The sequence below is a fragment of the Stenotrophomonas maltophilia group sp. vghtpe118 genome (assembly GCF_052605195.1).
The window spans coordinates 1,979,939-2,037,609 of the sequence record NZ_CP199672.1 but is presented as its reverse complement, the minus strand read 5'-3'; the positions used below and the strand labels follow the sequence as shown (position 1 = coordinate 2,037,609).

General features: G+C 67.5%; 43 protein-coding genes and 1 riboswitch (2 of these 44 running past the window's edge). Of the genes, 19 read left to right on the top strand and 24 right to left on the bottom strand.

Annotated features, from left to right (window positions below; genetic code table 11):
• Positions 1 to 249, bottom strand: partial view of a pyridoxal phosphate-dependent aminotransferase gene (locus ACUDTM_RS09340; protein WP_072167610.1) — the 5' end (the start) only. It extends 1,026 nt beyond the left edge of the window; 249 of the gene's 1,275 nt are visible here — the first part of the coding sequence; the start codon lies at positions 247 to 249; its stop codon lies beyond the left edge, outside the window.
• Between the two features lie 113 nt (positions 250 to 362).
• On the opposite strand from ACUDTM_RS09340, the gene rsgA reads away from it, so the two are divergent.
• Together rsgA and ACUDTM_RS09330 are read left to right on the top strand one after the other, a co-directional pair.
• Complete coding sequence (rsgA, locus tag ACUDTM_RS09335) at positions 363 to 1,472, top strand: ribosome small subunit-dependent GTPase A (RefSeq protein ID WP_088497402.1); 1,110 nt, start codon at positions 363 to 365, stop codon at positions 1,470 to 1,472.
• 123 nt (positions 1,473 to 1,595) lie between these two features.
• Positions 1,596 to 2,849 carry a flavohemoglobin expression-modulating QEGLA motif protein gene (locus tag ACUDTM_RS09330; protein WP_151355246.1) on the top strand — a complete coding sequence of 418 codons (1,254 nt, stop codon included), beginning with the start codon at positions 1,596 to 1,598 and terminating at the stop codon, positions 2,847 to 2,849.
• A gap of 436 nt (positions 2,850 to 3,285) precedes the next feature.
• Here ACUDTM_RS09330 and ACUDTM_RS09325 read toward each other — a convergent pair whose 3' ends face one another.
• From ACUDTM_RS09325 to ACUDTM_RS09310, 4 genes are all read right to left on the bottom strand, one after another.
• Entirely contained in the window at positions 3,286 to 5,583 is a 2,298-nt protein-coding gene (locus ACUDTM_RS09325) for a TonB-dependent receptor (RefSeq protein WP_227837566.1), read from the bottom strand.
• A 202-nt stretch (positions 5,584 to 5,785) separates the two neighbouring features.
• On the bottom strand, positions 5,786 to 6,526 hold the full coding sequence (gene phbB / locus ACUDTM_RS09320; protein ID WP_188240619.1) for an acetoacetyl-CoA reductase: 741 nt from the start codon (positions 6,524 to 6,526) through the stop codon (positions 5,786 to 5,788).
• A gap of 24 nt (positions 6,527 to 6,550) precedes the next feature.
• The gene (locus ACUDTM_RS09315; RefSeq protein ID WP_088497414.1) at positions 6,551 to 7,879 is read right to left on the bottom strand and encodes a CitMHS family transporter; all 1,329 of its coding nucleotides are present in this window, start codon (positions 7,877 to 7,879) and stop codon (positions 6,551 to 6,553) included.
• Between the two features lie 75 nt (positions 7,880 to 7,954).
• Entirely contained in the window at positions 7,955 to 9,094 is a 1,140-nt protein-coding gene (locus ACUDTM_RS09310) for an OprO/OprP family phosphate-selective porin (RefSeq protein WP_188241077.1), read from the bottom strand.
• Between the two features lie 242 nt (positions 9,095 to 9,336).
• On the opposite strand from ACUDTM_RS09310, the gene ACUDTM_RS09305 reads away from it, so the two are divergent.
• From ACUDTM_RS09305 to ACUDTM_RS09290, 4 genes are read left to right on the top strand one after another with little or no spacing between them, the layout of a single operon-like run.
• A complete protein-coding gene (locus ACUDTM_RS09305; protein ID WP_005419188.1) occupies positions 9,337 to 10,026 on the top strand; it encodes a response regulator transcription factor in 690 nt (229 codons plus the stop codon).
• Positions 10,019 to 11,410, top strand: coding sequence for a sensor histidine kinase (locus ACUDTM_RS09300; RefSeq protein ID WP_072167687.1), 1,392 nt, complete (start codon positions 10,019 to 10,021; stop codon positions 11,408 to 11,410). The genes ACUDTM_RS09305 and ACUDTM_RS09300 overlap by 8 nt, the downstream gene beginning before the upstream one ends.
• A complete protein-coding gene (locus tag ACUDTM_RS09295) occupies positions 11,407 to 12,462 on the top strand; it encodes an ABC transporter substrate-binding protein (RefSeq protein WP_445391281.1) in 1,056 nt (351 codons plus the stop codon). The genes ACUDTM_RS09300 and ACUDTM_RS09295 overlap by 4 nt, the downstream gene beginning before the upstream one ends.
• 28 nt (positions 12,463 to 12,490) lie before the next feature.
• Positions 12,491 to 13,141, top strand: a complete 651-nt coding sequence (locus ACUDTM_RS09290; protein ID WP_065185360.1) for a response regulator — start codon at positions 12,491 to 12,493, stop codon at positions 13,139 to 13,141.
• 316 nt (positions 13,142 to 13,457) lie between these two features.
• Here the strand turns inward: ACUDTM_RS09290 and ACUDTM_RS09285 are convergent, their stop codons facing one another.
• A complete protein-coding gene (locus ACUDTM_RS09285; protein WP_334271265.1) occupies positions 13,458 to 16,100 on the bottom strand; it encodes a hybrid sensor histidine kinase/response regulator in 2,643 nt (880 codons plus the stop codon).
• 66 nt (positions 16,101 to 16,166) lie between these two features.
• Complete coding sequence (locus ACUDTM_RS09280; protein WP_227837572.1) at positions 16,167 to 17,336, bottom strand: OprO/OprP family phosphate-selective porin; 1,170 nt, start codon at positions 17,334 to 17,336, stop codon at positions 16,167 to 16,169.
• A 332-nt stretch (positions 17,337 to 17,668) separates the two neighbouring features.
• Between ACUDTM_RS09280 and ACUDTM_RS09275 the strand changes: the two genes are divergently transcribed.
• On the top strand, positions 17,669 to 19,012 hold the full coding sequence (locus tag ACUDTM_RS09275; protein WP_072167602.1) for a dicarboxylate/amino acid:cation symporter: 1,344 nt from the start codon (positions 17,669 to 17,671) through the stop codon (positions 19,010 to 19,012).
• A gap of 230 nt (positions 19,013 to 19,242) precedes the next feature.
• Entirely contained in the window at positions 19,243 to 21,534 is a 2,292-nt protein-coding gene (locus ACUDTM_RS09270; protein WP_005419150.1) for an NADP-dependent malic enzyme, read from the top strand.
• A 392-nt stretch (positions 21,535 to 21,926) separates the two neighbouring features.
• On the opposite strand, the gene ACUDTM_RS09265 is transcribed toward ACUDTM_RS09270, so the two are convergent.
• Both ACUDTM_RS09265 and ACUDTM_RS09260 read right to left on the bottom strand, forming a co-directional pair.
• The gene (locus ACUDTM_RS09265) at positions 21,927 to 22,670 is read right to left on the bottom strand and encodes a basic secretory protein-like protein (RefSeq protein ID WP_072167601.1); all 744 of its coding nucleotides are present in this window, start codon (positions 22,668 to 22,670) and stop codon (positions 21,927 to 21,929) included.
• On the bottom strand, positions 22,667 to 26,011 hold the full coding sequence (locus ACUDTM_RS09260) for a GH92 family glycosyl hydrolase (protein ID WP_072167600.1): 3,345 nt from the start codon (positions 26,009 to 26,011) through the stop codon (positions 22,667 to 22,669). Before ACUDTM_RS09260 ends, ACUDTM_RS09265 begins: the two co-directional genes overlap by 4 nt.
• A 418-nt stretch (positions 26,012 to 26,429) precedes the next feature.
• Here ACUDTM_RS09260 and ACUDTM_RS09255 point away from each other — a divergent pair, with 418 nt between their 5' ends.
• The 4 genes from ACUDTM_RS09255 to ACUDTM_RS09240 all read left to right on the top strand — a co-directional run bounded on the left by ACUDTM_RS09255 (position 26,430) and on the right by ACUDTM_RS09240 (position 29,670).
• Positions 26,430 to 26,627 (top strand): zinc-finger domain-containing protein, encoded by a 198-nt coding sequence (locus tag ACUDTM_RS09255; protein WP_005410967.1) that lies wholly within the window; start codon positions 26,430 to 26,432, stop codon positions 26,625 to 26,627.
• A 15-nt stretch (positions 26,628 to 26,642) separates the two neighbouring features.
• Entirely contained in the window at positions 26,643 to 27,758 is a 1,116-nt protein-coding gene (locus ACUDTM_RS09250; protein ID WP_061479571.1) for a glycosyltransferase, read from the top strand.
• Positions 27,739 to 29,070, top strand: a complete 1,332-nt coding sequence (locus ACUDTM_RS09245; RefSeq protein ID WP_072167599.1) for an O-antigen ligase family protein — start codon at positions 27,739 to 27,741, stop codon at positions 29,068 to 29,070. The genes ACUDTM_RS09250 and ACUDTM_RS09245 overlap by 20 nt, the downstream gene beginning before the upstream one ends.
• A 150-nt stretch (positions 29,071 to 29,220) precedes the next feature.
• Positions 29,221 to 29,670 (top strand): REP-associated tyrosine transposase, encoded by a 450-nt coding sequence (locus ACUDTM_RS09240; RefSeq protein ID WP_072167598.1) that lies wholly within the window; start codon positions 29,221 to 29,223, stop codon positions 29,668 to 29,670.
• A 108-nt stretch (positions 29,671 to 29,778) separates the two neighbouring features.
• Here the strand turns inward: ACUDTM_RS09240 and ACUDTM_RS09235 are convergent, their stop codons facing one another.
• Positions 29,779 to 30,696, bottom strand: coding sequence for an LpxL/LpxP family Kdo(2)-lipid IV(A) lauroyl/palmitoleoyl acyltransferase (locus tag ACUDTM_RS09235; RefSeq protein WP_061479569.1), 918 nt, complete (start codon positions 30,694 to 30,696; stop codon positions 29,779 to 29,781).
• 60 nt (positions 30,697 to 30,756) lie between these two features.
• Between ACUDTM_RS09235 and waaA the strand changes: the two genes are divergently transcribed.
• Positions 30,757 to 32,055 carry a lipid IV(A) 3-deoxy-D-manno-octulosonic acid transferase gene (waaA, locus tag ACUDTM_RS09230; protein ID WP_065178339.1) on the top strand — a complete coding sequence of 433 codons (1,299 nt, stop codon included), beginning with the start codon at positions 30,757 to 30,759 and terminating at the stop codon, positions 32,053 to 32,055.
• Between the two features lie 271 nt (positions 32,056 to 32,326).
• Positions 32,327 to 33,529, top strand: a complete 1,203-nt coding sequence (locus ACUDTM_RS09225) for an amino acid transporter (protein ID WP_409349621.1) — start codon at positions 32,327 to 32,329, stop codon at positions 33,527 to 33,529.
• 103 nt (positions 33,530 to 33,632) lie between these two features.
• On the opposite strand, the gene ACUDTM_RS09220 is transcribed toward ACUDTM_RS09225, so the two are convergent.
• The 3 genes from ACUDTM_RS09220 to ACUDTM_RS09210 all read right to left on the bottom strand — a co-directional run bounded on the left by ACUDTM_RS09220 (position 33,633) and on the right by ACUDTM_RS09210 (position 36,471).
• On the bottom strand, positions 33,633 to 34,991 hold the full coding sequence (locus ACUDTM_RS09220) for a TolC family outer membrane protein (protein WP_005419128.1): 1,359 nt from the start codon (positions 34,989 to 34,991) through the stop codon (positions 33,633 to 33,635).
• Positions 34,992 to 35,007: 16 nt separating this feature from the next.
• The gene (locus tag ACUDTM_RS09215; RefSeq protein ID WP_049416694.1) at positions 35,008 to 35,655 is read right to left on the bottom strand and encodes a protein-L-isoaspartate O-methyltransferase family protein; all 648 of its coding nucleotides are present in this window, start codon (positions 35,653 to 35,655) and stop codon (positions 35,008 to 35,010) included.
• A gap of 135 nt (positions 35,656 to 35,790) precedes the next feature.
• Positions 35,791 to 36,471: a TetR/AcrR family transcriptional regulator gene (locus ACUDTM_RS09210; protein ID WP_072167595.1), complete on the bottom strand. Its 681-nt coding sequence runs from the start codon at positions 36,469 to 36,471 to the stop codon at positions 35,791 to 35,793.
• Between the two features lie 118 nt (positions 36,472 to 36,589).
• Between ACUDTM_RS09210 and ACUDTM_RS09205 the strand changes: the two genes are divergently transcribed.
• Positions 36,590 to 37,720: an efflux RND transporter periplasmic adaptor subunit gene (locus tag ACUDTM_RS09205; RefSeq protein ID WP_088497410.1), complete on the top strand. Its 1,131-nt coding sequence runs from the start codon at positions 36,590 to 36,592 to the stop codon at positions 37,718 to 37,720.
• A 4-nt stretch (positions 37,721 to 37,724) separates the two neighbouring features.
• Positions 37,725 to 40,886, top strand: a complete 3,162-nt coding sequence (locus ACUDTM_RS09200) for an efflux RND transporter permease subunit (protein ID WP_061479563.1) — start codon at positions 37,725 to 37,727, stop codon at positions 40,884 to 40,886.
• A gap of 199 nt (positions 40,887 to 41,085) precedes the next feature.
• Here the strand turns inward: ACUDTM_RS09200 and ACUDTM_RS09195 are convergent, their stop codons facing one another.
• A complete protein-coding gene (locus tag ACUDTM_RS09195; protein ID WP_088497411.1) occupies positions 41,086 to 41,991 on the bottom strand; it encodes a LysR family transcriptional regulator in 906 nt (301 codons plus the stop codon).
• A 117-nt stretch (positions 41,992 to 42,108) separates the two neighbouring features.
• Here ACUDTM_RS09195 and ACUDTM_RS09190 point away from each other — a divergent pair, with 117 nt between their 5' ends.
• Positions 42,109 to 42,882, top strand: coding sequence for an SDR family oxidoreductase (locus ACUDTM_RS09190; RefSeq protein ID WP_072167591.1), 774 nt, complete (start codon positions 42,109 to 42,111; stop codon positions 42,880 to 42,882).
• A gap of 103 nt (positions 42,883 to 42,985) precedes the next feature.
• Here the strand turns inward: ACUDTM_RS09190 and leuB are convergent, their stop codons facing one another.
• The 9 genes from leuB to ilvC form a co-directional block, all read right to left on the bottom strand.
• The gene (leuB, locus tag ACUDTM_RS09185) at positions 42,986 to 44,047 is read right to left on the bottom strand and encodes a 3-isopropylmalate dehydrogenase (RefSeq protein WP_088496830.1); all 1,062 of its coding nucleotides are present in this window, start codon (positions 44,045 to 44,047) and stop codon (positions 42,986 to 42,988) included.
• Positions 44,037 to 44,615 carry a 3-isopropylmalate dehydratase small subunit gene (leuD, locus tag ACUDTM_RS09180; protein ID WP_021202144.1) on the bottom strand — a complete coding sequence of 193 codons (579 nt, stop codon included), beginning with the start codon at positions 44,613 to 44,615 and terminating at the stop codon, positions 44,037 to 44,039. The genes leuB and leuD overlap by 11 nt, the downstream gene beginning before the upstream one ends.
• Positions 44,615 to 46,033, bottom strand: a complete 1,419-nt coding sequence (gene leuC, locus ACUDTM_RS09175) for a 3-isopropylmalate dehydratase large subunit (protein ID WP_072167589.1) — start codon at positions 46,031 to 46,033, stop codon at positions 44,615 to 44,617. The genes leuD and leuC overlap by 1 nt, the downstream gene beginning before the upstream one ends.
• A gap of 60 nt (positions 46,034 to 46,093) precedes the next feature.
• Positions 46,094 to 46,867 carry a class I SAM-dependent methyltransferase gene (locus ACUDTM_RS09170; RefSeq protein ID WP_072167588.1) on the bottom strand — a complete coding sequence of 258 codons (774 nt, stop codon included), beginning with the start codon at positions 46,865 to 46,867 and terminating at the stop codon, positions 46,094 to 46,096.
• Between the two features lie 10 nt (positions 46,868 to 46,877).
• On the bottom strand, positions 46,878 to 48,467 hold the full coding sequence (locus ACUDTM_RS09165) for a 2-isopropylmalate synthase (protein WP_188240625.1): 1,590 nt from the start codon (positions 48,465 to 48,467) through the stop codon (positions 46,878 to 46,880).
• The gene (locus ACUDTM_RS09160; RefSeq protein WP_053499063.1) at positions 48,464 to 49,555 is read right to left on the bottom strand and encodes a threonine dehydratase; all 1,092 of its coding nucleotides are present in this window, start codon (positions 49,553 to 49,555) and stop codon (positions 48,464 to 48,466) included. The genes ACUDTM_RS09165 and ACUDTM_RS09160 overlap by 4 nt, the downstream gene beginning before the upstream one ends.
• Positions 49,556 to 49,651: 96 nt before the next feature.
• On the bottom strand, positions 49,652 to 49,903 hold the full coding sequence (locus ACUDTM_RS09155) for an ACT domain-containing protein (RefSeq protein ID WP_005419108.1): 252 nt from the start codon (positions 49,901 to 49,903) through the stop codon (positions 49,652 to 49,654).
• On the bottom strand, positions 49,887 to 51,623 hold the full coding sequence (gene ilvG, locus ACUDTM_RS09150) for an acetolactate synthase 2 catalytic subunit (RefSeq protein WP_069139240.1): 1,737 nt from the start codon (positions 51,621 to 51,623) through the stop codon (positions 49,887 to 49,889). The genes ACUDTM_RS09155 and ilvG overlap by 17 nt, the downstream gene beginning before the upstream one ends.
• 39 nt (positions 51,624 to 51,662) lie before the next feature.
• On the bottom strand, positions 51,663 to 52,637 hold the full coding sequence (gene ilvC / locus ACUDTM_RS09145) for a ketol-acid reductoisomerase (RefSeq protein ID WP_188240627.1): 975 nt from the start codon (positions 52,635 to 52,637) through the stop codon (positions 51,663 to 51,665).
• Between the two features lie 687 nt (positions 52,638 to 53,324).
• Here ilvC and ggt point away from each other — a divergent pair.
• Positions 53,325 to 55,043 (top strand): gamma-glutamyltransferase, encoded by a 1,719-nt coding sequence (gene ggt / locus ACUDTM_RS09140; RefSeq protein WP_445391280.1) that lies wholly within the window; start codon positions 53,325 to 53,327, stop codon positions 55,041 to 55,043.
• A gap of 564 nt (positions 55,044 to 55,607) precedes the next feature.
• On the opposite strand, the gene ACUDTM_RS09135 is transcribed toward ggt, so the two are convergent.
• Entirely contained in the window at positions 55,608 to 57,185 is a 1,578-nt protein-coding gene (locus ACUDTM_RS09135; RefSeq protein ID WP_069139241.1) for a BCCT family transporter, read from the bottom strand.
• A 223-nt stretch (positions 57,186 to 57,408) separates the two neighbouring features.
• A riboswitch (TPP riboswitch) is annotated at positions 57,409 to 57,510 on the top strand.
• Between the two features lie 82 nt (positions 57,511 to 57,592).
• On the opposite strand from ACUDTM_RS09135, the gene thiC reads away from it, so the two are divergent.
• Positions 57,593 to 57,671, top strand: the 5' end (the start) of a protein-coding gene (thiC, locus tag ACUDTM_RS09130) for a phosphomethylpyrimidine synthase ThiC (RefSeq protein WP_445391279.1). It continues 1,766 nt past the right edge of the window; 79 of the gene's 1,845 nt are visible here — the first part of the coding sequence; its start codon is at positions 57,593 to 57,595; its stop codon lies beyond the right edge, outside the window.

Genomic DNA, 57,671 nt, shown 5'->3' with positions numbered 1-57,671 from the left:
ACGCGCCACCGGCAGGCCCTGCTGGTGGGTGTACGGGTCGGTGCGGCCCATGTCGTCGGCGATTGCGCGCTGCAGATGCTCGGGTGCGCGGAAACCGAAGTTGCCCGGGTTGCCGATGTTGAGCTTGATCAGCTTGCGGCCCTGCGCCTCCAGCTCCCGCGCTCGCCGGGCCAGTTCTCCGCGGATTTCGTAGCGCACTTCGGAAAGGCGCTCGCGGATGGCCAGGGGCTTGGGCGAGATGGTGGACATGAGGCTGGGCCGTCAAAAGGCATGGGGATTCCATCCTACCGGAATTGCTGCAGTGCATGGCAATGGCTCCGGGCCTGCTATTGCTGGGCTGGCCGGGGGCCGTCACAGGTAGAATGGCGGCGATGACCCAGACCCCCGATTTCATCGCCCTGCAGACCATCGGCTGGCCTTGGCCGGGCCCGGCGCAGCAGGCCGACTGGCAGGCCGTGATGGCCGCACACCCGCAGGCCCGCCCGGCGCGGGTGATCGAGCAGCACCGGACCCATTACGTGGTGGCCGATGGCCCGGATGCGGCGATCAAGGCCGAGTCACTGCCGGAATGGCAGCGCCCGCGCTTTCCCAGCCACGAGCGGCCGGCCGTGGGCGACTGGGTGCTGCTGGACGGCATCCGCATCGTTGCGCTGCTGCCGCGTCGCACCGCGATCAAGCGTGGCGCCGCCGGTGAGCACTACCACCAGCAGGTGATCGCAGCGAACATCGATACGGTGTTCATCGTCTGTGGGCTGGATGCCGACTTCAATCCGCGCCGCATCGAGCGCTACCTGCTGCTGGTCGGTGGTGGCGGCGCCGAACCGGTGGTGGTGCTGACCAAGGCCGACCAGACCGGGTACAGCGAGGATGCGCTGGCAGTGCTGGAAGAGCTGGAGATGCAGGGCATCGCGCTGCATGCGATCAACGGCCTGGATGCCGACAGCGTGGCGGTGCTGCGGCCGTGGCTGGGCCCGGGGCGCACGGTGGTGCTGGTGGGCTCCTCCGGTGCCGGCAAATCCACGCTGACCAACACCCTGCTCGGCGAGCAGCGGATGAAGACCAACGCGGTCCGCGCCAACGATTCGCGCGGCCGCCACACCACCACCCATCGCGCGTTGATGCCGCTTCCGACCGGCGCCTGCCTGATCGACACCCCCGGCATGCGCGAGCTGAAACCGACCGGCGAAGAAACGCTGTCCGAAGGTGGCTTCGCCGATATCGAAGCGCTGGCCACGCAGTGCCGTTTCAACGACTGCAAGCATCAGCAGGAACCGGGCTGCGCTGTTCGTGCAGCGATCGACGCTGGCGAGATCGAAGAGAGCCGGCTGCTGAACTATTTCAAGCTGAAGGAAGAAGTGGCTGCCGCTGCCGCCAAGCTGGCGGTGCGCCAGGCCGAGACCGCGCAGGAACGTGGCGGCAAGAAGGGCAAAGGCCAGCAGTTCCGCCCGGCCGGAAAGCCCCGCCGGCGCTGACAGTGCAGCCGAGCGTGGGCTCGGCTCTACAACGGTTGTATCCCGGGACACCTTGTAGCGCCCGAGCCAATGCTCGGGCGGCGGCGCACTGCGCCGGGCACGGCAGGGCGCTATAGTCCGCGCATGGAACCGACCGCGACGCTGGACCGTGAGGTGGCCCACCATGCAGCGCTCGATGCGCGCCTGGTCGAGGCCGTGGGAGGCATCCGCCTGCTGGGGCTGACCAGCTGGCCGGCCACGGTGCAGGTACCGTTCCTGGACAGCGTGGCGCGCGGCCAGCCGGTGCTGCCGAAGGTGGATTACCCTCGGCTGGACTTCAGCGAAGAGCGCCGTGCGCTGGCCGCGATCGCTGCCGACTGCGATGACAGCCACCCGCTGGGCCACTATGTGCAGCAGTCGGCGCAGAGCTGGGACCTGGCCGCGCAGCTGCTGGAAGGGCTGGGCACTGCCGCCGTCGATACCTGTTCGGTGCAGCTGTTCGGCGCGCCCGAGCAGCCGCTGCCGGGCAATGGCCCGAGTACGCGCGACGCGGCGCGCCACTTCATCCAGATTGCCGCCGAACTGGACCACGAACTGCTGGCACCGGAAGAGCAGGTACCGGTCTCGGCCATCGCCCTGCAACTGCAGTTGCAGAACGACCTGGATGCGTTCTTCGAATCGCGCATCATCCAGGTGCAGCTGGATCCGGAGCTGGTGTCCAAGGCGGCTGCCGGCCCGACCCGTATTCGACTGCGCACCAGTGCCCGCTTCAGCGCCTACGACCGCGCGCAGCTGTTCCACCACGAAGCGCTGGTGCATTCGCTGACCGCATTGAACGGCCGCGAACAGCCGGTGCTGCCGAGCCTGGCATTGTCCTCGCCGCGGGTGACGGCCACCCAGGAAGGGCTGGCGACGTTTGCCGAGCAGATCACCGGCAGCATCGACATCGAGCGCCTCAAGCGCATCAGCCTGCGTACCGAAGCGATTGCCATGGCACGCGAAGGCGCCGACTTCATCGAGGTGTTCCGCTACTTCTGCGACGCGGGACAGAACGCGGAAGAGAGTTTCGCCTCGGCGCAGCGCGTGTTCCGCGGCGTGCCGCCGAGTGGCGGCCTGGCCTTCACCAAGGACACGGTGTACCTGCGCGGCCTGGTGTCGGTGCACACCTTCTTCCGCCACATGCTGGCCGAGGACCGCCTGCAGGTCTGCCGCTGGTTGTTCGCCGGCAAGATGAGCTTGACCGATGCGATCGCGTTCGCGCCACTGTTCGAGGCGGGGGTATTGAAGCCACCGCGCTGGCTGCCGCACTGGGTGAGCCGGGCGAACGGCCTGGCCGGCATGCTGGCGTTTTCGCTGTTTGCCAACCGGATACGGATGGACCAGCTGGCGCCGGAATGAAATGCGTTGGCGGTTTGTGGCGTCTTGATTGATATCGGATAGAGCGGGGGGCTTGCGCTGGCCAGGACACGCCGCAAGTACGTCCCTGTAGGCTCGGCCACGGCATCCATGCCGTGGACGGTCCTGGCCAGCGCAAGCCCCCCGCTCTGGACAATTTCCGCGAGACGGCCAGCAATCCACCAGAGGGATTGCGTTTGAAAAGCTTGAAAAGCAAAGCGCCGGGCACTGCCCGGCGCTTTGCTTTTGCTCTTGCTTTCCATTGCCTCCGCGCCGGCGCAGGGGATTGTCGAGCGAGGTGGGACGGGCCGAGGCAGGACCGTGAGGCGCATGGATGCGCCGACCGAGCCTACATGGACGTACTTGCGGCGTGTCCTGCCTCGGCCCGTCCCACCTCGCCCCGCTGCGGTACTGATGCGCCGCAGCGCCCGCTTTTGACTTAGAACTCCGCCGCCACCGTCATGAACAGCTGCCGCGGTGCGCTCGCATGGATCGCATAGCGCGTGCCCTTCGGATCGGTCGGTGCGAACGAGCTCAGCTGGCCGGCGTAGCGCTTGTTGGTCAGGTTGGTCGCATTCAACGACACCCGAATGTTGCGCAGGCCCAGGCCCGGGCCGAAGTCGTAGCCTGCACCGGCGTCGAAGGTGGTCACGCCCGGCACCGACTGGTCGTTGGTGTAGGTGTAGTAGCGTTTGCCGGTGTACTTGGCACGCAGGCTGGCGAAGAAGCCATCGCGGTTCCAGCTGATCTCGCTGGAGGCCATGCGCTGCGGCGTATCCACCGTGATCTTGCCGGCCACCGGCACGATCGCGCCGCCCGAGGTGTAGTCATCCTCGTAGGTGGTCTTGTTCCAGGACAGCGCGTTGTACCACTGCAGGCCGTCGATCGGCTTGAGGATGAAGGTCAGTTCCGCGCCGTGGCTCTTTACCGAACCGACGTTGATGAAGCGCGTCACGCACTCCGGACGCGTGCCGACTTCGATGCTCGAGCACGGGTTCAGCGACAGCAGGCGGTTGTCGAATTTCACGTTGTAGGCGGCGATCGAGGCCTGGTACTTCTCGCCGAAGGTACGGAAGCCGGCTTCCAGGCTCTTGGACTTCTCCGGTTCCAGCCCGGCGCTGGCCGCGAACGATTCCGGCGACACCTGCAACGGGCCACCGCTGCCGCCACCGACAAAGGCGGCGATGTTCTCGGCGTACGAGGCGAACAGTTCATTGTTGGCGTTGAGCTTGAAACCCAGGCCCACCTGCGGCAGCACCGACTTCTTGGCGGTCAGCGTGCCCGAGGCGATGCTGGTTTCCACGCCCGGCTGGGCGGTGGCGCGCATGCGGGTGTTCGGGCTCTTGATGCCCACGTCCACGGTCAGGCGCTGGTCCAGGAAGCGCATGCGGTCCTGCACGTAGAACTGGCGCGTGCGGATGTCGAAATCCTGGTTGAACAGCAGGCGGTCCGGGTTCTTCAGGTACAGGTCGTCCAGGAACGGGCCGCTGATGTAGTAGAAGTTGCGCGACACGTTGTGGTCGTTCTGCTCGTACCACAGGCCCGCCTCCAGTTCGTGGATGCCCACCGTCCACGACAGCGCGGCGGTCACACCATCGCGGTTGATCGTGTAGTTGGTGCTGCGGATCGAAATCGGCAGCATCCTGTCGGTGCCCGGGTAGGACGGCTGGCCCGGTGCCCACCAGTGGCCCTGGCCACGGTTGTCGTGGTGGTAGGCCAGCAGCTTCAGGCGGCCCTGCTCGCCCAGGCGCAGGTCGGCATCGACCGAATAAAGGTTGTCGTCGCGCAGTGCACGGCTCTGGTAGTACGCATCGTCGATGCTGTTGACGCCGCCGCTGAACCTGCAGCGCGCCTTGTTGTAGGTGCCCGGCGCGCAGTACGCGGCGGCGACGGCGCGATCCCAGTCCGGCGCGTAGATGTTCCAGTCATAACCCAGGCCGCGGGCCAGCATGTCCTTGGACAGGTAGGCGTAGTTGGCCTGGCTGGCGCGCGAGGTCGCCACGAACGCACCGAAACGGTGGTCGCCGACATTCCACACGGCCTTGGCGTTGAACTGGCGGGTGGTCTGGTTCTGGTACGGCGCGGCCCACATGTCCTGGTCCTGGTGCACGCCGGACACATAGGCCGAGAAGCCGTTGAGGTCGCCGGTATCCACGCGCAGGTAGCCACGGCGCTGGTTGTTGTCGCCGACGGTGACGCTGGCACGGCCACCGAATTCAGTGGACGGGTCCATCGAGAAATACTGGATGGTGCCGCCCAGGTTGCTGGTCGAAGCCACGCCCAGCGAACCGATGCCCTGCGACAGCTCGGCACCGGCCAGGTTCTCGGCAATGATCGCGCGGGCAATGCTCAGGCCGTTGTAGTTGCCGTAGCTGTTGTCACCCAACGGGATGCCGTCCAGCGTATAGCCGAGGCGGCTCTTGTCGAAGCCGCGCAGGCTGATGGTCTGCGATTCTTCGTTGGCGCCGAAGGCATCGTTGGACTGCACCGACACGCCCGGGAGGCGGTCGAGGATTTTCTGGCCACTGGTGCCCGGCGGCAGCACCTGCTTGTCGACGGTGGCGATGCGCTGCACCTGGCGGGTCTCGCCCTGGCCGATCACGGAGACGGTATCCAGCGTCTGCGCGCTCAGCGCGGCATCGGTGCTGGCGCCGGTATCGGCAGCGGTGGCGGCATGGGCGCTGGTGGCGGCGGAGAGCGCGATCGCCACGGCGATCGTCAGGTGTCGGGTCTGCATGGTGGTCCGTTGCATGGGGGATGGTCACCGGCACACGTGCGCGGTGCATGGCCACTATGCGAACGGAACATGAAACCTTCTTTACGAGAAACCAACGAACGACGCAGGCCCCCGTGCGTGTCCTGCAACCCGATAGAAAAAGGGGCCGGATCCCCCTCGCGAACGAAGATTCACCGGCCCCGCGCACTCCGTGGGGGAGGGCTCAACCCATGTACAGGCCACCGTTGACCGGATAGTCGGCACCGGTCACGTACGAGGCTTCATCCGAGGCCAGCCACGCGCACAGGCCGGCCACTTCCTCGGGCCGACCCAGCCGGCGCACCGGCACCGAGGCGGCCAGCCGATCCAGTACATCCGGCGGGAAGCTGCTGATCGCCTGGCTGGCGATGTAGCCTGGCGACAGCGTGTTGACAGTGACCCCGCGCGAGGCCACTTCGGCGGCCAGTGCACGGCTGAAACCGTGCATCGCGGCCTTGGCGGTGGCGTAGTTCACCTGGCCGATCTGGCCCTTGTGGGCGCTGACCGAACCGATGTTGATGATGCGACCCCAGCCGCGCGTGGCCATGCCATCGACCACCTGCTTGGTCAGGTTGAACAGCGCATTGAGGTTGGAGGCGATCACCGCGTTCCAGTCTTCCACCGTCATCTGCCGGAAAAGAAGGTCGCGGCTGCCGCCGGAGTTGTTGACCAGCACGTCCACTTCACCGACTTCTGCACGGACCTTGGCGAACGCGGCGCTGGTCGAGGCCCAGTCGGTGGCGTTGCCTTCGGAGGCGATGAAGTCGAAGCCCTGTTCGCGCTGCTCGCGCAGCCAGTTGGCCTTGCGCGGCGAGCTGGGCGCGCAGCCGGCGACCACGGTGTGGCCGCTGCGGGCCAGGCTCTGGCAGATGGCAGTGCCGACACTGCCCATTCCACTGGTGACGTAAGCGATTCGAAGCGTCATTGCAGAAGGCTCCTTGGTAAAGGGTCAGGCGGCGAGGGGATACAGGCCGAACAGCAGGCTGCCGATCATCAGCAGCATCGAGATGGCGATGGCCCACTTCAGGGTGAACTTCTGGTGGTCGGCGAATTCGACCTTGGCCAGGCCCACCAGCAGGTAAGTGGACGGCACCAGCGGGCTGAGCAGGTGCACCGGCTGGCCGGCCAGCGAGGCACGCGCCATCTCCACCGGGGTGATGCCGTAGTTGCCGGCGGCCTCGGACAGGATCGGCAGCACGCCGAAGTAGAACGCGTCGTTGGACATGAAGAAGGTGAACGGCATCGACGCCACGGCGGTGATCACCGCCAGGTACGGGCCCCACGACTCCGGAATCACCGCCAGGAAGCTGTGTGACATCGCCTCGACCATGCCGGTGTTGTTGAGGATGCCGGTGAAGATGCCCGCGGCGAAGATCAGCGACACCACCGACAGCACGTTGCCGGCGTGGTTGACCACGCGGCGGCGCTGCTCGGCCAGGTTCGGGTAGTTGATCACCAGGGCGATGGCGAAGCCGACCATGAACAGCACCGGCATCGGCAGCACGCCGATGATCAGCGCGGTCATCAGCGCCACGGTCAGGGCCAGGTTGACCCACAGCAGCTTCGGGCGCTTGATGTCCTCGGCGTCTTCCACGGTCGGCAGCGGGTTGCTGTCGTCGGACACGCTGTTGTCCACCCAGCTGCCGCCCTTGGGCAGGGTCACCACGCCAAGGCGACGGCGTTCCTTCAGGCCCAGGTACCAGGCCAGCAGCAGCACGCCGGCACAGGCGATCACCATCGACGGGATCAGCGGCACGAACACATCGGCCGGGTCCACGTGCAGCGCGGTGGCCGCGCGTGCGGTCGGGCCGCCCCACGGGGTCAGGTTCATCACGCCGCCGGCCAGGATGGTCACGCAGGTCATGTTCAGCGCGTTCATGCCGAGGCGCTGGTACAGCGGCAGCATCGCCGAGACGGTGATCATGTAGGTGGTCGAACCGTCGCCATCGAGCGAGATCAGCATCGCCAGCACCGCGGTGCCGAGCACGATCTTCATCGGATCGCCCTTGACGAAGCGCAGGATCACCCGTACCAGCGGATCGAACAGGCCGGCGTCGATCATCACCCCGAAGTAGAGGATGGCGAACATCAGCATCACGCCGGTCGGCGCGATCTTCTTGATGCCCTCCAGCATCATCTCGTCGATGCCGGCACCGAAGCCGCCGATCAGCGCGAACAGGATGGGGATGGTGATCAGGGCCACCAGCGGCGACAACCGCTTGCTCATGATCAAGTACATGAACGTAATGACCATGCCAAAGCCGAGGATGCTCAGCATCATCTGCGGACTCCTTGCGAAAACAGGATGTGGGGGAGTGGAAGGGGGCCGGGTGGTTTGCCCGGCACAGCTGGCTTAGAAGTCGTACTGCAGGCGGCCGGTGACCGCGCGCGTGCGGTCCACCGTGACCCCGGCCAGGCGGTCGCGATTGCGGCTTTCGATCACGTTGAGCATGAAGCGCAGGTTGTCGCGCAGGTACCAGTTGCCACCCAGCGTCCACGCTTCAGTGCTGCCACGGCGCAGGTCCGGCGCGCCATCGAGGTGCTGCGCGCCCCACATCTGGTCGTAACGCAGCGCCACTTCGAAGGCCCCAGCCTTGTGGCGGATGTCCTTGACCCGTGCGAAGCGGCCGGTCTTGCGGTCGTAGGCACGGCTTTCGCCGGTGACGAACCAGCTGAGCATGCCGTAGGCCGCCATCACGTCGCCGCGCTGGGCGCCATCATCGAAGGTGGCGCCACTGAACTCGCCCTGCCACGACAACGGGCCGCGCACCTGCGCGTATTCCAGCGACCACTTGTTGACGTCGGTATCGCGGCCGGCGGAGAAGTCGACCAGGGTCAGGCGGCTGTTGTCGGACAGGTGGCCGGCCGGGCGCGGGCGGATACGCAGGCCGGGCACGCCGTTGGCCCCCGGGTTGTCGTAGGCCTCGCGGGCCAGCGACAGGCCCAGGTGCAGCACGTCACCGTCGCTGGGCGAGGGCGCCCAGGTGACGCGACCACCCGCCGCGCGGCCCTTCACCTGCCAGGCGTCGATGCTCTCCAGGCTGTAGATGCTGGCCGCCCAGGTGAAGTCACCCGGGTTGGCCTGCCAGGACGCACCCAGGCGGTACAGCGGCGCCAGCGTGGTGCCGGCGTTGCCGCGCTCCAGGAAGCTGCCGTAGTTGGAGCTGGTACGGTCATCCAGCGAGAAGTACTGCTTGAACTGGCCCACGGTCAGCTTGCCGGCCTTGCCGAAGCTGCGTGCCAGATAGACATCCTTGGCCTCGACGCGGTCGCCGGAGAAATCGGCTTCCAGCTTGTAGTCGACCACGAAGAACTTGCCCGACACGTCCAGCCAGGCGCGGCGGACCTCGGTGTCGTCCTTGTTCGGGGTGCCGCGGTTGTCGTTGTCGAAGGTGGCGAAGTCCAGGTGCAGGCGGCCACCGAGGATGGCGGTGACCGGGCGGTCGTCTTCGGCAGCGAAGGCCGGCGCCGACAGGGCAGCCAGCGCCATCATGGCGGCAGGACGCCGCCAGGCAAACGTGAATTCCACAAACCCTCCCAGGTGCGCGCCAGGCGCGCGGCAATCGTGGGCACCGGACGGTGCGCGGCCGCAGTCTGGGTCGGGCAAGCTGTCATCGTCCTGTCAGCGGTTTGTGCGGTGCAGCGAAAAGCGTGTCGTCGATCTCGCCGTGCCGTGCCCGGCAAGCGCGGCGGCGGCATGCGGTAGCATTCGGTTCCCCTCCCACCCGTGTGCCCATGCGCCTGCTGCTGGTCGAAGACAACCCGGATCTGGCCGATGCGATCATCCGCCGGATGCGCCGTAGCGGGCACGCTGTGGACTGGCAGGCTGATGGCCTGGCCGCCGCCAGCGTGCTGCGCTACCAGAGCTTCGACCTGGTGGTGCTGGACATCGGCCTGCCCAAGCTCGATGGCCTGCGCGTGCTGGCCGGCATGCGCGAGCGCGGTGACAGCACGCCGGTGCTGATGCTGACCGCGCGCGATGGCATCGAGGATCGCGTGCAGGCGCTGGATGTCGGTGCCGACGATTACCTGGGCAAGCCATTCGATTTTCGCGAGTTCGAAGCGCGCTGCCGTGTGCTGCTGCGGCGTGCGCGTGGCCAGGCCAGCGAAGTGGTGCAGATCGGCGGCTTCCAGTTCGACAACGCTGCGCACCGGGTCAGCCTCGACGGCGAACCGATCGAACTGCCCAACCGCGAGTACCGCCTGCTGGAGATCCTGGTCGGGCGCCTCGGCCAAGTGGTCGGCAAGGATGAGATCGGCAACGGCCTGTTCGGTTTCGATGACGAAGCGGGCCCGAATGCCATCGAGTTGTATGTTGGCCGCCTGAGAAAGAAGCTGGCGGGCGCACCGCTGCGCATCACCACGGTGCGCGGTGTCGGCTATCTGCTGGAGGCCAGCGATACCCATGCCGACGCCGATGGCTGACGCGCGCGCTGCGACTGCGGCGCCGGGTTCGCTGCGGCGAACGCTGCTGCTCTATCTCGGCGTGCTGCTGGCGGTGTTCGCAGTGGCCCTGCTGTTCGCCGCGCGCGATTACGGCCAGCGCGCCGCCAATCGATCCTACGATCACCTGCTGGTGTCCTCGGCGCTGTCCATTGCCGATTCGGTGGCCCTGGTCGATGGGCAGTGGCAGGTCGATCTGCCGTATGCGGCGTTGGACCTGCTGGCGATGGCGCCCGAGGACCGCGTGTTCTATCGCGTGGCCGACAGCCGCGGCACCCTGATCACCGGCTACGGCGACCTGCCGGCACCGCCGCGCCGGCCCGGTACCCAGCCGCAGCTGTTCGATGCCACCTACAGCGGCGAGACCGTGCGCTTCGTGGTGGTCGGTCGCAGCTTCGCCGCTGCCTCGGCGCAGGGCGAGGTGCAGGTCCAGGTCGGCCAGACCCGGCGTGCGCGTGAAGCGGTCGCGCAGGACATGGTCAATCGCGCATTGCTCGCGATCGGCGTGCTGTCCGGGCTGCTGCTGGCACTGGTGGCGTTCGGCGTGCATCGCGCATTCCGGCCGCTGGTGCGGGTGGAGCGCGAGCTGTCGCGACGGGAGCCGTCCGACCTGAAGCCGCTGGATGCCCGCGTTCCGCGCGAGATGGACCAGATGGTGGCGGCGCTGAACCGCTTCATGGAACGCCTGTCCAGCAGCAACGAGACACTGCGCGCGTTCATGGCCGAGGCTGCGCACCAGATGCGCACGCCACTGGCTGCGTTGCGCGCACAGGCACAGCTGGCGCTGGATGATGACGATCCGGAGGACATGCGGCGCAGCCTGCAGGCGATCGAGCGCAACGCCACCCATATGAGCCGGCTGCTGAACCAGCTGCTCAGCGATGCCAGCGTGATCCATCGTTCGCATCTGCAGCGCTTTGCAGCGGTGGACCTGGCCGAGACCGTGCACCAGGCCTTGCATGAAGCGCTGCCGCAGGCCGGTCCGGCGCCGCGCGTGCAGTTGGCGATGACCGCCGAACCGGCACTGGTGCACGGCGATGCGCTGCTGCTGCGCGAGGCGATCAAGAACCTGGTCGACAACGCACTGAAGTACGGCGGTGACGGCGACTTGCAGATTGCCCTTACCGTGGAAGGCGAGCAGGCCGTGCTGACCATCGCCGACCACGGCGCAGGCATCGCCCCGGCCGATGCCGAGCGCGTATTCGAGCGTTTCGCCCGTGGCGAAGGCGCGCCATCCGGCGGTGCGGGGCTGGGCCTGGCCATCGTCAAGCGCGTGGTCGACAGCCATGGCGGCCGCATTGACCTCAGCAACCGCCCGCAGGGCGGGCTGGTCGCCACCATCCGCCTGCCCCGGAGCAGTCCATGATCCGCTTGTTCGCGACGGCCGTTGCCCTGCTGCTGGCCCTGCCGGTGTTGGCCGCGCCCGGCGATGTGCGCCGTTTTCCCGCACAGGGAGCGGCCACCGCTCAGCTGCGCATCCACGGCACCACCGACATCGAAGTGTTCGCGGTGGTCATCGCCGACTACCAGCGCCTTCACCCCGGCACCGAAGTGGTGTACGAGGACATCATCACCCAGGACCTGTACGCGCGTTACCTGCACGACCGTGGCGGGCCGGCATCACCGGACCTGCTGATCTCCAGCGGCATGGACCTGCAGACCAAGCTGGTCAACGATGGCCATGCGCTGCCGCACCGCTCGGCGCAGACTGCGGCGCTGCCGGCGTGGGCGCAATGGCGCAACGAGGCATTCGGCATCAGCTACGAGCCGGTGGTGATGGTCTGCAACACCCGCGCACTGCCGGCAGCGAAGGTGCCGCACACGCGCCGCCAGCTGCTCGACCGGCTGCGTGCTGAAGGTGCACCGCTGCGCGGCAAGGTCGGCACCTATGACATCGAGCGCAGCAGTGTCGGCTACCTGCTGGCCACCCAGGACGCGCAGCGCGGCAGCATTGCCGGTGCGCTGCTGGGCGCGCTCGGCGACAACGACGTGGTGCGCGAGGAGCGTACTGGCGTGCTGCTGGACCAGGTGGCCAGTGGCCAGCTGTCGCTGGTCTACAACGTGCTCGGCTCCTACGCGCAGGCACGTGTCGATGCCGGCGCGCCACTGGCCATCATCGAGCCCGAGGACTACACGCTGGTGGTGCTGCGCACCGCAGTCATCCCGCGCACCGGCCCACACCCGGAAGAAGCGCGGCGCTTCCTCGATTACCTGCTGTCGCCGCGTGGCCAGCAGGTGCTGTCGCGCGAAGCGCGGCTGATGCCGATCGTGACCGGCAACGCACGCGGTGACGATGCGCCCGGCCGCAGCCGCCGTCCGATCCAGCTCGGCCCGGGCCTGCTGGTGTACCTGGACGCGCTCAAGCGTCGCCAGTTCCTCGATGCCTGGCGCAGCAGCGTCGAGCCGGCCGGGCGCTGAGGCGGCGACCTGCCCGTACAATGGCGGTATGAGCGAATACACCATCCTGATCGCCGATGACCACCCGCTGCTGCGTTCGGCGGTGGTGCAGTCCTTGCGGCAGAGCCTGCCATTGGCACAGGTGCGCGAGGTTGCGAGCGCCGAGGCATTGGCCGAGACGCTCGACGCGCAGCCGGACGTGGACCTGGTGCTGCTCGACCTGACCATGCCTGGCGCGCACGGCTTTTCCGCGCTGCTGCACGTGCGTGGCTCGCATCCGGACATTCCGGTGGTGATCCTCTCGTCCAACGACCACCCGCGGGTGATCCGCCGTGCCCAGCAGTTCGGCGCGGCCGGTTTCATCCCGAAGTCGGCCCCGGCCGAGACCATCGGCGAGGCCGTGCAGGCGGTGCTCGACGGCGGCCTGTGGTTCCCGGCAATGGCCGCCGAGCGCTCGGAGGCCGATGCGCTGCTGGCCAGCCGCCTGGCCCAGCTGACCCCGCAGCAGTTCCGCGTGCTGCTCTGCCTGGCCGATGGCCTGCTCAACAAGCAGATCGCCTACACGCTGGGGCTGGCTGAGAACACGGTGAAGGTGCATGTCACCGCCATCCTGAAAAAACTCGAGTGCCATAGCCGCACCCAGGCCGCGGTGCTGGTGAAGGCGCTGGAGCCTGAAGGCGACGCCGGCATCGGGCTGTAGTTTCCAGCCAACGGCACAGCCCCTCGTGGGTGGACACGTAGAGCAGTTCATGGGAGAGGCTGGGCAGGTTCCGTGCGCGTCCACCCACGGAAGAGAAAAGAGGATCAAAAGCAAAGGCAGCCTGGCAGGCCGCTTTTTGTAGAGCCGAGCCCACGCTCGGCTGCTTTGCGGCCGGTCCGCGAAGCCGAGCATGGGCTCGGCTCTACACGAGCAAGCGTAGCGCAGGACCCGCTTTTGATCTTCTTTTCTCTTCCGTGGGTGGACGCGCACGGAATGTGTCCGCGGCCGGGCAGATGGCTGCGCCGTTGGCTGGAAACTACCCGCGATGCCGGATCAACAACTGACTCATCAGCGCCCGCAGCGCCGGCGGCTTTACCGGCTTGGCCATCATTCCCCAGCCGCGCTCGGCGGCCATCTCACGCAATCCCGCATCGCGCTCTGCAGTGACCAGCACCACCGGTGGGCGTGCCTGCCACAACTCCGCCAGCGTCTCGTACAGCACCGGCCCGTGGTGATCGCCCATGCGCACATCCAGCAGCACCAGCTCCGGAACCGTCTCGGCACTGGCCAACTGCAGCGCCGCCTGTGGCCCATCGGCCAGCGCCACCTCGCAGCCCCAGCGCTCCAGCAGCGCACGGCTGGCCGCACACACGTGCGGATCGTCGTCGATCACCCACACCCGACGCCCACGCAGCGGGTTGTCCGCGCCCGGTTCCTGCGCCAGTACCGGCGCAGGCGCGGTGGCCGGAATCGCGCTGGCTTCGCCGAACGGTACGCCTACCGCGAACACGCTGCCCCGGCCCAGCTGCGAGCGCAGCCGGATCGGATGGCCGAGGAGGCGGCCGATGCGGTCGACAATGGCCAGGCCAAGGCCGGCGCCGCGCTGCTGGCCGTCGTGCAGGCGACGGAACTCCTCGAAGATCTCGCCCTGCAACGCGTCGGGAATACCCGGGCCCTGGTCGTGCACTTCGATCCACAGCAGTCCTTCACGGCGGCGGCAGCCAAGCAGCACGCGACCGCGTTCGCTGTAGCGCAGCGCGTTGGACAGGAAGTTCTGCAGGATGCGGCGCAGCAGCGCTTCATCGCTGACCACCACGGCATGGCTATCGACCCAGTCCACCACCAGCCCGCGTGACTGCGCGGCGATGCCGAACTCGCGCGCCAGTGTCTGCAGCAGGGGGCCCAGCCGGAACGCCTGTACGCGGGTGGGCAGGCTGCCTGATTCCAGCCGCGCGATATCCAGCAGGCTGTTGAGGATCGCGTCCTGCGCCGCCAGCGCGGCATCGATATGATCGGCAGTCTGCTGCTGCGCCGGGTCGCCCAGCTTGCCGCGCAGCACTGAGACGAACATGCGCGCAGCGTTGAGCGGCTGCAGCAGGTCGTGCACTGCCGAGGCGACGAAGCGGGTCTTGTAGCGGTTGGCCTGCTCGGCCTCGCGTCGCGCCTCGTCCAGGTCACGGGTGCGCTCGGCGATGCGGTGTTCCAGCGCATCGGCCAGCGAGCGCAGTTCGCGCGCCGCATTCTTGTAGCTGGTGATGTCGGCGTAGCTGGTGACGAAGCCGCCATCAGGCAGGGGATTGCCGCGGATCTCCAGCACCGTGCCGTCGTCCTTTTCGCTCTCGCGCATGTGCGGGCGACCACTGCGCAGGTGGTTCAGGCGGCGCTCGATGGCCTCGTCCACCGGGCCGGGACCGAGCAGGCCACGACGGGCATTGAAACGGAACAGTTCCTCGATCGGCCGGCCGACGCGCACCAGGTCTGCCGGGAACCGGAACAGTTCCAGATAGCGCGAATTCCACGCGACCAGGCGCAGGTCGCGGTCGATCACCACCACACCCTGCGGCAGGTGTTCGAGGCTGCGGCTGAGACCACTGTCGGCGTCGGTGGCGGCCTGCAGCAGGCCATCCTGTGCGGTGCGCAGCTCCTGTGCGTGCTGCTTGAGCAGGGTTTCCAGTTCGCGGCGGCTGCGCAGGCGATGCTTGGCCAGGCGCCTGCGTTGCTGCACGAACAGCACCAGGAAGCCCAAGGCCAGCCACGCGGCACCGCCGGTCAGGGCGGCCGCGCGACCTGCTGCAGTAGCGGCGCCGGCGTCGTGCAGCAGGTGCAGGTTCCAGCCCTCGGCGGGCAGCGCCAGGCTTTGCCACAGCATCGGCTGCGGCAGCGCAGGATCCAGCAGCCGCACCATGCGGCCGCCATCGGACAGCACGTCTTCGGTACGTGCACGCAAGGGCTGCAGGGCACGGTCGGCGTACTGACGTGCATCGAGCATTTCGCGGCGCTCACCGGCACGCAGCGGACGCAGCAGCCGGTAGCGCCAGCTGTCCCGGTTGGACAGGAATACGACGTCATGGTCGTCGCTGGCCAGCACCACGTCCGGGCTGCTCAACCATTCCTGTTCCAGCGCGGACAGCTCGACCTTGATCACCACCACGCCGAGCCGCTTGCCGTCAGCCTCGATGGCCTGCGAAAGGTAATAGCCGGGCACGCCGGTGGTCATGCCGATGCCGTAGAAGCGGCCACGGCCCTGCGCCAGCGCCTGGCGGTAGTAGGGGCGGTAGCTGTAGTTCTCGCCGACGTTGCTGGTCGGTTGGTCCCAGTTGCTGGCCGCCACCGCCACACCATCGTGGCCGACCAGGGTCAGGGTCGAGGCCCGGGTGACTTCATTGGCACGTTGCAGCTTGAGGTTCAGTCGCTGACGTTCGCCGGGCGAGGGCGGCACACGCAGTGCGTGCAGCAGATCCGGATCCAGCGCCATGACCTGCGGCAAGGTGCCGAAGCGGTCGATGCGCTGTTGCAGGCCCTGGCCATACAGCTGCAGCTGGCGTTGCACCTGGCTGCTTTCGTCGCCGAGCGCGCGCCGCCAGGCGTAATGGCCAGCGGCGACCGCGCACAGCACGGTGCCACCGACCATCACCAGGATGGTCAGCAACAGCATCCGGTGGCGGCTGAGCCAATACATGGCGGCAGTCTACGCAGGGCCGGCGGGCGCGGCGTGCACGCCCGCCGGGGTCTGACGTGGAAGGGGTCAGAAGTGCATCTGCGCGCGCAGTTCGAAGATCTCCGGCGTGCTGTGCACGCCACGACGGCTGGCGTCGACCTTCACGTAGTTGGCCTGGAACTTGAAGTGGCTGGTCAGGTACCAGTTCGCACCCAACGTCAGGTCGTGCTGGCGGCCACCCAGGATGTCACCATCGTCGAGGTCCAGGCGGCTGTAACGCGCCACCAGTTCGACCGCACCGTAGTTGTGCGCCGGCTTGATGTTGGCCACCGCGCCGGCGTTGTACGGCCGCGATTCGCCGGTCAGCACCCAGCTGGCCATCGCGTACTGGCCGCTGCCGGTGAAGTCGGGCTTGCCGTCATGGCGGGTGACCGTGGCGCGCAGCGCTTCGGCCTGCAGCGAGAACGGGCCGCGGATCCAGATGCCTTCCAGGCCGGTGCGGCGGATCTGGTCGGCGGTGACCAGCGCGCCGGAATCGACGTAGCGGATGTCGGTCAGGCCGGCTTCCGGGCGCGCGCGCAGGCGGGCGCTGGCCTCGTGGTGCACGTCGCGGCCGTCGCTGTAGCCGCGTGGGTTCTCCTGCGAGTAGGCCAGGCCCAGGTGGATAACGTCACCCGGTGCCTTCACCGGCGTCCACACCGCCCGCACCGCCTGGGTGGTTCCGGGGTTGTCGCCCTGCAGGTCCTTGCCGCCATAGGCGCCTGCCTGCAGCAGGTACTGCGGGCGCTCCAGCACCCATTCCACACCGGTACGGCGTCCTTCGTAGAAGGCCTGCACCGGCAGCGAGGTTTCCAGGAAGCTGCCGGCACGCGAAGAGGTGTTCGCATCCAGGCCGACCGGGGTCTTCATGTAGCCGAAGCGGAAGCGGCCGACGTCACGGCCGAAGAAGGCCTTGCTCTCGAAGCGCACGAACACGTCCAGCCAGGTATCGGCCTGGAAGTCGTAGTAGACCATCGCGTCGTACACGCCCTTCTTCTTCAGCGTCGCACCGAATTCCTTGCGCCGCACGGCGTCGTCGTCCTCGAGGCCGCTGGCCGAGGAGAAGTCGTTGTAGTCGTAGGCGATGTTGGCGGTGGCCGCCAGCTCGGTGCCATCGCCGAAGGTGTACCTGGTCGGCCAGTTGTCGAAATCGGCGGCCGAGGCGAAGGCGGGAAGGGCGGCCAGCGACAGGGCCAGCAAGGTGGGATTCGGGCGCATGTTGGGTGCGGCTCTCTCAGATTGCGTGTGGACAGGACATCAACGGCCGCAGGGGCCGAAACTTTCGCAGGGACATGCCCAGCCGTTCAGCCCGGGCCACCGGCCTTCCCGTTTCCGGGCGGTGCGGCGCCAGTGTAGGCACCTGTGCCACCTGAACCGGGGGGCTAGTACCAATAGGTTATCTGCGCCGGCGTGCCTGGCGCGTACAAAGGCGTCCATTGGTCGCACCCCCTGTGCGTGCAGTACAGGGCCTGCGATCAGTTTCCACGGTAACGGCTCCCGTGCAGTCCCGGCGCCGTACGTGCCTGAAAACGCCCCTTCCGGAGTCCGCCATGCACATCCCGACCGCAGCACCGGTGCCTGCAAAGCCGTTGCCGATCTATCGCCAGCTGTACTTCCAGGTGATCGTGGCGATCGTCCTGGGTGCCATCCTCGGCCACTACGAACCGCTGGTCGGCGAGAAGATGAAGCCGCTCGGCGATGCCTTCATCAACCTGGTGAAGATGATCATCGCGCCGGTGATCTTCCTCACCATCGTCACCGGCATTGCCAGCATGACCCACCTGCGCACGGTGGGCCGGGTGTTCGCCAAGGCGATGGCGTACTTCCTGTTCTTCTCCACGCTGGCGCTGATTGTCGGCATGATCGTGGCGCACGTGGTGCAGCCCGGCGCGGGCATGAACATCAACCCGGCCGAGCTGGACCAGACCGCAGTGCACAGCTACGTCGAGAAGTCGCATGACCTGACCCTGGTCGGCTTCCTGATGGACATCATCCCGAAGACGCTGCTCAGCGCTTTTGTCGATGGCAACATCCTGCAGGTGCTGTTCGTGGCCGTGCTGTTCGGCATCGCGCTGGCGATGGTGGGCGAGAAGGGCAAGCCGGTGCTGAACTTCCTGGAGGCGCTGGTCGCCCCGGTGTTCAAGCTGGTGCACATCCTGATGAAGGCCGCCCCGATCGGTGCCTTCGGTGCGATCGCCTTCACCATCGGCAAGTACGGCGTCGGCTCGCTGATCAACCTGGCCTGGCTGGTGGGCTCGTTCTACCTCACCGCGTTCCTGTTCGTGGCGGTGATCCTCGGTGTGGTCTGCCGCCTGTGCGGGTTCTCGGTGTTCAAGCTGGCGCGCTACCTGAAGGCCGAACTGCTGCTGGTGCTCGGCACCTCCTCGTCGGAGTCGGCGCTGCCGTCGCTGATGGAGAAGATGGAACGCGCCGGCTGCAGCAAGTCGGTGGTGGGCCTGGTGGTCCCGACCGGCTACTCGTTCAACCTGGACGGCACCAACATCTACATGACCCTGGCGGCACTGTTCATCGCCCAGGCCACCAACACCGAACTGACCCTGGGCCACCAGATCGCCCTGCTGCTGGTCGCCATGCTCAGCTCCAAGGGCGCGGCCGGTGTCACCGGCGCCGGTTTCATCACCCTGGCCGCCACCCTGGCCGTGGTGCCGGAGGTACCGGTGGCTGGCATGGCGCTGATCCTGGGCGTGGACCGGTTCATGAGCGAATGCCGCTCGCTGACCAATTTCATCGGCAATGCGGTGGCCACCGTGGTGGTCTCGCGCTGGGAAGGCGCGCTGGACCGCAACCGCCTGCAGCTGGCGCTGGATGGCCGCGAGAGCGAACTGCCGCCGCCGGTCGATGCGCTGCCCGAGGCGCTGCCGGCCAAGGGCTGATCCAGGTGTGTGGTACCGCGGGGCCGATCACGTCAGTGGTACGGCCCCGCGGCGTTTCAGGGCGTCCCATGGCTGTCATGGGCAGCGCCGAAGCTGGTATCGCGGTACCGTCGCATACGGCACGGAATTGTGCGGTCGCAGCATGCTTGCGACAGGATTGCGACAGGTCCGGACGCTCCAACGGGGGTATCATCCCCTGTCCCTTCTGCCCATTCATGTAACCCACATCGATGTCCAACGAAGATTTCAAACAGGCCGCCCTCGATTACCACCGGATGTCCCCGCCGGGAAAGATCAAGGTTTCCGCTACCAAGCCCATGCTGACCCAGCGCGACCTGTCGCTGGCGTATTCGCCGGGCGTGGCGTACGCCTGTGAAGCGATCAAGGCCGACCCGCAGCAGGCCAGCGAGCTGACCGCCCGCGGCAACCTGGTGGCGGTGATCTCCAACGGCACCGCGGTGCTGGGCCTGGGCAACATCGGCGCGCTGGCCGGCAAGCCGGTGATGGAAGGCAAGGGCGTGCTGTTCCAGAAGTTCGCCGGCATCGATGTGTTCGACATCGAAGTGGATGAGACCGACCCGGACAAGCTGGTCGACATCATCGCCTCGCTGGAACCGACCTTCGGCGGCATCAACCTGGAGGACATCAAGGCGCCGGAATGCTTCGTGGTCGAGCGCAAGCTGCGCGAGCGCATGAAGATCCCGGTATTCCATGACGACCAGCACGGCACGGCGATCATCGTCGGCGCGGCCGTGCTCAACGCGATGGCGATCACCGGCAAGAAGATCGAGGAAGTGAAGCTGGCGACCACGGGCATGGGCGCGGCCGGCATTTCCTGCGTGAACATGCTGGTGCAGCTGGGCCTGAAGCCGGAGAACATCCTGGCCTTCGATCGCGAGGGCGTGATCCACACCGGTCGTACCGACCTGGACCCGGAAAAGCAGCGCTATGCGCGCGACACCGACAAGCGCACCCTGGCCGAGATCGTCGACGGCGCGGACATTTTCCTGGGCCTGTCGGCACCGGGCATCCTGACCGCCGACATGGTCAAGACCATGGCGCCGGATCCGGTGATCTTCGCGCTGGCCAACCCGACCCCGGAAATCATGCCGGAGGTGGCGCGCGCTGCGCGTCCGGACGCGATCATCGGCACCGGCCGTTCGGACTACCCGAACCAGGTCAACAACGTGCTGTGCTTCCCCTACCTGTTCCGTGGTGCGCTGGACGTGGGCGCCACCGCGATCAACGAGGAAATGAAGATCGCCTGCGTGCGCGCCATCGCTGCACTGGCACGCCGTGCAGCCACCGACATGGGCTCGGCCTACGGCGGCGAGACCCCGAGCTTCGGCCGTGAATACCTGATCCCGCGCCCGTTCGACCGCCGCCTGCTGGTGGAACTGTCGGCCGCCGTGGCCCAGGCCGCGATGGATTCGGGCGTGGCCTCGCGCCCGATCGAGGACATGGGCGCCTACCGCGACAAGCTGGCCCAGTTCGTCTACCGCACCAGCCTGATGATGAAGCCGGTGTACGACCGCGCGCGCAGCGACAAGCAGCGCGTGGTGTACGCCGAGGGCGAAGAGGAAGTGGTGCTGCAGGCAGTGCAGAACGTGGTCGATGACGGCCTGGCGCATCCGATCCTGATCGGTCGCCCGGAAGTGATCGAGTCGCGCATCGAGCGCCTCGGCCTGCGCCTGAAGATCGGCGAGAACGTTGAAGTCACCAACATCAACGACGACCCGCGCTTCAACGAATACTGGCAGTACTACCACGGCCTGACCGGCCGTCGTGGCGTGACCGTGGCCGCGGCGAAGAACCTGATGCGTTCGCGCCCGACCCTGATCGCAGCGGTGATGGTCGCCCGTGGCGAAGCCGATGCGATGCTGACCGGCATCGTCGGCCGCTTCCACAAGAAGCTGGGCTACGTGCGCAGCGTGCTGCCGCTGGAGCCGAAGGTCACCTCGACCTCGGCGATGACCGGCGTGATCAACCAGCAGGGCGTGTTCTTCTTCGTCGATACCCACGTGCAGGAAGACCCGACCGCCGAGCAGCTGTGCGAGGCGACCCTGCAGGCGGCCTATCGCATGAAGCTGTTCGGCATCGAGCCGAAGGTGGCGCTGCTGTCACACTCCAACTTCGGCAGCCATGATTCGAAGGATGCGCTGAAGATGCGCCAGGTGCGCGAGCTGCTGCTCAAGCGCAACCCGCGCCTGAACGTGGATGGCGAAATGCAGGGCGACACCGCATGGGATGAAGCGCTGCGCCAGAAGCTGCTGCCGGGCTCGACCCTGCAGGGCCGCGCCAACCTGTTCGTGCTGCCGAACCTGGAAGCGGCCAACATCGCCTACAACCTGGTGCGCGTGTTCACCGACGGCGTGGCGATCGGTCCGATCCTGATGGGCGTGAACAAGCCGGTGCACATCCTGACCACCAGCGCGACCTCGCGCCGGATCCTGAACATGACCGCCATTGCGGCGGTCGATGCGCAGATCAGGAAGCAGCTGGAAGCGGAAAAGAAGGCATAAGCCTTCTTTCCAGCGACAGCTGCGGAAACGCGCCCCACGGGGCGCGTTTTTGTTTCCGCGCAGCGGAAACGGGTAGTGCCGGCCGCTGGCCGGCAACCTCAATCATGTCCAGATACACGACGACAGCCGGCCAGCGGCCGGTTCTACCCCGGGCTGTGCCACACGCGCTACGCAACCCGGTCATTTCCCTGCAACGCCACTGCGGCCCAATACGCCCACGCGGCCCGGCCGTGGGAAGGGACCGGACCGGCCTTCCCACCCTGGGCCCGACCAACTTCCCATCGGCGAGGGTGTCATGCGCAATCGAGTGACGCGGCGGTACTTCCAGCAGCTGTTCGCGCTGTACGCCGGTTTCGTGCAGTCGCGCTGAGGCGCCGGCGACAGCGTGGGCGTCAGCGCCGCTTGCCGCGGCGTGCAGGGGCCGGCGGCGGAGCGTCGGAACGCGGCTTGGCGTACTGCGCCCACAGCGCCGGCAGTGCCTTGCCGGTGTGCTTCTGCCACAGCGCCGGTGCATAGCGGCCGTCGCGCAGGGCCTTGTCCAGTGCCAGCACCAGGCCTGGATGTTCGGCGTCGGCCCATTTCAGGAACGCACCGGTGACACGGTAGCCGCTGTCGAAGTTCTGCCCCTTCTCGACCTTGCCCGGCAGTGCCCAGCCCGCGGCGGCATTGTCCATGCCGTAGCGGTCGCGTGCGTAGTCGGCGATGCCCTCCACCAGCCAACCCGGCACCCGTGCGTCGCCATAGCCCGGATAGCCCTGCACGATGTGCATGGCCTCATGGGTGACCAGGTCGATGTCGTTGGGGTGCTGCGCCAGCCAACCCGGGTTGATGGTGATCGTTGCGGCCTGGTCCTTGTCACCGACGAAGGCGATCCCGGTGTAGGCCGGGTCGATCACGATGCGCACCATCGACGGCGCGGCCGGGTGGAAGTCCGCACGTTCGCGCAGGTAGGCGAAGTAGAACGTATCGATCACCCGCTTGCGCTGCGGCGCGGCCAGGGCGCCACGGGCGTCCTGGTAGTTCAGCGTCACGCCGTCGCGGATCAGCTGCGCATCAAAGGCCTGGGTCTGGCCGAAGCTGGAGAAGGAAAGGGCAACAAGGGCCAGAGGCAGCAGACGGTAGCGCATGGGGCTCATTGTACGGCGCTGGGCGCCAACAGTTCGATCTCCGCCAGCGGCAGCCGGCCCGGTGCGGCCAGGCGCAGCCGATACTCGCTGTAACGACCGGGTTTGGCGATGTGGAACGGTCGGGTCTGGCGGGCAGACTCGAAGGCTTCGCCGCTGCGCTGGTCGAGCACGATCCAGCGGCCGTTGCCGCTGCGCGCTTCCAGCGTCCATTCGCCGCCCTGGATGCGGCCGTCACCGCTGGTGAGCGTGTACATGGTCGGCACGCCGTCGCCCAGGCCGGTCAGTGCGATGGTTGCGCCGCCGCCCAGGCCGACGGTCGTGGCGGCATCGTCGTCGACCAGCGCTGGCAGGGCGCGACCATCGGCCAGCGTCGCCTTGGCGCCACTGCCGAGCAGGTCGTGCAGCAGCTGCGGGCGCTGGCCCCGCGCGGTCAGCGAGCGCGGCACATCGTCCACGCCGCTGCCCCAGCGCGACGGCTGCGGCCCCATCACGAAGTCCAGCGTCGCGCCCTTGGCGATCAGCTCGTGCGGCACCCAGGTCTTCGTCCACGGCTTGCCATTGATCTTCAGCGACTGCACGTAGACGTTCTCGCGTGAGTTGTTGGCCGCGTTCACGGTCAGCACCGCACCGCCCTGCAGTTCCACCCTCGCATGTTCGAACGCCGGTGAACCGATCACGTACTCCGGGGCGCCCATGCGCAGCGGATACAAGCCCAGCGAAGCCAGCACGTACCACGCGGAGGTCTCGCCGTTGTCCTCGTCGCCCGGATAGCCCTGGCCGATCTCGCTGCCCACATACAGCCGCGACAGGATCTCGCGCACGTGCTGCTGGGTCTTCCACGGCTGCCCGGCGTACAGGTACATCCATGGGATGTGGTGCGCTGGCTGGTTGCTGTGCGCGTACATGCCCATGCGCACATCGCGCGCTTCGGTCATCTCGTGGATGGTGCCGCCGTAGGATCCGGCAAACGCGGGGTCGGCGGTTTCCGGGGTGGAGAAGAAGGCATCCAGCTTCGCTGCCAGCTTGTCACGGCCACCATAGAGCGCGGCGAGTCCTTCGCCATCGTGGGCGGCGGTGAAGGCGAAGGTCCAGCCATTGGATTCGGTGTAGTCGTGGCCCCACACGCGCGGGTCGTAGGCCCTGGCGTCCACGCGCCACTGGCCATCGGCCTTGCGGCCCTGGAAGAAGCCGGCGGCCGGATCGAACATCGTCGCGTAGCTGGCGGCGCGATGGCGGAAGTAGTCGGCCTCGGTGCTGTAGCGCTCGCGTGCCGCCGCCGTGGTCGCGCGCTTGGCCAGGGCCTCGGCCATGTTGGCGATGCCGAAGTCATTCAGTGCGCCTTCCATCGTCCACGACATGCCTTCGTGCACGTCCGCGCTGGCGTAGCCACGGAAGGTCGAACGGTCCATGCCCTTGCGGCCGACATGGCGGTCGGGGGGTACCACGGTCGCGTTCTTCAGCGCGGCGGCGTAGGCCTCGGCCGGATCGAAGCCGCCGATGCCCTTCAGCCACGCATCGGCGAAGGCCACGTCCGAACTGGTGCCGACCATCAGGTCGGCGTAGCCCGGCGACGACCAGCGTGCGATCCAGCCACCGGCACGGTACTGCTCGATGAAGCCCTGCACCATCTGCCCGGCATCGTCGGGCGTGAACAGCGCATAGGCTGGCCAGGTAGTGCGGAAGGTGTCCCAGAAGCCGTTGTTGACGAATACCTTGCCATCGCGCACGCCGGTGAAGCTGCGGTTCGCGCTGCCCTCGGTGTTGTCGTCGCTGGCGCTGGCCTGGTTGGCGTAGCGCCAGTCAGGCGCGGCCGCGCTGCCGGCATTCTCGTGGCCGGAGTTGGGATACAGGTACAGCCGGTACAGGCTGGAATACAAGGTGGTCTTCTGGTCGTCAGTGGCATCGCCGATGTCGAAGCGGGCCAGGCGCGCGTCCCATGCATCCTGCGCACGGCCGGCCACGCTTTCCAGCGTGTCGGCGGCGGCGATTTCCAGCGCCAGGTTGTGACGCGCCTGTTCCACCGAGATCAGCGAGGTGGCGATACGCATCGTCACCTGCCGGTCGCTGCCGGCATCGAACTTGATGTAACCGGTCGGGCGGCCGGTGTCGAGGCGGCCGCTGCTGCGCCACGGCTTGTCGAAGCTGGCCACCACGTACATGCGGCTGGCGCCGTTGGACAGGCCACTGCGCGTATCGGTGTAGCCGCTGAGGGTCTGCGTGGCCGTGTCCAAGGTCAGGCCGCCACGCGCATCGACATTGTCGAACAGCAGGTTGGCGTCGCCGCCCTCGGGGAACTGGAAGCGGAACAGCGCGGCATGGTCGGTCGGTGCGATGGCAGCAGCGATGCCATTGTCGAAGCGCACGTCGTAGCGGTAGGGGCGCGCGCTTTCATGACCGCGGTCGAACGACAGCGCGCGCTTGCGGCGGTCGGCGTCCGGCACGCCACGGCTGGCCGAGGGCATCACCTGGAAGGTCTGGCGGTCGCCCATCCACGGGCTGGGCTGGTGGCTCAGTGCCAGTGCCTGCAGCTGCGGGCGGTTCTGCGCATCGTTCTGTTCGTTCCAGCGGTACAGCCAGTTCAGTGCGCCGGCGTCGGTCACCGGGGTCCAGAAGTTGAACCCGTGCGGCACCGCCGTGGCCGGGAAATTGTTGCCGCGCGAGAAGGTGCCGTTGGCCTGGGTGCCGCGGGTGGTCAGCACCCAGTCGGAGACGCGCTGCGGCCGCTGCCGCGGTTGGGCATCCAGGCGCACGTCATCAATCCAGCCAGAGACCGGCGCACCCTCGGCGCTGGCCACCTCCAGCTCGATCGCCACCACGCGGCGGCCCTTCAGCGTGGGCACGTCGCCCAGCCGCACCGCCTTGCGGGCCCACTGTTGCGGGTACAGCGTCTTCGATTCGCCCTGCGCGCGCGCGCCGATCGCCACGCCATGCTGGTCGCGTGCCGCACCGGCCGAAACGCGGCTGCCATCGTCCAGCAGCAGGTCCAGCGATACATAGGTCGAGGCGACGGTGTCCTTGCCGACGATTTCCGGCAGCACCAGCCACGACAGCGTGGTATCGGCCTCGATGGGCAGGTCGGCCTTGAACAGTTCGCGCCGCGCGCTGCCGCCTTCGCTGCTGTAGCGCAGCGCATGCAGGCCGCTGTAGCCGGCATTGCGCTTGGCGGCGTAGGGCGCGGCCGGTCCATTGCCGATCGTGACCTGAAGCGCACCGGTGGCCTGCGCCGGGACAGGTTCGCCCGGTTCGAACGAGGTCTGCAGCCCCTGCGCCCGCGCCGGCATCGCAGTGGTCGCACAGGCCAGGGCCAGGGCGAGCGGAAGCAGGGCGCGGCGCGGATCGGACAGGGTCATGCAAGGGTCTCCCGGAAGGGCTGGCGGCGGGCGAACCCGCATCGGCGGACACCACGGACAGCATCGCTCCGCCCGCCAGGCTGGCAGTGGAAGAGGCGATGCCGGTCCGGTGGGGGCGGGCCATGCGATCGGGTTGGATTGGGTGGGTCGAGGTGCGACCTGGCCCGATCCTGCAACAGCCGCCGCGCGCTGGCAAGTGCCATTTAGTTCGATCCAAATGCGGGAAATATCGCTGGAGCCGATTCTGGCGAGCGAACCTGCCGGAACGACCGCGAAATCCCCGGAATCACCGCCGCCCGGCGTGCGGCGGGGAGATGCGAGGCATCAGCGGCGGCGTGCAAAGGCCCGTTGCGGGGCAATGTCGTTGCGGCCCAGATGCTAGAATCACAGGCCTCGCAACCCGTTCACCGAATCCGCCATGAGCCATACCGCCACCGCGCCCGCCAACGCCGAGAAGCGCTACACCGTGCACCGCAGCGATCTGCCGTTGAGCTGCCCGACCCCGGAAATGGCGCTGTGGAACTCGCATCCGCGCGTGTACCTGCCGATCGAGGACGAGCCCAACGGCGAAGCGCAGTGCCCGTACTGCGGGTCCGTGTTCGTGCTGGCCGACTAAACGGCGGCCCCTTCGATGCGCCGATTGACCGTGGTGCAGTTGCTGCCGGCGCTGCACTCCGGTGGTGTCGAGCGCTCGACCCTGGAAATCGCTGCGGCCCTGGTTGCCGCCGGCCATCGCGCGCTGGTGGTGTCTGCCGGCGGCCGCCTGGTGCAGCCGCTGCTGGACAGCGGTGCCGAGCACCTCACCCTGGATATCGGCCGCAAGTCGCTGCTGACCCTGCGCCATCTGCCGACCCTGCGCCGGCTGTTTGCCGAAGTTGGTGCGGACATCGTGCATGCCCGTTCGCGGCTGCCGGCCTGGTTGGGCCTGTACGCGATCCGCGCCATGCCCGCCGCACAGCGCCCGCATTGGGTGACCACCGTGCACGGGTTGAACTCACCCAGCCGCTACAGCGCGGTGATGACCAGTGGCGAACGCGTGATCTGCGTGTCCAACACCGTGCGTGCCTACGTGCAACGCCATTACCCGACGGTGCCGGAAGAAAAACTGCGGGTCGTACCGAGAGGTGTCGACGTCAACCAGTTCCCGCGCGTGGCGCGCGCCGACCGCCGCCCGCGGCTGGCCCTGGCGGCCGACTACCCTTGGCTGGCGCAGGTTGAGGGCCCGCTGCTGCTGCTGCCGGGGCGCGGCACCCGGCTGAAGGGCCACGCCCACGCGCTGCAGCTGCTGGCCGACGTGCGTGCCGCCGGCGTGCCTGCCCAGCTGTGGATGCTGGGCACCGACGAACCCGGGCGCGAGGCCTACGTGGCTGGCCTGCGCCGCCAGGCCGCGGCGCTGGGCGTGGCCGAGGCCGTACAGATCAGCACGCCTACCGTCCGCATCGCCCAGGCCTACGCCGCCAGCGATCTGGTGCTGCAGCTGTCGGACAAGCCGGAAGCCTTTGGCCGCACCGTGCTCGAGGCGCTGTCGGTCGGCCGCCCGGTGCTGGGCTGGGACCACGGTGGCGTCGGCGAACTGCTGCAGCAGCTGCAGCCCAGCGGTGCGGTGCCGCTGGGCGACGCGCACGCGCTGGGTGAACGTGCGCTGGCCCTGCTGGCGCAGCCGCCGTCCCTGCCGACCCGCATCCCGTTTACCCTGCAGGCCATGCAGCGCGACACCCTCCGCCTCTATGCCGATCTCGCCGGCTGACCCCGCTGCCATCGTGCGCGACGACCGTGCCGGGCGCTGGGCGCCCTGGTGGGTGCTGGCGTACGTGGCGATGTGGCCGCTGCCGGGCATTGCCGAAACCGTGCTGGGCCTTGGCGCGGTCTATGCTGCCGCGCGCATGGTGATGCGCCGGCTGCAGCGCCGCCCGCACCTGTTGAGCACGGCGGCGTGGGCGCTGACCTCGATCCTGTTCCTCGGCTACTGGCTGCCGCAGGCGATTTCGGCCATCGATGCGATCGACCCTTCGGCCTCGTGGACCAAGGCGGCCGCCGGACTGCGCTACCTGCCCTTCATGTGGCTGGTGGCGATCGCGGTGGCCACGCCGGAACGGCGGCGCTTGACCTTCGGTGGCCTGGCGCTGATCACCGGCGTGTGGACGCTGGACGCGCTGGTGCAGGCGCTGGCTGGCACCAGCCCGTGGTTCTGGTCGCTGGAACACCTGAAGCTGGCCGTGAGTGGCCACGCGTTGTGCCCGGCCGACGAAGCCGCACTGGCCGACCGCCTCAGTGGCGCGCTTGGGCCCTGCAATCTGAAATTCGGCCAGGTGCTGGCCAGCCTGTCACCGTTCCTGCTGCTGCCGATGGCGCGGCGTTTCGGCAATGCAGGGTGGCTGCTGGCCGCTGCAACACTGGGGTGCGTGCTGCTGCTGGCAGGTTCGCGCGCCTCGTGGATCACCTTCGTGCTGGTGCTGGCCTACAGCGGCGTGCGCCAGTTCGGCTGGAAGCGGCTGCTGCTGCTGGCCCTGGTGGCAGCGCTGGGTACGGCCGCACTGACAGCGGGCGTGCCGCAGCTGCGCGAGCGTGTCGCGCGCACGGCGCAGGCATGGAACGAAGACGGGCAGGGCGTTGACGAGGCGCTTTCGGGGCGCGCGCGCATCTGGACCGCGGCGGTGTGCATGATCGAGGAGCATCCGGTCAACGGTGTCGGTGCGCGCGGCTTCCGCGATGCGTATCCGGCCTGCGTGTCAGATGAGGGCCCCGCCGTGTGGGGCAACCAACCGGCGTTGCACGCCCACCAGATCGTGCTGGAAATCCTTGCCGAGACCGGCGTTCTGGGCCTGCTGCTGTGGTTGGCGGCGGTGGCGCAGGCCTGGCGGGCCTGGCGCTATGCCCCGGCGGCTGCGCGTGATCGCGCCCGGCCGGCGATGCTGGCGCTGGCGGTCACGGTGTTCCCGCTCAATACGCACCTGGCGTTCTATTCCGCTTTCTGGGGTGGCCTGACGGTGCTGCTGGCAGCCCTGTTCGCCGGCAGCCTGCTGGCGCGGGACGCGGACGACACGCCGACGGTGCTCTGATCGTCCATCCACGCATGGCGCGGCTCTACTGCATGTACCGAACGGAGCGTGCTTTGGTAGATCCACGCCATGCGTGGATGGAGCATTCCCGACGCGAATACCGGTCAACCACCACTACCGGTGTTTCCATGCGTATCGCACGCTGGAGGCATGGCCAGCCCCAGACTTCGCTACGGTCGGTATTCCCGATCCGGCAACGTGTACTCATTGACCACAGCAACCCTCGGCCGCGAACCGTTGTTCGCCGATGCGGCAAACGTTGCGATCCTTATCGACACACTGCGCTTCGTAGAGCGCAAGGGCTTCAGCCATAGCCTCGCCTGGGTGGTCATGCCCGACCATCTGCACTGGCTGATGGAGCTGCGCGGAGGAACCCTGGCCGAGTGTATGGCCCTGCTCAAATCACGCAGCAGCCGTCTGTTGAACCGGCGATTGGAGCGACAAGGGCCGCTGTGGCAGCGCGGTTACCACGATCACGCCGTACGCAGCGATGAATCCCTTCATGAGAAGGCGATGTACATCATGGCCAATCCGGTCCGTGCGGGCCTGGCCAGCACGTTGGGTGAGTACCCGCACGCATGGTGCCGTTGGCCGTTGTAGGTGCCGCCATCCGGATGTAGAGCATCCACGCATGGCGTGGATCTACTTCAGAATGCTCCGCGTCATCAAATCCACGCCATGCGTGGATGAAACCCTCCCGCCGCACCGCTATTTGTAGAAATCACTCCGGCCGCCGGGCTGGCGCTTGAAGCGGCGGTGGATCCACAGGTACTGGTCGGGAGCCTCTCGCACCATCGCTTCGATGGCCTGGTTGACCCGGGTGGTATCGGCTTCCACATCCTCGCTGGGGAAGTTCTCCAGCGGCGCGCCGATCTTCAGGAAGTACTTTCCGCCTTCGCGCCGGTGGAAGTACGGAATCACCGCACAGCCGGTCATGCGCGCCAGCTGATGGGTGGCGGTGATGGTCGAAGCGGTGTGGCCGAAGAACGGCACGAATACCGTGTCCTTGCCTCGCATGTCCTGGTCTGGCGCGTACCAGAGGAAACCGCCCTTCTTCAGGTGGCGCACGGTCGCGCGGATGTCCTCGTTGGCGAACATCGCCTTGGCATAGCGCAGGCGGCCGAACTTGACCGCCCACTCGTACACCGGGTTCTTGTGCTTGCGGTACATGCCGGAAAGATCGACGTAGTCGCACAGCAGGCGGCCGCACATCTCCAGGGTCATGAAGTGGCCGGAGACAAGCAGGACGCCGCGGCCTTCGGCCTGCATCTGCCGCAGGTGTTCCAGGCCTTCGACCCGTACCTGCGGGCGGATGCTGTCGATGCTGCCCCACCAGGCGCGGATGCACTCGAACACGCCGACGCCCAGCGCATCGAAACTGTCGCGCACCAGGCGCTGCCGCCACGCTTCGTCCTTCTCGGGGAAGCACAGCTGCAGGTTGACCTCGGCGGCGCGGCGGCGGCTGCCGAGCAGGCGCCAGGTGATCCAGCCGACGCCCCGGCCCAGCGCGCGCTGCAGCATCCACGGCAGGCGGGCGATGGCGAAGGCGCCGAACATGGCGGCGAACATCGGCCAGTTGCGCGGATCGCGCAGCGACGGGCGGACGGCGGTGGAGGCATCTGACATGGGGCCATTCTACCAAGGCGGCCGCGTGTCTTTCCCGGGGGGCTCCCGTATCCTTGCCGCATGCGTAAAGACCCTGTCGAATGGATCCTGCGCGGCCTGTACTCGGTCGTGCTCTATATCCTGCTGCCGATCACCGTGTACCACCTGGTCTGGCGCGGTTTCCGGGTCCGTGAGTACTTCCGGCGCTGGGACGAACGCTACGCCTCCTATCCGCAGCCGACCGGCCAGCCACGGGTGTGGCTGCACGCGGTCTCGGTGGGCGAGGTCAATGCCGCCGCGCCGCTGGTCAATGCCCTGCGCCAGCAGCGCCCGGACATCCGCTGGGTCATCACCACCATCACTCCGACCGGCTCCGAGCGCGTGCGTGCGCTCTGGGGCGACGCGCTGGACCATGTCTACCTGCCGTACGACGTGCCGGGCAGCGTCAACCGCTTCCTCGGCCATTTCCAGCCCAGCCTGGCGCTGATCCTGGAAACCGAGTTGTGGCCGAACATGCTGTTCGGCTGCCGTGACCGTGGTGTTCCGGTCTACATCCTCAATGCCCGCTTGTCGGCGCGTTCGCTGCGCGGCTACCGGCTGCTGGCCGCATTGATCCGCCGCGCCCTGCGCACCGTCACCTGCGTGGCCGCGCAGTCGCAGGACGATGCCGAGCGCTTCGTGCAGCTGGGGGCGGAGCCCGGCCAGGTGCAGGCACTGGGCAACCTGAAGTTCGACATCACCACGCCGGACGTGCAGGGCTTCGTCGAACAGTTCCATGCACGGGTGCCGGGCGCGCGCCCGGTATGGATCGCCGCCAGTACCCATGACGGCGAAGAGCAGGCGGTGATCGACCTGCACCGCCGCCTGCGCCAGCAGCATCCGGATCTGCTGCTGCTGTGGGCACCGCGCCATCCCGAACGTTTCCCCAAGGTGGAAGCGCTGGCGCGCGAACAGGGCTGGAGCGTGGCGACCCGCCGCGTGGACCAGTGGCCGCACGCCGCCACAGACGTGTTCGTCATCGATACCCTCGGCGAGCTGATGCCGTTCTACGCCTGCGCCCAGGTCGCCTTCGTCGGCGGCAGCCTGCAGGCCATCGGTGGCCACAACCTGCTGGAGCCCGCTGCGATGGGAACCGCGGCGGTGACCGGCCCGCACCTGCACAACTTCGCGGAAATCTCCCGGCGCATGCGCGAGGCCGGTGCGCTGCTGATCGGCGAAGATGCGCAGGCGGTGGGCGACCTGCTGCAGCATCTGCTTGAAGATGCGCAGGCCCGCGAAGACATGGCGCGTGCGGGCTGCACGTTGGTCAGCAATGGCCGTGGCGCGCTGCAGCGCACGCTTGCGCTGGTCGCACCGCACCTGCCACCGCCACGCGAGTGATCCCGGCGTTGCGGCGTCGGCGGCGCTGCGCTGCGTTGTCGTGATCAACTTCATCAATTCTGCTTAGCGACGATTTTTCTGTCGTTGCTGGACCGACCCTGCCGATGGCAGCGTGCCTGCCATCACATCGTGGCGCACGCAGCACCGATTCCGATTCCGCAGGACGACGCAGGCTGCCAGCCTGCTGTCGACCGCGCTTGGGCGGATATCAAGGGAACTTGCGATGGACGGCGACAGGGGCAGGGACGGCACCGGTGGGGCGCGCTTGGGGATGGACCACCTGGCTGTGGTGGCACTGACGCTGCTGGTGGGCGGCAGCGTGATCGCGCTGGTGGGCCAGCACACGGCGGCACAGGCGGGCCCCGCCATCGTACTGAGCCTGTTGCTGGCCGCACTGGGGGCTGGCCTGGTGCTGTGCTGCCTGCAGGATCTGGTGCTGCGACTGCCGGCGGCCGATGGCCTGTACGGGCTGCTGGCCGCCAGCTGGGGGCCACGGGTGGCCGTCGTTCTGGGCACGATCCTGTTGCTTGAGCTGACGGCGACCACAGCGGGCGCGGCACAGTCCATGGCCCGCCATGTACATGCGGTGCTGGCTACCGGAGGCCTCCATGCCAACGACTGGCTGCCCGTGCAGATAGCGGCGGCCGTGGGCCTGCTGACGTTGAGCGCGCTCGCGTTGCTGCCGCCGCGGGGTGTGGCCCTGGCGGCCTGTGCGCTGCTGACGGTGAAGATCGGTGTGGGGGTGTTGCTGCTGGCGCTGGCGGCACGTCACGTGCACTACGGGCATTGGATTCCCTGGCTGCCTCCGGCGACCGCGCCGTATCGCTTCGGGCTGGGGGGCGTGCTGGCGGCTGCGGTGCCGCTGCTGGGCATATTTGCCAGCGTGGGCCTGGCACTGGGCTTTCCTGCGCTGCGCCGCCAGGGCGCGATGTGGCAGCCGGCGGTGCTGGCGCTGGTCTCGTTGCTGGCGATGCTGCTGCTGATCGTGCTGGCAGCATTGCAGGCCGGGCTGGTCGAGTTTTCCGCGCTCGCCAGTACCCGGCCACTGGCGGTGGCGCTGCAGGTGCACCCCGAGCTGCAGTGGATGCTGCCATTGTTGCCCCTGGCCGGGGCAGCGGGCCTGGCCGCCCTGCAGTTGGTGCTGCTGATGCTGGCCGTCCGGTTGGCCACATCGTTGTGGCTCCGCGCAGCTGACGCGGCGGGACGATCCCGCACGCGCCTGAGCGCAATGGTGGTTGCGCTGCCGGCGGTGATGCTGGTGTTGTGGCTGCCGCAGGGCACCTTGCCGGCGCTGCCGGGTCCGGCAACGCTGGCGGTGATGGCGGCGCTGTGCCTGGCGGTGCTGCGGCGGCGTCGGGATGACACCCGGCAAGGCGCAGCCGGCTGCGGGCTGATGATGTCGATGCTGGCCCCTTTGGCAGCCGCGCTGTGCGTGCTTGCGGCGTTGGAACGCCTGCGCGCGTGGCCGGGCTGACGGTTCGTGGGGCCACGCCGGGGGGGGGGGGGCGCGTGTGTGGATGCAGCACCTGCAAAAAAGCCACCCTCGCGGGTGGCTTTTTCGTTGCAGGGGCGGCGACTCAGTGCGTGGTCGTGGCCGGGTTGCCCGCGTCCTGGGTCAGCAGCCGATTGACGTCCTGCAGTTCGGCCACGTCCAGCGCACCCAGCGACTGGCTCAGCAGCAGGCGGTTCTGCAGGAAGGTGTAGCGGGCCTGGGCATAGTCCAGCTGCGCCGAGAACAGGATGCGCTGGTTCTGGATCACATCCAGCACGGTACGGGTACCGACTTCCAGGCCCACCTGCGAGGCGTCGTACGCGCTCTGCGCCGAAACCACCGCCAGGCGGCGGGCTTCCACTTCGCTGATGCCCTGCACCAGGGTCTGGTAGGCATTGCGGGTATTGCGATCCAGGGCACGCTTCTGCTGCTCGTAGCCGTCCTGGGCGATGTCACGCTGCGCCAGCGCCTGGCGCACGCCGGACTGGGTGGCACCACCGGAGAAGATCGGCACGCTCAGGGTCAGGCCGATGCTGTTGGTGCGCGCATCCGGCGACAGCGAGCCGGCACCGGTGCTGTCGCCCCAGGTGGCGCTCTTGCCCCAGCTGCCGCCCAGCGACAGGGTCGGGTAATGACCACCACGGGCAGCCTGCACGCCGGCTTCGGCGGCACTGACCTTCAGCTCCTGCGCCTTCAGCGCCGGATTCTGGGTGGTGGCCTGCTGCACCAGCTCGTCGATGTTGCCGCGGTTGGCCGGCACTTCCGGGCGGAAGTCCGCCGGCAGGCCACGCAGGTTGGTCACCGGCTGGCCGGTCAGTTCGGTCAGGGCCTGGTAGTTATCGGCCAGGGTGTTCTGCGCGATGATGGTGTTGGCGCGCGCCTGGTCGTACTGGGCGCGTGCTTCGTGCACGTCGGTGATCGGCGCCAGGCCCACTTCCAGGCGCTTGTCGGCGAAGTCGAACTGCTTCTTCGCGGCCGCTTCATTGGTCTGTGCGGCGTTCAGCGATTCGATCGCCACCAGCACATTGAAGTAGGCCGCCGAGGTGCGCACGATCAGGTTGTCGTTGGCCGATTCGAGGGTGAAGTCCGCCGCCTTGCTCAGCTCACGCTGCGAGCGCAGGTTATTGATCTGGGTCCAGTTGAACAGCGTCTGGCTGCCGTCGATCGTGTAGGTGCGGCGCTTGTTGGTGAACGAGCCGGAGTTGGCGTCGGCGTTCGGCTCGCTGCGCGTGCGGTTCAGCGCGGCCTGGCCGTTGATCTGCGGCAGCAGGGCGGCACGCGCCTGCACGGCGCCTTCCTTGTCGTACAGCCGGGTCGATTCGGCGGCCGACAGCTGCGGATCGCCGTTGCGGGCCATTTCGTAGACCTGCAGCAGGTCGGCGGCATGGGCGGACAACGGCAGCAGGGCAGTGGCCAGCGCAACAGCGAGGGATCGGCGGATCATTGCGGCTTCCTTGGACTCAGAGGTGGAACTGGGGGGCCGGGGCGGCACCACGCAGGTAATCGATATCGGTCTCGAACAGCGACTCGGAGCTGCCGTCGGCCTTGACCAGCAGGGCCTCCATCGCCGGCGAGCGGCCGTGGATCACGAACAGGCGGCCACCCGGACGCAGCCACGAGGCGAACTGTGACGGCACCACGTCGACCGCACCAGTGACACAGATCACGTCAAAGCGGCGTTCGGTCTGCCAGGACAGGGCATCGGCCACTTCCACGCGGACGTTGCTGCCCAGGCCGGAGGCGTCCAGGCGGGCACGCGCAGCGGCGGCCAGCTCCGGGTCGATTTCCAGGCTCAGCACATCGCGCGCCAGCGCGCCGATGCAGGCCGACAGGAAGCCGCTGCCCGTGCCGATTTCCAGTACTTCGTCACCCGGCTGCAGGTCCAGTGCCTGCAGGGTACGGCCCTCGATGACCGGCTTCATCATCTTCTGGCCGTGGCCGATCGGCAGTTCGACATCGGCGTAGGCCAGTGCCCGGTGCGCGTCGGCGACAAAGGCCTCGCGCGGCAGGCGAGCCAGGACGTCGAGCACCTTGATGTCCAGCACGTCCCAGGGACGGATCTGCTGTTCCACCATCAGTTCGCGGGCGTGGGCGTAATCAATCGTCATGAGGTTCAAATCCAGCGCAGTGGGCCGGCCATTTTACCGGTGCCGGAGGCCGGCGGCGCGCCCAGAGCATCAGCTGCCGGGGGCCGGGGTCGCAGTGCCGGAAGTCATCGCGACCTCCGGTTCGTTCAGTTTTGGTTATTCAGCCGTTCCGGCCCCTCGCGGCGCGTAGGCGCGCAGGAAGAAGTCGATGCTGGCGGTCACGTGGGCAACAGGGTCGCATTCCACGGGCGACAGTGGCATGCCGCACATCATATGCATGTGCACTTCGCCCTTGACCAGGGTCAGGAACTGCTCGCCGGCCAGAGCACAGTCGGTGATCTCCAGTTCGCCGCGTTCGGCGCGGGCGCGCAGGAAATCGGCCAGCGCCTCGCAGGTACGCTCGGGGCCGGCTTTCCAGAACAGCGCGCGCAGGCGTTCGTCGGTCTCCGGCGCCATCATCATGCGCTGGATCGAGATCGCCGCGTCGGAGGTGATCAGCTCGAAGAAGGCCAGGCCGATACCGATCAGCTGGTCGCGCAGCGGGCCGTCCGCGTCGGCTACGAACAACGCGTCGGGCAGCATTTCAACGCACTTTGACTGCACCGCCTCGGAGAACAGCGTCTCCTTGTCGCCAAAGTGGCTGTACACAGTCAGCTTCGAGACGCCGGCCTGAGCGGCGATGGTGTCCATGCTCACGCCGGTATACCCCTGTTCGATGAACAGTGCCTTGGCTGCTTCAAGGATCGCCGCGCGCTTGCCGAGGTCCTTGGGGCGCCCGGGTCCGGCGGCCTTGGCAGCGGGCTTGGCCGACGGCTTGCGGGAAGTGGGAGAACTCATCGCAACAATACTAGACCAAGCGGTTCGATATTTATACTATACCGGCCGGTTTATTAAATTGGGCCGGCAGTCGCGGCTCCCTCCTTAGTTGCAACCCTGCGTTTCAGGACGTTGACCGATGAAGATCGTGCGCTGGATGGGCGGTATGGTGTGGATGGCTGCGCTGGCAGCCTGTTCGGGGCAGGAACAGGCGCCACCGGCGGCCGTACCGGTGCTGGTGGTTCACCCCGGCGAGCAGGCCGGGCAGGCGCCGGCGGCGTTCCCGGGCACGGTGCGTGCCCGGCAGGAAAGCCCGCTGTCGTTCCGCGTTGGCGGCAACCTGGTCAAGCGCCACGTCGATGCCGGGCAACGGGTGAAGAAGGGCGACGTGCTGGCCGAGCTGGACGTGGCCGACTTCGCGCTGCAGGCCCGTGCCTCGCAGGCGCAGCTGGCGGCAGCCGAAGCCGATCTGGTGCGTGCCCGCGATGACCTCAAGCGTTACCAGGTGCTGGCCGACCAGCAGCTGGTCAGCCGCTCGCAGCTGGACCAGCAGTCCGCCGCGTTCAAGGCCGCGCAGGGCCAGGCCAACGCCGCCCGCGCCAACCTCGATGTGTTGCGCAACCAGGCCGGCTACGCACAGCTGCGCGCGCCAGCCGACGGTGTGATCGCCAGCCGCGAGGCCGAGGCCGGGCAGGTGGTGTCCGCCGGGCAGACCATCTTCAACCTGGCTGCCGACGGTGGCCGCGAAGTGCTGATCGACCTGCCCGAGGCCACCATCCGCGACTATGCGGTGGGCCAGCCGGTCGAGGTGGAGTTGTGGAACCGCCCCGGCCAGCGCCTGCCGGGCACGATCCGGGAGATTGCCGCCGCTGCCGATCCGCAGGCTCGCACCTATGCGACCCGGGTCAGCCTGCCGGCCGATGCGCTGGCCGACGTCGAACTGGGCCAGAGTGCCCGCGTCTACAGCAGCGCCGGTCGCCACGGCACCCTGCAGCTGCCGCTCGGCGCGCTGCAGCGCGGTGTCAACGGTGCCGCCAGCGTATGGGTGGTCGATCCAGCCAACAGCACGCTGAGGGCCGCAACGGTTACCACCGGTGTGTTTGGCAGCGAGACGGTACCGGTACTGTCGGGCGTGAGCGGGGGGGACTGGGTAGTTGCTGCGGGTGGCCACCTGCTGCGGGCCGGTCAGCCGGTGATCGCCGTGGACCGGCAGAACCGTCCCGTGCTGAAGCCGGCTACGCCGGCCGCTGCCGCCAAGGCCAGGGAGTAAGCCGGTGCGCCGCTTCAATCTTTCCGAGTGGGCGTTGTCCAACCGCCCGCTGGTGCTGTTTGCGATGCTGGCCTTCGCGCTGATCGGCGCATGGTCGTACAAGCATCTGGGCCAGTCCGAGGACCCGCCGTTCACCTTCAAGGCGATGGTGGTGCGCACATTGTGGCCCGGGGCCACTGCCGAGCAGGTCTCGCGGCAGGTGACCGAGCCGCTCGAGAAGGCGCTGATGAATACCGGCGAGTACGAGTTCATCCGCTCGTACTCGCGTCCGGGCGAATCGCAGATCATCTTCATGGCGCGCGACAGCCTGCGCTCCAGGCAGATCCCGGACCTGTGGTACCAGGTGCGCAAGCGCGTGGGCGACATCCGCCCGACGCTGCCACGCGAGATCGTCGGTCCGTTCTTCAACGATGAGTTCGGCGACACCTACGGCAACATCTATGCGTTGACCGGCAAGGGCTTCGACTATGCGGTGATGCGCGACTACGCCGACCGCATCCAGCTGGAACTGCAGCGGGTGCCCGACGTCGGCAAGATCGACCTGGTCGGCCTGCAGGACGAGAAGGTGTGGATCGAACTGTCCAACACCCGGCTGGCCACGCTGGGCGTGTCGATGCAGCAGGTGCAGCAGGCGCTGGCCGACCAGAATGCAGTGACCGGCACCAGCTTCTTCGAGACCGCCACCGATCGGGTGCAGCTGCGGGTGACCGGCCAGTTCAACGACATCGAAGCGATCCGTCAGTTCCCGATCCGCGCCGGTGACCGCACCGTGCACCTGGGCGACATCGCCGAGGTCAAGCGCGGCTTCGCCGATCCGGCGTCGCCGAAGATGCGCTTCATGGGCGAAGAGGCGATCGGCCTGGCGGTGGCGATGAAGGATGGCGGTGACATCCTCAAGCTCGGCGCCAACCTCGATGCCGAGTTCGAACGCCTGCAGAAGACCCTGCCGGCCGGCATGCAGCTGCGCAAGGTGTCCGACCAGCCGCAATCGGTGGAAGAGTCGGTCGGCGAGTTCGTGCAGGTGCTGACCGAGGCGGTGGTGATCGTGCTGCTGGTCAGCTTCTTCTCGCTGGGCCTGCGCACCGGCCTGGTGGTGGGCGTGACCATCCCGCTGGTGCTGGCGATGACCTTCTTCGTCATGCACTACTTCGACATCGGCCTGCACAAGATCTCGCTGGGTGCATTGGTGCTGGCGCTGGGCCTGCTGGTGGATGATGCGATCATCGCGGTGGAGATGATGGCCACCAAGATGGAGCAGGGCTACGACCGCCTGCGCGCCGCCAGTTTCGCCTGGGAGTCGACCGCTTTCCCGATGCTGACCGGCACCCTGATCACCGCGGCCGGCTTCCTGCCCATTGCCACTGCGGCATCGAGTACCGGTGAATACACCCGCTCGCTGTTCCAGGTGGTGACCATCGCGCTGGTGGTGTCGTGGATCGCAGCGGTGCTGTTCATCCCTTACCTGGGCGACAAGATGCTGCCGGACCTGTTCAATCCGCAGCCGCCGAAGCCGGGCAGCCTGTCCGCGCGCTGGCACGCCAAGCGCCAGCAGTGGGCCGACCGCTATCCGGCGCTGGCCAACCTGATCGCGCCGCCGCAGCACGGGCACGACCACGATCCGTACCAGCGCCCGTTCTATCGTAGTTTCCGTCGCTTCCTCGATACCTGCCTGCGGCATCGCTGGTGGGTGATCGCGGCGACCATCGGCCTGTTCGTGTTCTCGCTGATGATGTTCCGCTTCGTGCCGCAGCAGTTCTTCCCGGACTCGACCCGGCCGGAACTGATGGTGGACATCGAGCTGGCCGAGGGCGCCTCGCTGCGCTCGACCCAGGCCCAGGCCGAGAAGCTGGAGAAGCTGCTGTCCAGCCGCGAGGGCATTGCCAACTACGTGTCCTATGTGGGCACCGGTTCGCCGCGCTTCTACCTGCCGCTGGACCAGCAGCTGCCGGCGACCAACTTCGCCCAGTTCGTGGTGCTGGCCAAGGACATCAGGTCACGCGAAAGCACCCGCGACTGGCTGCTGCACGAGGTGATCCCGAAGTTCCCGGACGTGCAGATGCGCGTGACCCGCCTGGAGAACGGCCCGCCGGTCGGCTATCCGGTGCAGATGCGCATCTCCGGCGAGCACATCGAGAAGGTGCAGGCGATCGCGCGCCAGGTCGAGGCCAAGGTGCGGGAGAACCCGCACGTGATGAACGTCAACCTGGACTGGAGCGAGCCGAGCAAGGTGGTGCGCCTGGTGGTCGACCAGGAGCGCGCCCGCGCGCTGGGCGTGAGCAGCGCCCAGGTCAGCCAGTTCCTGTCCAGTTCGTTGGCCGGGCAATCGGTCAGCGTGTATCGCGAGGGCAATCGCCAGATCGAGATGCTGCTGCGCGGGCCGGCCGATGAGCGCAACCAGCTGGAGCTGCTGTCCAGCCTGTCGATGCCCACCGCCAACGGTGGCAGCATCACGCTGTCGCAGGTGGCGACGATGGAGTACGGCTTCGAGGACGGCATCATCTGGCACCGTAACCGGTTGCCGACGGTGACTGTGCGCGCCGACATCAGTGATGGCATGCAGGCGCTGGACGTGGTGCATCAGATCCTGCCCACACTGGACGGCATCCGTGCCGAGCTGCCCAGTGGTTACCTGCTGGAAACCGGCGGTACCGTGGAGGATTCGGCGCGTGGCCAGAACTCGATCAAGGCGGGCATGCCGCTGTTCCTGGTGGTGGTGGCCACGCTGCTGATGCTGCAGCTGCGCAGCTTCTCGCGCGCAGCGATGGTGCTGGTGACCGCGCCGCTGGGCATCATCGGTGCGACCCTGTTCCTGCTGCTGTTCCGGGCGCCGTTCGGCTTCGTCGCGCTGCTGGGCACGATCGCACTGGCCGGCATGATCATGCGCAACTCGGTGATCCTGATCGACCAGATCCAGCAGGACATCGATGCCGGGCATGACCGTTGGCATTCGATCATCGACGCCACGGTGCGCCGCTTCCGCCCGATCGTGCTGACCGCACTGGCAGCCGTGCTGGCGATGATTCCGCTGTCGCGCAGCGCGTTCTACGGATCGATGGCGATCTCGATCATGGGCGGCCTGATCGTCGGTACGGTGCTGACCCTGGTGTTCCTGCCGGCGTTGTACGCGGCGTGGTTCCGGGTGAAGCCCGATGAATCCGGGGCGTGATGCCCCGGGTTCTGCGGCCGCGGCCCCTGGTAGGTGCCAACCCTGGCTGGCACATCTTCCAGTAGAGCCACCCCATGGGTGGCTGCGGATTTCCAGGCTCCGTCATCCACGCATGGCGTGGATCTACTGCGATTCGCCATCGCTCGGTAGGTGCCAACCTTGGTTGGCACGGATGCATGCATCCACGCAGGGCGTGGATCTACTGCAGCTGCAGACCGATCCGTAGCACCGGCAGCAACCATTCGATGAACACCTGCACGCGCAGCGCACGGTGCTGCCGATGCGGCTGCAGCAGGGTGACCGGCAATGGCTGTGCGACGTGCTGTGGCATCACCTCCACCAGCGCGCCGGATTGCAGCTCGGCCTGTACGTCGTAGCGCGGAATCTGCAAAAGACCCAACCCCGCCACACAGCACGCAATCGATGCCTCGGCGCTGTTCACACGCACCCAGCCAGGCATCGGCAGCGTGCGCAGTTGGCCGCCGTCCTGCCACTCCCACGGTTCCACCCGTGCCGTGGTCGGCGACGCGTAGTTCACCGCGCGGTGCTGCGGCAGGTCGGCAGGATGCTGCGGCACGCCGTGTTCGCGCAGGTAGGCCGGCGCCGCAACGTTGACAAAATCCAGTTGGCCCAGCGTGCGCGCCACCAGGCTGGAATCGCCCAGTTGGCCGACCCGCAGCACCGCATCGCAACCGTCTTCGATCAGGTTCACCGCGCGGTCGGTCATGCCCAGGTCGACTTCCACCTGCGGATACTGCGCGAAGAACCCGGGCAGCGCCGGTGCGATGATGCGGCGGCCGATGCGGCTGGGTACGTCGATCTTCAGCAGGCCCGACGGCTGGGCGTCGACCTGGAGGAACAGCGATTCGGCGTCTTCGACCTCCGCGATCAGGCGCAGGCAGCGCGCATGGAACACGTCGCCGTCGTGGGTGGTGGACACCCGGCGGGTCGAGCGCTGCAGCAGGCGGGTGCCGAGCCGCTGCTCCAGCTCCGCAATGGCTGCCGAGACCGTGGAACGGGGCAGGCCCAACTGGTCGGCGGCGCGCGTGAAGCTGGCGCACTCCACGACCCGGGTGAAGATGCGGAAGCGATCGATCCGGTCCATTGTTCGCTGGATCTGGAAAGTTAAGTCAAAGTGGCGGGCTTTATCCGCATTTTCTGCACGATATCGTCGTCAGGGCAGGGTTGCCACCCCGGGCAGCCCCCTCCCGAGACCGAAGCCATGACCGAGCATTCCCTCAAGGGCAAGACCGTGCTGATCGCCGGTGGCGCCAAGAACCTGGGTGGCCTGATCGCCCGCGACTTCGCCGCACAGGGCGCCAAAGCCATCGTCATCCACTACAACAGTGCCGCTACCCAGCCCGACGCAGAAGCGACGGTAGCCGCGGTGCAGGCCGCCGGCAGCAAGGCGGTGGCCCTGCAGGGCGACCTGACCTCGGCGGCAGCGATGGAGCGCTTGTTCGCCGATGCCGTGGCCGCAGTCGGCCGTCCCGACATCGCCATCAATACGGTCGGCAAGGTATTGAAGAAACCGCTGCTGGACATCAGCGAAGTGGAGTACGACGAGATGAGCGCGGTCAATGCCAAGGCCGCGTTCTTCTTCCTGAAGGAGGCAGGTCGCCACGTCAATGACGGTGGCCGCATCTGCACCCTGGTCACCTCGCTGCTGGGTGCGTTCACGCCGTTCTATTCCAGCTACGCCGGCACCAAGGCGCCGGTCGAGCACTTCACCCGCGCGGCGTCGAAGGAGTTCGGCGAGCGCGGCATTTCGGTGACCGCGATCGGTCCCGGTCCGATGGACACGCCGTTCTTCTATCCGGCCGAGAGCGCCGATGCGCAGGCGTATCACAAGACTGCGGCGGCGTTGTCGGCGTTCACCCGCACCGGGCTGACCGACATCGCCGATATCGTGCCGTGGATCCGCTTCCTGGTGACGGATGGCTGGTGGATGACCGGGCAGACGATCCTGGTCAATGGTGGGTACACCACCAAGTAACGCAGCCACGCATGGCGTGGGTCTACCAGTAGAGCCACCCCATGGGGGGGCTGCGCACGATATCCGACGGGAAGCGCGCCACGCATGGCGTGGCGCTACCGGATCAGCCCAGCTTCGCCAGCACCGCGTCGGTCGCTGCCGCGGTGCTCACCGCCTTGCCCTTCGCAGCCAGATCAGCAGTGAACACGCCGTCATCCAGCACCGCATGCACGGCGGCTTCCACGGCTGCCGCTTCGGCCTCCAGCCCCAGCGAATGGCGCAGCAGCATCGCGGCGCTGAAGATTGTCGCGTACGGATTGGCAATGCCCTTGCCGGCGATGTCCGGGGCCGAACCGTGGATGGGCTCGTAAATGCCCACCGCACCCGGCTCGCCCAGCGAGGCCGACGGCAGCAGGCCCAGCGAACCGGCCAGCATCGAGGCCTCATCGGTGAGGATGTCGCCGAACATGTTCTCGGTGACGATCACGTCGTACTCGCGTGGCTTGGCCAGCAGGTGCATGGCCATCGAGTCGACCAACTGGTGCTCCAGCGCCACGTCCGGGAACTCCTCGCGGCCGATGCGTGCGGCCACGTCGCGCCACAGGCGCGAGGTTTCCAGCACATTGGCCTTGTCCACCGAAGTGACCTTGCCGCGACGCTGCTGGGCCAGGCGGAAGGCGCTGCGCAGCACGCGCTCGATTTCGGCCACGGTGTAGCGGCACAGGTCGCTGGCGCTGTCGGCGTCGCGGGTCTTGTCGCCGAAGTAGATGCCGCCGGTCAGTTCACGCACCACCACGAAGTCCACGCCCTGCAGCAGCTCGGCCTTGATCGGCGAGGCGTGCAGCGCGGCCTCGTGGGTACGCACCGGGCGCAGGTTCGCATACAGGCCCAGCGCCTTGCGGATCGCCAGCAGGCCCTGTTCCGGGCGCACCTTGGCGTTCGGGTCGGACCACTTCGGGCCGCCGACCGCGCCCAGCAGCACCGCATTGGCGGCCTGGCAGGCGGCGAGGGTCGACGCCGGCAGCGGTTCACCGTGGCGGTCGATGGCAATGCCACCGATGTCGTGCTCGCTGAAGGTGAAGGTGTGGTTGAAGCGTCCGGCGACCGCCTTCAGGACGGCAACTGCCGCGGCGGCCACTTCCGGGCCGATGCCATCACCGGGCAGGACAACAATTTCAGCGTGCATGCTCACTCTCGTAACGTTCGATTTCAGGGACACGGCCCAGCAGATACCCCAACTGGTCGACGCCTTCCAGCAGGCAGGTCTGCGAGAAGCCATCCAGCGGGAAGGAATAGACGCGGCCATCGGGGGTGCGCAGTTCGCGCGCAGCCACGTCGATGGTCAGCGCATCGTCCGGGCGCTGCATCAGCGCCTGCACGTCGGCCTCGTCCAGCACGATCGGCAGCAGGCCGTTCTTCAGCGCGTTGCCGCGGAAGATGTCCGCGATCTCGCTGCTGACGATGGCACGCAGGCCCAGGTCGGTCAGTGCCCAGGGAGCGTGTTCGCGCGACGAGCCGCAACCGAAATTGCGGCCCGCCAGCAGGATGCTGCGGCCGGCGTTGTGCGGTTGGTTGAAGGCGAAGTCGGCCACCGGCGAACCATCAGCTTGCCAGCGCCAGTCGTTGAACGCGTTGCGACCCAGCCCGGCACGCTCGGTGGTGGACAGGAACCGCGCCGGGATGATCTGGTCGGTGTCGATGTTGGTCTGGCGCAGCACCACGCTGGCCGAGGTCAGGGTACGGAAACCGGCCATCACGCCACCTCCTGTGCGAACAGTTCGCGGGTATCTGCGACGTGCCCGTTCACCGCCGCCCATGCGGCGCTCATCGGCGAGGCCAGCAGCGTGCGCGAACCGGGGCCCTGGCGGCCTTCGAAATTGCGGTTGCTGGTGCTCACGGCCAGCTGGCCGGGGGCGACCAGATCGCCGTTCATCGCGATGCACATCGAGCAGCCCGGCTCGCGCCATTCGGCACCGGCCGCGCGCACGATCTCGTGGATGCCCTCGGCCTCGGCCTCGCGCTTGACGATCTCCGAGCCCGGTACCACCAGCATGCGCACGCGCTCGGCGACACGACGGCCGCGCAGCACCTGTGCGACTTCGCGCATGTCGCTCAGGCGGCCGTTGGTGCACGAACCAACGAACACTACGTCCACCGGTGTGCCCGCCAGCGCCTTGCCGGCCTGGAAGTGCATGTAGTCCAGGCCCTTCTGTGCGGCGGCATCGTTGGCGGCGGGAATCGGCGCATCCACGGCGATCGCGGTACCCGGATGCGTTCCCCAGGTCAGGGTCGGGCGGATGTCGGCGGCGTCGATGTGCACTTCGCTGTCGAAGCGCGCGCCATCATCGCTGCGCAGCTGTTGCCAGCGCGCCACGGCAGCGTCGAAGTCGGCGCCCTTGGGGCCGCGCGGCGTAGCGGCGACGAAGTCGAAGGTGACCTGGTCGGGCGCGACCATGCCGGCGCGTGCACCTGCTTCGATCGACATGTTGCACAGGGTCATGCGCTGTTCCATGTCCATCGCTTCGATGGTGCTGCCACGGAACTCGATCACGTGGCCGGTGCCGCCGTTGACGCCGATCACGCCGATGATGTGCAGGACCACATCCTTGGCGCCGACGCCGGGTGCCAGCGCACCGTCAACGGTGATCGCGAAGGTCTTGGCCTTGCGCTGCAGCAGGCACTGCGTGGCCAGCACGTGGCCGACCTCGCTGGTGCCGATGCCGAAGGCCAGCGAGCCGAATGCACCGTGGGTGGAGGTGTGACTGTCACCGCAGACGATGGTCATGCCCGGCTGGGTGAAGCCCTGTTCCGGCGCAATGACGTGGACGATGCCGCGGTTGTCCGAGGCCATGTCGAACAGTTCGATACCGTGCTCGGCGCAATTTCGCGCCAGGGTGGCGACCTGTGCCTCGGAAGCGGCGCTGGCGTAGGGCAGCGTGCCGTCGGCCGCAGCCGGCAAGGTCGGCGTGGAGTGGTCCATCGTCGCCTTGGTGCGGTCCGGGCGGCGCGGCGCCAGGCCGCGCTCGCGCAGTTCGGTGAATGCCTGTGGCGAGGTCACCTCGTGGATCAGGTGCAGGTCGATGTACAGCACGGCGGGCGCGCTCTCGGATTCGGGAACCACCACGTGGGCGTCCCACAGTTTGTCGTACAGGGTGCGGGGTGCGGAAGTCATGCGTATGCCTGGCAGAAGTACGAGATAGCGAACATCAGTAAAGTAAGCGGAACGGTCAAGTCAGCGACGGCGGGCGAGCACACGCAGGCGCACGTAGTCGGCCAGCGGCTGGCCGGCGGCATTGCGTGGCAGGTCGGCCAGCAACGCGGTGGCCGCCTCGCGCACGGTGGCGCGGGCCTCGGCGGGCAGGTCATCCAGCAGCGGCGCGGCGAATACCCGCAGCCAGCCGGCTACGCCGGTCGGCAGTGGGGTCGGGCGCGGCGTGCATTCGGTCAGTTGCACCTGGAAGCCATGCTGGCGCAGGCGGTCGGCATAGGCATCGGCGCTCGGGAAGTACCACTGGAAGGTGCTGGCGCCATGGCCGTGGGCCACGCGTGCGGCCTGTACCGCCGCGACGATCGTGGCCACGTTGCCATGGCCGCCGAACTCGGCGACGAAGCGGCCACCGGGGCGCAGCGCGCGACGCACGCCTTCCAGCACGCGGTCCGGGTTGCCCATCCAATGCAATGCGGCATTGCTGAAGACCGCATCGAACTCGCTGTCGAACGACAACGCGTGGCCGTCCATCACCTGCGCGTCGACGCCACGTGCACGGGCGGCGATCACCAGTTCCGGCGACGCGTCCACGCCGTGGATGCGCGCGCCGCTCAGGGCCAGTTCGGTGCTGAGCACGCCGTCGCCACAGCCCAGGTCGAGGATGCGCTCACCGGCGCGCGGATCGAGCAGGCGCGCGACCGCGCCACCGAGCAACGGTACGAAGCCGGCATCGATCGCATAGTCCTGGGCGTTCCACTGCTGGCCAGCGGCTGCGGTAGGAGTGTCGAAGGCGCTCATCTCGGGTTCCTCAGGCGGTTGCGGGGGTGGGAACGTCGGTGCTGCTGTGGGCGGCGGCGTGGCGCTGGCGCAGCAGGCGGTTGGCCACGTCCAGCCAGGCCAGCGCGGAGGCTTCGATGATGTCCTTGCTGGTGCCGGTGCCGTCGTACTCCACGCCGTCGTGGCGCACGCTCAGGTTGGCCTCGCCGCGCGCATCGGCGCCGATGCCCACGCTGTGCACGTGGTAGCTGTCCAGCATCAGCTGTACGCCGGTGGCGGCCGACAGCGCGCCGAACAGCGCATCGACCGGGCCGTCGCCCTGCGCGGTCTCGGCCACGCGGTTGCCGTCGGGGTCGGACAGTTCCACCAGCGCGTTGGCGCGGCTGCCGACATCGCTGATGGTCATCGACGCCAGGCGGTAGCCCTGTGCGTTGGAGCCGCCGCCCTGCATCAGCGCCTGCAGGTCGGCATCGGTCACCACGCGCTGCTGTTCGCACAGGCCCTTGAACTGCTCGAACACCAGCTTCAGTTCGTCTTCGTCCAGCCAGAAGCCCAGCGCGCGCAGCCTCGCTTCGACGGCGGCGCGGCCACTGTGGCGGCCCAGCACCATCTGCGAATCCTCCCAGCCCACGTCTTCCGGGCGCATGATTTCGTAGGTGCCGCGATGGCGCAGCATGCCGTGCTGGTGGATGCCCGATTCGTGGGCGAAGGCATTGGCGCCGACGATGGCCTTGTTGCGCTGCACCGGCATGCCGACCAGGCGCTGCAGCAGCTGCGAAGTGCCGACGATGCGCGGGGTGTTGATCGAACTGTCCTGCTCGTAGAAGGCCTGGCGTACCTTCAGCACCATCGCGATCTCTTCCAGCGAACAGTTGCCGGCACGCTCGCCGATGCCGTTGATGGTGCACTCGACCTGGCGCGCGCCGCCTTCGATGGCGGCCAGCGAGTTGGCCACGGCCAGGCCCAGGTCGTTGTGGCAATGCGCGCTGAAGATCACGTTGGCGGCATTCGGCACATCGGCGACGCCGGCGATGACCTGCTGGAACATCGCGCGGATCTCTTCCGGCGTGGTGAAGCCGACGGTGTCGGGCAGGTTGATGGTGGTGGCGCCGGCGGCAATGGCCACGCGCGAGACCTCGATCAGGTAGTCCAGCTCGGTGCGGGTGGCATCCTCGGCCGAGAATTCGACATCGTCGATGTACGAGCGTGCCAGCGATACATGCTTGCGTACCGATTCCAGCACCTGCTCGCGGGTCATCCGCAGCTTGTGTTCGCGGTGCAGCGGGCTGGTGGACAGGAACACGTGCAGGCGCGGGTTGGCCGCAGCTTCCAGGGCACGCGCCGAGGTTTCGATATCGGCCTGCAGGCAGCGCGACAGCACGGCCAGGCTCAGGCTCGGGCGGCGCAGCTCACGGCCGATCAGGGCCATCGCCTCGCGGTCGGACTGCGAGCTGGCCGGGAAGCCGGTCTCGATGATGTCCACGCCCAGTTCGTCCAGCGCACGCGCCATCACCAGCTTCTGCGGCGGGCTCATGCTGCAGCCGGGGGACTGCTCGCCGTCACGCAGGGTGGTGTCGAAGATGCGGATGCGCGGGGTGGTAATTCGTTCGATGGTGGTCACAGGGAAATCTCCTCGACAGCGGGTGCGGCGGCTTGCAGGGGGGAAGGGGAAGAGGTGGGGGACGCGAGGGCGCTGGCCTTGCCGGGCGAGCGTGGGGTTTCACTACGCCGTCGCCGTGGTTTGCGCGGCGGGCGCGGCCGGATGTCGGTAAGCAGGCCGGCCAGGACACCCGCATCGATATTCCCGCCGGACACCACCGCGCACTTGCGGCGGCCAGCGACACGGCGGCCGGCTGCCAGCGCCAGCGCACCGGCGCCCTCGGCGATGATGTGTTCTTCCAGTGCCAGCCGGACCAGGGTTTCACGCAGTTCGGCTTCGCGCACGATCACCACGTCGTCCAGCAGCGAGGTGCACAGGCGTCGGGTCAGGAATCCAGGGATCTTCACCCGCACGCCGTCGGCCAGCGAGGCGACGGGGGCGATCTCGCGCACGTCGCCGCGGATGGCGCGCGCCATTGAGTCAACGCCTTCCACCTGGGCGCCGATCACGCGCACGCCCTGTGATTTCAGCGCCAGTGCAACGCCGGAGGCCAGTCCGCCACCACCGATCGGCACGATCACCACGTCCGGCGCGTGCGCGGCCAGCTCGATGCCGACCGTACCCTGGCCGGCAATCACATCGGCGTCGTCGAACGCGGACAGGAAGCGGTAGCCATGGCGCTGTGCCAGTTCGACGGCGAAGGCGTAGGCCTCGTCATAGCTGGTGCCATGCTGGCGCACGGTGGCGCCCCAGTGAGCGACGCCGGCGATCTTGGTCGCCGGTGCGCCATGCGGCATCACGGTGATGGCCGGGACGTCCAGGCGGTAGGCCGCCCACGCCACGCCCTGGGCATGGTTGCCGGCCGAGGCGCAGATCACCGGCCGGGTATCGCCGCGCTCGCGGCCGGCCAGCAGCGCGTTCAACGCGCCGCGCACCTTGTAGGACCCGGTGCGCTGCAGGTTCTCCAGCTTCAGCCAGGTGCCGAAGCGCTCGGCATGGTGCAGCGGGGTAGGCGGCAGGAAGCGGCGCAGCCGGGCCTGCGCCGCCAGTACGTCGGCGACGCTTACGTCGCCGACATCGCTTTCCTGGCTGGCATCAGCGGCCGGCATGGGCCACCAGCGGGGTGCAGGCGACCGCCGCATGCGGGCACGGGCGGCGAAGAAGACGCCTCCGTACCGGCACCGTGGTCACTACGGTACGGGTGTTCATACGGATGCTCCTTCCACGGCGGTGACCTGCACGGACACGCAGTCGTAGATCTTCTCGATCTGCCGGCACAGCGTTTCCGCCGGGCGCTGGCCATCCACCACCAGCTGCAGGTGCCAGCGGCCATCGTCGGCGGCCACCGGCGCACCGCTGATCGCACGCGGCGCGAAGCCACGGCGCTCGGCCATGCCGATCACGCGCAACAGCGCGCCTTCGGCCGGGTGCAGCACCAGGTCAAGCCGGTAGTGCATTGGGGATCTCCTGGCGGGCATGGGCGGGGTTGCTTTCCAGCATCGTGCTGTTGGCGGTGTTCGGTGGCACCAGCGGCCATACGTTGGCGCGTGCATCGATGGCCACGTGCAGCAGTGCCGGGCCGGGTTCGGCCAGCAGCGCGGCCAGGCCACCCTCGACGTCATCCCGCGCGTCGATGCGGGTGGCGGAAATGCCGAACACCTGCGCCAGCGCCACGAAGTCCGGGTTGTCGGACAGGTCGATCTCGCTGTAGCGCTCGGCGAAGAACAGCTCCTGCCACTGCCGCACCATGCCCAGCGAACTGTTGTCCAGCAGCACGATCTTCACCGGCAGGCGGCAGCGGGCAATGGTGGCCAGCTCCTGCACGTTCATCATGAAGCTGCCGTCGCCGGACACCAGCACCACGGTGCGATCGGGGCAGGCGAACTGCGCACCCATCGCGGCCGGCAGGCCAAAGCCCATGGTGCCCAGCGCGCCACTGGTCAGGTGATTGCGCGGGTGGTTGAAGCGGCAGTGCTGGGCCACCCACATCTGGTGCTGGCCAACGTCGCAGGCGATCACCGCATCGGCCGGGGCCAGCTCGCTCAGGCGCTTCAGCAGGGCCGGCGCGTAGATGTGCTGGCCCGGTGCGTCGTAGCGCGCGGCGAAGCGATCGCGGTGCTGTGCACAGCGCTTGCGCCACGCCTCCTGGTGGGCCTTGGGGGAGGGGAAGGCCGCACGCAGGGCGCGGATGGCATGGCCGACATTGCCGGGCACGGCGACATCGGCACTGCGCAGCTTGGAGATCTCGTACGCATCGGCATCGATGTGGACGACACGGGCGAACGGTGCGAACTCCGCCAGCTTGCCGGTGGCACGGTCGTCGAAGCGTGCGCCCAGCACCAGCAGCAGGTCGCTTTCCTGCACCGCCATGTTGGCCGCGCGGGTGCCGTGCATGCCCAGCATGCCCAGCGACTGCGGATGGCTGGCCGGCAGTGCACCCAGGCCGCGCAGCGTCATCACGGTGGGGATGGCACTGGCCTCGACGAAATCGCGCAGGTCCTGCACCGCATCACCCAGCGCGATGCCACCGCCGGCGTAGACCACCGGCTTCTCGGCCGCGGCCAGCGCGGCAATGGCTTCGGCAATGGCGGCCTCGGCCGGCGCCGGCGGTGGTTCGACGCTGCTGGGCGCATGCGCCGGCAGATGGCTGGCGTCGGCCAGCTGCACGTCCTTGGGCAGGTCGATCAGCACCGGGCCGGGGCGACCTTCGCGGGCGATCCGGAACGCATCGGCCACCACGCGCGGCAGGTCATCGACGCTGCGAACCAGCCAGCTGTGCTTGACGATCGGCATCGTCAGGCCGAACACATCCAGTTCCTGGAAGGCGTCGGTGCCCAGCAGCGGCGTGCCGACCTGGCCGGTGATGCAGACCATCGGTACCGAATCCAGCATCGCATCGGCGATGCCGGTGACCAGGTTCGACGCGCCCGGGCCGGAGGTGGCCACGCAGACGCCCACCTGGTTGCTGGCGCGGGCGAAACCGTTGGCGGCCAGCGCCGCGCCCTGCTCATGGCGTACCAGGATGTGCTTCAGCGACGAATCCACCAGCGCGTCGTAGAACGGCATGATGGTGCCACCGGGATAGCCGAACAGCGTGCGGACGCCTTCGGCCTCCAGCGCCTGGGTCAGCCAGCGCGCGCCGTTGGGCGGCGCGCTGCGGTGTGTGGAAGAGTTCATGGGGGAACCTTGCAAAGCGGGTGGGGGAGGGCCGCGCGGTTACGCGGCCTGTCCTTGCAACCAGACCATCTTGGCGCGCAGTTCCTTGCCCACCTTCTCGATCGGGTGCTCCAGGTCGGCCTGCTTGAACCTGTTGTAGTTCGGCAGGCCCGCTTCGTACTCGGCCACCCAGTTCTTGGTGAAGGTGCCGTCCTGGATGTCCTTCAGCACTTCCTTCATGCGTGCCTTGGTGCCGGCGTCGATCACGCGCGGGCCGCTGACGTAGTCGCCGTACTGCGCGGTCTCGGAGATGAATTCCAGCATGCGCGAGATGCCGCCTTCATAGAACAGGTCGACGATCAGCTTCAGCTCGTGCAGTACTTCGTAGTAGGCGATCTCCGGCTGGTAGCCGGCTTCCACCAGGGTCTCGAAACCGGCCTGCACCAGCGCCGACGCACCACCACACAGCACCGCCTGCTCGCCGAACAGATCGGTCTCGGTCTCTTCCTTGAAGGTGGTCTGGATCAGGTTGGCGCGGGCACCGCCGAGGCCGGCCGCATAGGCCTGGGCATGCTGCGCGGCCTTGCCGCTGACGTCCTGGTAGACCGCCCAGATGCACGGCACGCCACGGCCGATCTCGTACTCACGGCGCACCAGCGCACCCGGGCCCTTCGGCGCGACCAGCACGACGTCCAGATCGGCGCGCGGCTCGATCATGCCGTAGTGCACGTTCAGGCCGTGGGCGAACAGCAGGCACGCCCCCTGCTTCATGTTCGGCGCCAGCACATCGTTGTAGAGCTTCTTCTGCACCATGTCCGGGGTCAGCACGGCGACCAGGTCGGCGTCCTTCACCGCATCGGCGGGCGCCACCACGGTGAATCCATCGGCCTGGGCCTTGGCTTCGGTCGGGCCGCCCGGACGCAGGCCTACCACCACGTCGAAGCCGGATTCGCGCAGGTTCAGTGCGTGGGCGCGGCCCTGGCTGCCGTAGCCGACGACGGCGATCTTGGTCTGGGGCAGGTCGTTGGTGCTCATGGGGGAGGTTCCTTGCGGTGGGAAGAAAAAAGAACGGCCGGTCGTCGAGGTGACGTGCCGGCCGGTCAGGGGAAAGCGGTGGAGGGGGCGCCGCGCATCGCACAGGCACAGCCACCACGAGGCATGGTGCTGCAGGTCCGGGTTGTGCGATGAGCGTTGGTCATGGTGGTTGCGTCTGAAACCAGGTTCTGAAATGAAAAAACCCGCACCGGGGCGGGTGCGGGTTTTTGAAGAGTTCCGGTGTGTCTGTTGCTTACACGCTGGCTCGTCCCGCACCTGTGGGTTGGGTAATAAGTACGAGCACAAGAATCGAACGCAGCGAGGCGGCGCCGATGGCGGCGGCTTCAATGTGGGTTCGCGGTGGCGTGTTGTGATGCAACATGCGATCGAGAGAAACACAGGCGTTTTGGCGGTGTCAACCCTCACGACAGTTTTTTTATCGGTTTCCAGTGAGTCCAGCTAAATCGCTTGCGGCACAAGGATGGTTGCCACTGAAAGTGTTTCAGTGAACCCGAATTCACTCCTTTCAATACGCTTTTTGCGCGGATTCCGGGTCGCTGTTCGCCTTGGTGGGGCCGACCTTGGTCGGCACCCACCGAAAGGCCATCGCCCATGACCTCTGCCCGATACCGCATGAAGGCCGCAGCGGCGAAGATCAGGCGATCAGCCTTCCACCGGAACCCGACCGTGTCCCGACGCCTTGCCCGCTCCCTGCTCGCCGCCGCCGTGCTGGCTGTCGTGCCTGCACTGTCCATCGCCGCCGACCGCATCACCGGCCACACCTTCGCCACCCGTTCGGAGGTGATCGCCCCGCATGCGATGGCGGCTACCTCGCAGCCGCTGGCCACCCAGATCGCGCTGGACGTGATGAAGGGCGGAGGCTCGGCAGTCGACGCGGCGATCGCGGCCAATGCCGCGCTCGGCCTGATGGAGCCGACCGGCAACGGCATCGGTGGCGACCTGTTCGCCATCGTCTGGGACCCAAAGACGCAGAGGCTCTACGGCTACAACGGCTCGGGCCGCTCGCCGAAGTCGCTCACCCTGGCTGAGTTCCAGCGCCGCGGCCTGAAGGACATCCCGGCCACCGGCCCGCTGCCGGTGTCTGTGCCCGGTGCGGTCGACGGCTGGTTCGCCCTGCACGATCGCTTCGGCCGCAAGCCGATGGCCGACAACCTGGCGCCGGCCATCCGTTACGCCCGCGAAGGGCACCCGGTGGCAGAGGTGATTGCCTACTACTGGGATCGCTCGGTGCCGAAGCTGTCGCAGTACCCGGGCTTCAAGGAGCAGTTCACGATCAACGGCCATGCTCCACGCAAGGGCGAGATGTGGAAGAACCCGAACCTGGCCAGCACCCTGCAGAAGATCGCCGACGGCGGTCGTGATGCGTTCTACAAGGGCGAGATCGCCCACACCATCGGCGATTACTTCAAGGCCAACGGCGGTTACCTGAGCTACCAGGACATGGCCGACCACCACGGAGAGTGGGTCGAACCGGTCAGCAGCAACTACCGTGGCTACGACGTGTGGGAGCTGCCACCGAACAGCCAGGGCATCGCTGCGCTGCAGATTCTCAACGTGCTGGAAGGCTACGACTTTTCAAAGATTCCGTTCGGCTCACCCGAGCACGTGCACCTGTTCGTCGAAGCGAAGAAGCTGGCCTTCGCCGACCGTGCGCGCTTCTACGCCGACATGGCATTCCAGCCGGCGCCGGTGCAGAAGCTGATCTCCAAGGAGTACGCCGCGCAGCGCCGGGCGCTGATCTCGATGGACAAGGCCTTGAAGGAAGTGCAGCCAGGCACACCGAAGCAGCTGGAGGAAGGCGACACGATCTACATGACCGTGGCCGACGCCGACGGCATGATGGTCTCGTTGATCCAGTCCAATTACCGCGGCATGGGCAGCGGCATGGCGCCGCCGGGATTGGGCTTCATCCTGCAGGACCGCGGCGAGATGTTCGTGCTGCAGAAGAACCATCCCAACGGATACGCACCGGGCAAGCGCCCCTTCCAGACGATCATTCCGGGGTTCATCACCAAGGGTGGCAAGCCGTATGCCAGCTTCGGCGTGATGGGCGGTGCGATGCAACCGCAGGGCCATGCGCAGATCGTGATGAACCTGGTGGACTTCGGCATGAACCTGCAGGAAGCCGGTGACGCACCGCGCATCCAGCATGAAGGCTCGACCGAGCCGACCGGCCAAGCCACGGCGATGACCGACGGTGGTGAAGTGAATCTGGAAACCGGCTTCCCATATGAAACAGTGCGTGCGCTGATGCGCAAGGGGCATCGCATCGTGTTCGCAGATGGGCCGTATGGCGGTTACCAGGCGATCATGCGCGATCCCGAGACCGGGGTTTACTACGGGGCTTCGGAGAGCCGAAAGGATGGGCAGGCGGCGGGGTACTGAGGTTTACCGGCCACCGGGCTGAGCCCCCTCGCGGCTGAGCGCTGGAGCAGGTTCATGCGCTGGGGCGTGCGGGTGGGAGTGTCGGGGGACGCCGTAAATACGTCCTTGTAGGCTTAGCCGCGCCATCCATGGCGCGGATACCCCCGCCACTCCCACCCGCACGCCCCCCGAAAATTTCCGTGCGCGTCAGCCACGGAAGAGAAGGAAGAAGATCAAGAGCAAAGGCAACAGCAACAGCCGCGCGCTGTGGGTTGGGGTCGGATCCGTTTTCCGAAGGAAAACGGAGCCGACCCCTTCTTGTTTTCCGATACACCTGATCCACGCATGGCGTGGATCTACTGCCGTCACTGGGAGATCGTCGGAGGCGGGGAGGGGGCAGATGGCGGGACCGTCCACGGCATGGATGCCGTGGCCGAGCCTACAGGGACGTACTTGCGGCGTGTCCCGCCATCTGCCCCCTCCCCGTCAAGCAAGCAGAAGCCCAGAGCCGCCTTGGCTTCTGCACTTGCACTTGCACTTGCACTTGCTTGAAAAAGCGGTGCAGCCGCAGGCTGCAAAACACCCTCAATCCTGATCGTGCGCGCGTGCGGCCTCGGCCTGCGTCTCCTCCTGCGCCGCCATCTCGCGTGCGATCCACGCATCGATCATGTGCCGCTGGCGCTGCGCCTGCCGTCGCTCACGCGTGTACTCCTGGTCGAGCACGCGGTACAGCGACACCATCACCAGCACCATCAGCAGCGCGAATGGCAACGCCGCAATCGTGATCATGCCCTGCAGTGCATCCAGGCCACCGGCCAGCAGCAACGCCGCTGCGATCAACGCCACCGCGATGCCCCAGGCCAGCTTGCGCTTCAACGGAGGATCGCCTGCTTCGTCAGTGGACATGCTGGCCAGAACCAGTACCGCCGAGTCGGCCGAAGTTACGAAGAAGATCATCAGCAGTACCAGTGCGATGCACGACAGCAGCAACGGCAGCGGCATGCTGTCGAACAGCGTGAACAGCACCGTCTCGTAGCCATTGCCCAGCGCCTGCACCAGGTCGGCATGGCCGAAGATCTGTGCCCACAGCGCGGTGCCGCCGAACACCGCGAACCAGAAGAAGCCCAGCAGCGTCGGCGCGAGCACTACGCCAATCACGAACTCGCGCACGCTGCGGCCGCGCGAGATGCGTGCGATGAATGAGCCCACGAACGGTGCCCACGAGATCCACCAGGCCCAGTAGAAGATTGTCCAGTCCGCCACCCAGGTGCTGCCGGAGAACGGTGACATGCGCAGGCTCATTGTCACCAGCTGGTTGAGGTAGGAGCCCAGCGTGGTGGTGAATGTATCGAAGATGAAGCCGGTCGGCCCCAGCACGAGCAGGATGGCTGCCAGCAGGGCAGCCAACGCCAGGTTGAAATTGGACAGCCACTTCACACCCCGCTCCACGCCACTGGCGGTGGACGCCATATACAGCACGAAGGCGACGGCAATGATGGTCATCTGCACTGGGACGGTAGCCTGCACGCCGAACACGCGCTCGATGCCGGCGGCGATCTGGATGGTGCCGAAGCCCAGCGTCGTCGCGACACCGATCGCGGTGGCGACCACTGCAGCGATGTTGACCACCCGACCGATCCAGCCGCGATGGTGGCGGCCGATGATCGGCTGCAGCATGTCGCTGACCAGGCCACGGCCGTTGCGGTTGAACTGGAACCAGGCCATTGCCAGCCCGATCAGCGCGTAGATGGCCCACGGGTGCAGGCCCCAGTGGAAGAATGCATAGCGCATCGAGGCGCGTGCCGCGTCCAGGCTTTGCGGAGCAAGCCCTTCCGGTGGCTTGCTGAAGTGCGAAATGGGCTCGGCGGCGCCCCAGAACACCAGGCCGATGCCCATGCCGGCGGCGAACAGCATCGACATCCAGCTGGCCCGCGAGAACTCCGGCTCGGCGTCTTCGCCGCCGATGCGCAGGTTGCCGAAGCGACCGAAGGCCAGGTACATCAGGAATACCAGGGCCAGGAACACGACCAGCAGGTACAGCCAGCCGATGCCGCGGATGAGCTCGCCGAGGATGCTCTGCACCACGGTATTGAAGGGGCCGGGTGCAATACCGGCAAGCAGCACCAGCATCAGAACCAGTGCGATGGAAACACGAAACACCATGAAGGAGCTTCTCCGATCAAGGGATTGAGGGGAGCGAGCAGAGCTTGCAGCGAAGGGCCGGCGGTATACAGCGGAACCGGGCAGGGGCCGCAGGGGCGGCAAGGGAAGCACCGGTCGCAGCGACACGATGCGCGTGCAAGTTACTGAACGGGACGTCATGATTCCGTTAACGAACGGCGATTGGGGGCAACTCCGGAGGCGGGCGGTCTATGCTCTAATGCACGCCAAGAAGCGGGGGTACCGCGGCCATGTGGCCACGGTTGAGACAGTCCCTTGGAACCTGATCCGGCTCATACCGGCGTAGGGAAGCTTTGCAATGCAGCCATTCCCGGACTCCGCCCAAGGACCGTCCGGGCGCGGTCGCAGTGCGCCGCCGCTTCGTCCCTGACCTTCCTGGACGATGCCCGATGAACGCACAGCTCTCCGCCCTGCAGCAACAGGCCCAGCAACTCTCCGAATCCGTGACCCGGCCCATTCCCGGCTCAC

Bases quoted from the DNA above. Each gene is read 5' to 3' on its own strand.
- ACUDTM_RS09235 (WP_061479569.1), bottom strand. From the start codon at position 30,696: ATGTCAGATGCCTCCACCGCCGTCCGCCCGTCGCTGCGCGATCCGCGC.
- leuD (WP_021202144.1), bottom strand. From the start codon at position 44,615: ATGGCCGGTTTCCGTACCCTGACCTCGGCCAGCGTGGTGCTGCGCCAG.
- ACUDTM_RS09315 (WP_088497414.1), bottom strand. From the start codon at position 7,879: ATGCTGAGCATCCTCGGCTTTGGCATGGTCATTACGTTCATGTACTTG.
- ACUDTM_RS09190 (WP_072167591.1), top strand. From the start codon at position 42,109: ATGACCGAGCATTCCCTCAAGGGCAAGACCGTGCTGATCGCCGGTGGC.
- ACUDTM_RS09170 (WP_072167588.1), bottom strand. From the start codon at position 46,867: ATGAGCGCCTTCGACACTCCTACCGCAGCCGCTGGCCAGCAGTGGAAC.
- ACUDTM_RS09300 (WP_072167687.1), top strand. From the start codon at position 10,019: ATGGCTGACGCGCGCGCTGCGACTGCGGCGCCGGGTTCGCTGCGGCGA.
- ACUDTM_RS09245 (WP_072167599.1), top strand. From the start codon at position 27,739: ATGCCGATCTCGCCGGCTGACCCCGCTGCCATCGTGCGCGACGACCGT.
- ACUDTM_RS09160 (WP_053499063.1), bottom strand. From the start codon at position 49,555: ATGCCGGCCGCTGATGCCAGCCAGGAAAGCGATGTCGGCGACGTAAGC.
- rsgA (WP_088497402.1), top strand. From the start codon at position 363: ATGGCGGCGATGACCCAGACCCCCGATTTCATCGCCCTGCAGACCATC.
- ACUDTM_RS09305 (WP_005419188.1), top strand. From the start codon at position 9,337: ATGCGCCTGCTGCTGGTCGAAGACAACCCGGATCTGGCCGATGCGATC.
- ACUDTM_RS09330 (WP_151355246.1), top strand. From the start codon at position 1,596: ATGGAACCGACCGCGACGCTGGACCGTGAGGTGGCCCACCATGCAGCG.
- ilvG (WP_069139240.1), bottom strand. From the start codon at position 51,623: ATGAACTCTTCCACACACCGCAGCGCGCCGCCCAACGGCGCGCGCTGG.
- ACUDTM_RS09290 (WP_065185360.1), top strand. From the start codon at position 12,491: ATGAGCGAATACACCATCCTGATCGCCGATGACCACCCGCTGCTGCGT.
- ACUDTM_RS09265 (WP_072167601.1), bottom strand. From the start codon at position 22,670: ATGAGCCCCATGCGCTACCGTCTGCTGCCTCTGGCCCTTGTTGCCCTT.
- ACUDTM_RS09240 (WP_072167598.1), top strand. From the start codon at position 29,221: ATGGCCAGCCCCAGACTTCGCTACGGTCGGTATTCCCGATCCGGCAAC.
- ACUDTM_RS09225 (WP_409349621.1), top strand. From the start codon at position 32,327: ATGGACCACCTGGCTGTGGTGGCACTGACGCTGCTGGTGGGCGGCAGC.
- ACUDTM_RS09195 (WP_088497411.1), bottom strand. From the start codon at position 41,991: ATGGACCGGATCGATCGCTTCCGCATCTTCACCCGGGTCGTGGAGTGC.
- ACUDTM_RS09275 (WP_072167602.1), top strand. From the start codon at position 17,669: ATGCACATCCCGACCGCAGCACCGGTGCCTGCAAAGCCGTTGCCGATC.
- waaA (WP_065178339.1), top strand. From the start codon at position 30,757: ATGCGTAAAGACCCTGTCGAATGGATCCTGCGCGGCCTGTACTCGGTC.
- ACUDTM_RS09280 (WP_227837572.1), bottom strand. From the start codon at position 17,336: ATGCGCCCGAATCCCACCTTGCTGGCCCTGTCGCTGGCCGCCCTTCCC.
- ACUDTM_RS09210 (WP_072167595.1), bottom strand. From the start codon at position 36,471: ATGAGTTCTCCCACTTCCCGCAAGCCGTCGGCCAAGCCCGCTGCCAAG.
- ACUDTM_RS09155 (WP_005419108.1), bottom strand. From the start codon at position 49,903: ATGCACTACCGGCTTGACCTGGTGCTGCACCCGGCCGAAGGCGCGCTG.
- ilvC (WP_188240627.1), bottom strand. From the start codon at position 52,637: ATGAGCACCAACGACCTGCCCCAGACCAAGATCGCCGTCGTCGGCTAC.
- ACUDTM_RS09260 (WP_072167600.1), bottom strand. From the start codon at position 26,011: ATGACCCTGTCCGATCCGCGCCGCGCCCTGCTTCCGCTCGCCCTGGCC.
- leuC (WP_072167589.1), bottom strand. From the start codon at position 46,033: ATGACTTCCGCACCCCGCACCCTGTACGACAAACTGTGGGACGCCCAC.
- ACUDTM_RS09325 (WP_227837566.1), bottom strand. From the start codon at position 5,583: ATGCAGACCCGACACCTGACGATCGCCGTGGCGATCGCGCTCTCCGCC.
- ACUDTM_RS09255 (WP_005410967.1), top strand. From the start codon at position 26,430: ATGAGCCATACCGCCACCGCGCCCGCCAACGCCGAGAAGCGCTACACC.
- ACUDTM_RS09215 (WP_049416694.1), bottom strand. From the start codon at position 35,655: ATGACGATTGATTACGCCCACGCCCGCGAACTGATGGTGGAACAGCAG.
- ACUDTM_RS09135 (WP_069139241.1), bottom strand. From the start codon at position 57,185: ATGGTGTTTCGTGTTTCCATCGCACTGGTTCTGATGCTGGTGCTGCTT.
- ACUDTM_RS09205 (WP_088497410.1), top strand. From the start codon at position 36,590: ATGAAGATCGTGCGCTGGATGGGCGGTATGGTGTGGATGGCTGCGCTG.
- ACUDTM_RS09295 (WP_445391281.1), top strand. From the start codon at position 11,407: ATGATCCGCTTGTTCGCGACGGCCGTTGCCCTGCTGCTGGCCCTGCCG.
- phbB (WP_188240619.1), bottom strand. From the start codon at position 6,526: ATGACGCTTCGAATCGCTTACGTCACCAGTGGAATGGGCAGTGTCGGC.
- ACUDTM_RS09285 (WP_334271265.1), bottom strand. From the start codon at position 16,100: ATGTATTGGCTCAGCCGCCACCGGATGCTGTTGCTGACCATCCTGGTG.
- ACUDTM_RS09270 (WP_005419150.1), top strand. From the start codon at position 19,243: ATGTCCAACGAAGATTTCAAACAGGCCGCCCTCGATTACCACCGGATG.
- ACUDTM_RS09310 (WP_188241077.1), bottom strand. From the start codon at position 9,094: ATGATGGCGCTGGCTGCCCTGTCGGCGCCGGCCTTCGCTGCCGAAGAC.
- ACUDTM_RS09220 (WP_005419128.1), bottom strand. From the start codon at position 34,991: ATGATCCGCCGATCCCTCGCTGTTGCGCTGGCCACTGCCCTGCTGCCG.
- leuB (WP_088496830.1), bottom strand. From the start codon at position 44,047: ATGCACGCTGAAATTGTTGTCCTGCCCGGTGATGGCATCGGCCCGGAA.
- ACUDTM_RS09250 (WP_061479571.1), top strand. From the start codon at position 26,643: ATGCGCCGATTGACCGTGGTGCAGTTGCTGCCGGCGCTGCACTCCGGT.